Here is a 55,377-nt window from a genome sequence, read left to right as displayed (position 1 = left end):
AACTTCGCCTCCACCACCAATATAGCGCCGATCGGGTCCGGGCCTTATGTTGTGGGCCGCGTCGATCCCGGCAAATTCATCGAGCTGAAGCGCAACCCCGATTACTGGGGCAAGGATTTGGGTTTCAACAAGGGCCGGAACAATTTCGACACGATCCGCTACGACTATTTCGGCGATGGCGGGGTCGTGTTCGAGGCCTTCAAGGGCGGCGAGACCGACAGCTATACCGAATGGAACGCCGCCGACTGGGGCCGCAATTACAACTTCCCCGCCGTGCAATCGGGCGACGTGGTGAAATCCGAGATCCCGAACGGGCGCCCCTCGGGGATCAAGGGGCTGGTGATGAACACCCGCAACCCGGTCTTCGCCGATTGGCGGGTGCGTCAGGCGATGATCGATGCGTTCAATTTCGAGTTCATCAACAAGACCATCAATGGCGGCGCGGAGCCGCGGATTTCCTCCTACTTCTCGAATTCCGAGCTTGGGATGGAGCACGGCCCCGCAGCGGACAAGGTCAAAGCCCTGCTGGAGCCGTTCGCAGATCAGCTCCCGCCCGGCACGATTGACGGCTATTCGCTGCCGAGTTCGGATGGTGGCGTGCGCAACCGCAAGAACATGCGCGCCGCGGCGAAGCTGCTGGAAGACGCGGGCTGGCAGGTCGATAGCGATGGCGTTCTGAAGAAGGACGGCAAGCCCTTCACCTTCGAGATCGTGCTGCAGCAAGGCGCGGCCGAAACCCAGAGCATCGTCGATATCTACATCGAGGCGCTCAAGAAGCTGGGCATTTTCCCGAAAGTGACCGTGATCGACGACGCGCAATATACGCAGCGCACCAATGCCTATGATTTCGACATGGCATGGTACTGGCGCGCGCTGTCGCTGTCGCCCGGCAACGAGCAGAACCTTTATTGGGGTTCGAAAGGCGTGAAAGAGCCCGGCTCGCGCAACTGGATGGGCATGAACTCCCCGGCCGCCGAGGCGATGGTCAAGGCCATGCTCGACGCCAAAAGCCACGAGGATTTCGTCGCCGCGACCCATGCGCTCGACCGAGTGTTGACTGCAGGTCGCTATGTCATCCCGATCTGGTATGCCCCGGTTGACCGCATCGCCCATATCAAGCAGCTTCACTACCCTGAGAAGACCCCGCTATACGGGGCATGGCCGGGTTTCCAACCCGATGTCTGGTGGTATCAAGAGGCAGGACAATGAAAAAACTCATCCTTCTGGCAGCAGTCGCTGCGGCATTGGCGGGCTGCAACACGGTGGCCGGTGTGGGCGACGACATCTCTGGCGGTGCGCGCTCGGTGCAGGGCTGGTTCAGGTAAACTCCCGGAACTGATCACGATATGGAACCGCGCGAGGTATCTTTGCCTTGTGCCTTGCAAAGCCCCCCGGGCGTCCCTTTCTCAGAAATAGGGCCGCCCGTGAGACGAGCCGCGAAGAAAAGGATCAAAAGCGATGAAATGGCACCATATCGAGGAAAACTGGGCGGCATTTTACGAGGCGATCGTGGACAAATGGCCCGAAGCCGACGAGGCCGAACTTGACGAGATCGACGGCGATCAAAAGGCCTTCATCCGGTATATCGCCGAGCTGACCGAACAGGAGCCGGCCGACGCGCGCGACGAAATCCGCGACTGGATGCGGGGCGAATTGCCCTCCGACGTGGTCATGGACCCGACCCATGACGGTCATTCGATTGCGCTGTCGGCGAAATATGTCGGCGAGGGCGAAGACGAGTATGACGACGACGCCCGCTTCGGCGACGACGACGAAGAGTGAGCGTCGCGCGCATGACCTAGGTTGCAGGGGGCTCTGCCCCCGCGGCTGCGCGGCCCTTAGCTTGCGCTCCGGGCGTTCGGCGGGGCGTCCTTCCTCCGGAAGGCCGCTCGTCCCGCCTCACCCCCGGGATATTTTCGCCAAGGCGAAGCGAAAGTGATGTCGGCGCGTTCGGGCTTGCTCGGGCGCGTGCTGCGTCCTAGCTAGGCTGCATGGATTCCGTTTACCGCACAGACCCGATCCCCGACCCGCCTAGCGCCTTCAACATGGCCGCACATGTTTTAGCGGCTGGCGCGGCGACCCCCGACAAGCTCGCGATGCAGATCGTGAAGCCCTCGGGCGCGCAGCGTTGGTCCTATGGGCGGCTGATCGCGGCGGTGCGCGGTGCGGGGACGCTTTTGCTCGAGGCGGGGCTGACGCCCGGCGACCGCGTGATGCTGCGGCTGGGCAACGGGCCGGAATTTCCCATCGCTTTCCTTGGCGCCATCGCCGCCGGGCTCGTGCCCGTGCCGACCTCGGCGCAGCTGACCGAGGCCAAGATCACCAAGCTCGCGGCCGATCTCAATCCGGCGGCGGTCGTGGCGGGCGACGGGATCGCCCTGCCCGAGCATCCGGCGCGCGTGATTCCTGCCGAAATTCTGCGCAAGGCCGAGGAGGCCGCGCCCTGCGACTACGCGATGGGCGATCCGAACCGCCTCGCCTACATGATTTTCACCTCCGGCACGGGCGGTTCGGCGCGCGCCGTGATGCAAGCTCATCGTGCGATCTGGGCGCGCCAGATGATGTATCGCGGCTGGTATGGCATGGGGTCGGACGACCGTCTGATGCATGCGGGTGCCTTCAACTGGACCTACACGCTCGGGACCGGGCTGATGGATCCGTGGACGCTCGGCGCGACCGCGCTGATCCCGGCGGACGGGGTGGAGCCGCGCAGCCTGCCCTTGCTGCTCAAACGGTTCGACGCGACGATCTTCGCAGCCGCCCCCGGGGTCTATCGGCAAATCCTGAAGCATCACGAGACGCTGTCGCTGCCGAAGCTGCGCCATGGGTTGAGCGCTGGCGAGGCGCTGCCAGACCCCACGCGCGCGGCCTGGAACGCGGCGACGGGCACCAAGGTTTATGAGGCGCTCGGCATGTCGGAATGCTCGACCTTCATCTCGGGCAGTCCGGATCATCCCGCGCCGCCCGGTACCTGCGGCTATCCGCAGGCGGGTCGTCATGTCGCCGTGCTGGGCGAGGATGGGCAGCCGGTGCCCCGTGGCGAGCCGGGTCAGCTTGCGATCCATGAAAGCGATCCGGGGCTCTATCTGGGCTATTGGAACGCCCCCGAGGAGACGGCGGCGCGCCGGGTCGGCCCGTGGTTCGTGACCGGCGACACGGTCTCGATGGGCGAAGACGGTGCGATCACCTATCTCGGGCGTGGCTATGATATGATGAACGCGGGCGGCTTCCGGGTCTCGCCGATCGAGGTCGAAGAGGTCATGCATGACTGCCCCGGCGCAGGCGACGTCGCCGCCGTCGAGATCGCGGTGAAGGCCGATGCCAGCGTCATCGCGCTCGCCTATACCGGCGAGGCCGGGGAAGACGCGCTGCGCGCCCATGCCGAGGCGCGGCTTGCACGCTACAAGCAACCCCGCCTTTACGCCCATATCGCCGCCCTGCCCCGCAACCGTAACGGCAAGGTGCTGCGCTCGGAAATCCGCGCCATGCTGCAACAGGAGGTCACCTCATGATCACGCTCGATATTTTCGCCGATCCCGTTTGCCCGTGGTGCTTCATCGGCAAGGCGCGTCTGGACCGGGCCTTGGCGCAACGACCCAACCACCCGTTTCAGCGCGCCTGGCAGCCGTTCGAGCTGAACCCGACGATGCCGCCCGAGGGGATGCCGCGCGCGGATTACCTGCAGGCGAAATTCGGTCAGGACGGGGCCGCGAAGATGCATGTGCAGCTCCTAGAGATCGCTGAGGCCGAGGGCTACGATTTCCACCCCGAGCGCGTCACCCACCAGCCCAACACGCGCAACGCGCATCGCCTGCTCCATTGGGCGGGGCTGGAAGAGCGTCAGGAGGACGTGATGGAGGGGCTGCTGGCCGCGCATTGGCGCGACGGGCGCAATATCGGCGACGCGACCGTGCTGTGCGAGGTGGCGGAGGCCGCGAAGATGGATCCGCGACTGGTGGAGCGGCTGCTGGCCTCGGATGCCGATATCGACACGATCGTCGCCAAGGAAGCGCATGCGCGCGAGCGTGGGATCAACGCGGTGCCCTCGGTCGTTGTCGCCAATGCTCATCTTGTGAGCGGCGCACAGCCGACCGATTTGTGGCTGAAGGTGATCGACGAGCTGTCCGGCGCACCCTCCGACGCGACCCAGCACTGACCGCTTTGTCCGGCGTCGCAACCGCCGTCACTATCGCGTGAGCGCACAGGGGGCTGCGCGCCCGGCCCTCTGGCCAAATTGGCGCAGCCCCCTATGCTCGCGCTTCGAATAAATCCGACTTTCGGAAAGTCCCCCAGAATGTCTCAGATCTCTGACGCGCCCCGGGCGCGCACGCCTCTTTCGCTGCCCGAACTGACGGTCATGCTCGCCTCGCTAATCGCGACGGTCGCCTTCTCGATCGACGGGATGCTGCCGGCCCTACCGCAGATCGCGGAAGAACTGAGTCCCGATGCGGTGAACCGCGCGCAGTTGGTGCTGACCTCCTTCGTTCTGGGTATGGGCGTCGGCACGCTGTTTGCCGGGCCGATCTCGGATGCGCTCGGGCGTCGCAAGACCATCGCAGGCGGGATCGCGATCTACATGGTCGGGGCATTCGTCGCCGCCCATGCGCAGAGCCTCGAGGCGCTGCTGGCCGCGCGGGTGCTGCAAGGGATCGGCGCCTCGGGGCCTCGGATCACCGTGATGGCGCTGGTGCGCGATCTGTTTGCCGGGCGCGAGATGGCGAAGATCACCTCCTTCATCATGATGATCTTCATCCTCGTGCCCGCCGTGGCGCCGTCGATCGGCCAACTCGTGATCGCGTTTGCGGGCTGGCGCGGCGTGTTCTGGGCTTTCATGGTCTTTGGCTGCGTCGGCGTGAGCTGGCTGATGATCCGGCAACCGGAAACGCTCGCTCCCGAGGATCGCCGCCCGTTGAACGTGTCGAAGCTGCGCGCTGCGGCGCTGGAGGTGATCACCCATTCCGATGTGCGGCTCTATATCGTGACCATGACGCTGGGTTTCGGGCAGATGTTCGCGCTGCTGTCGACCGCGCAACAGCTTTACGCGGCGCATGGCGTGACCGACACTTTCCCGATGTGGTTCGCCATTGGCGCGCTGATGGCGGGCACGGCCACGATCTTCAACGCGCGCTACGTGATGCGGCTGGGGATGCGCAAGATCGTCAAGGGGACCTATATCTCTCAGGTGGCGATCTCTGCGGTCATGCTGGTGCTGGTGCTTAGCGGTCTGACCGACGGTGCGTCGGGCTTCCCGTTCATCTTCGTCTATTCGGTCTCGGTCTTCGCGATGGCGGGCCTGACCTTTGGGAACCTGAACGCGCTGGCGCTGGAGCATATGGGTCATATCGCCGGCATGGCGGCCTCGATCGTGGCCGCGATCTCGACGGTCGGCGCGGTGGTGATCGCAGCCCCCGTGGGTCTGTCCTTCAACGGCACGGCACTGCCAATGGTGGTCGCGACGTTGATCTGTTCGAGCCTCGCCTGGTGGCTGATCCGCAAGACGCAGGAGACCGACTGACGGGGCTTTACGCACGGGGGCAAAGGGCGCATACCCGCGCATCTTTCCCCGATCCCGAGTCGTTTCTGATGTCCTCGCCCTATGCCCGCCCAGGGTTCTACGATGAGGCGCTCGCCAAGGGCCGCCACCGCGACATCGTGGGCGGTCGCTGGGACGAGACGGGCCGTGCGCAGATGGCCGCGCTTATGAATCACGGATTGCGACCCGATCACGTGCTTCTCGATATCGGCGCGGGCGCGTTGCGGCTTGGCTGCAAGGCGGTGCCCTATCTGGAGCCCGGTCACTACTGGGGTACGGATGCCTCGCGCGCACTGATGCTGGCGGGCTATGCGGCGGAGCTTGACGCCCGCGACCGGCTCGATCCTGTGCAGCTGGTCGAGGATGCGGATTTCACCTTCGCCGGTGTCACCGACACGATCACCCATGCCATCGCCTTCGGCGTATTCCCGCATCTTGAGAGCGACGCAATTGCACGCTGTCTCAATGGGTTGCAGCGCTTTCCTCATCTGGAATGCGTGCTGATGACGGTGTTCCTCGCGCCCAAGGATGCCACGAGCCACCGCCAGAAGGACGGCGTCGTCACCCATGCCGCTCGCGCGCCGTATCACCTCTCGGAAACCGCGCTCTACGCGATGGCGGACGCCTCAGGCTGGCGCCTCACCCGCGACGACCGGATGCTGCCGCGCGGACAGGTGATGTTCCGCGCGGAGCCGCTCAGGCCTTCGCCTTCTTCGCCTCGATAACCTTCTCGGCCAGATCGCGGGCAATCGCGAAAGCGCCCTTGATCTTGTCCTTGTCGTTCTTCCAGTCGCGGCGAATGACCAGCTTGTTGTCCTTCACCTTGGCCAGATCGCGCTGCGCGGTCAGGAATTCCACGAGACCCTGCGGGTTCGGGAATTTGTCGTTGTGGAACTGGACGGTCGCGCCTTTCGGACCGGCATCGAGCTTGGCGATCATCGCGCGTTTGCACATCGCCTTGATCCGGACGACCAGCAGCAGCGTGTTGACCTCTTTCGGCAGTTCGCCGAAGCGGTCGATCAGTTCGGCAGCGAAGCCTTCCAGCTCGACCTTCGTGGTCAGGCTCGACAGGCGACGATAGAGGCCGAGGCGCACGTCGAGATCTGGGATGTAGGCCTCCGGGATCATCACCGGTACGCCGAGATTGATCTGTGGCGACCAGTCGCCATCCGCCGTCTCGGTCAGCTCGCCCGATTTCAGCTTCGAGATCGTCTCTTCCAGCATCGACTGATAGAGTTCGTAACCCACCTCGCGGATATGGCCCGACTGTTCCTCGCCCAGAAGGTTGCCAGCGCCGCGCAGATCGAGGTCCTGGCTCGCAAGGTTGAATCCCGCGCCGAGGCTGTCGAGCGACCCCAGAAGACGCAGCCGTTTCTGCGCCTGCGGCGTCAGCGGCATCCGCGGTTTCGTGGTCAGGTAGCAATAAGCACGCGTCTTCGCGCGGCCCACCCGGCCCCGGATCTGGTAAAGCTGGCTCAGGCCGAACATATCGGCGCGGTGGATCACCATCGTGTTCGCGGTCGGAATATCGAGGCCGCTTTCGACAATCGTGGTCGCCAGCAGAACGTCGTATTTGCCGTCGTAGAAGGCGTTCATCCGGTCATCGAGTTCGCCCGCCGCCATCTGGCCGTGCGCCACGAGATATTTCACCTCCGGCACGTGGGTTTGCAGAAATTCCTCGATTTCGGGAAGATCGGAAATCCGCGGCACGACATAGAAGCTCTGCCCGCCCCGGTAATGCTCGCGCAGCAGCGCCTCGCGCACGGTGACGGTGTCGAACTCCGAGACATAGGTACGGATTGCGAGCCGGTCGACGGGCGGCGTGCCGATGATCGACAGATCGCGCACCCCCGTCAGCGAGAGTTGCAGCGTGCGCGGGATCGGCGTCGCGGTCAGCGTGAGTACGTGAATTTCCGAGCGCATCTCTTTCAGGCGCTCTTTGTGCTGCACGCCGAAATGCTGCTCCTCGTCGATGACCAGAAGGCCGAGATTGGCAAATTTCACCGACTTGGCCAGCACCGCATGGGTGCCGATCACGATATCGACCGTGCCATCGCGCAGCCCCTCGCGGGTTTTGGTGGCTTCCTTGGCGGAGACGAAACGGCTGAGCGGCTTCACGTTCAGCGCGGTGCCGCGGAAGCGTTCGGCGAAGGTTTTGTAATGCTGGCGGGCAAGCAGCGTTGTCGGCGCGATCACCGCGACTTGCATGCCCGATTGCGCGGCGACGAAGGCCGCGCGCATCGCGACCTCGGTCTTGCCGAAGCCCACATCTCCCACGACCAGACGATCCATCGGCGTGCCCGATTTCAGATCGTCCACGACGTCTTCGATCGCGCTCATCTGATCGTCGGTCTCGGTATAGGGGAAGCGCGCGGCGAAGCTTTCCCACTCGTGATGCGGCGCTTCCAGAATGGGCGCGTTGCGCAGGTGACGCTCGGCCGCGATCCGCATCAGCTTGTCGGCGATCTGGCGGATACGCTCTTTCAGCTTGGCCTTTTTGGCCTGCCATGCGCCGCCACCAAGCTTGTCGAGCAAGCCCTCCTCATGGCCGTAACGGCTGAGCAGTTCGATATTCTCGACCGGCAGATAGAGCCGGTCGCCGCCCGCATATTCCAAGAGCACGCATTCATGCGGTGCACCAAGGGCCGTGACCGTCTCCAGCCCCTTGTAGCGACCGACCCCGTGATCGACATGGACTACCAGATCGCCGGGCGACAGCGTGGTGTGTTCGGTCAGGAAATTCTCGGCCTTGCGCTTGCGCCGCGGCTTCGAGACGAGCCGTTCGCCCAGCACGTCCTGCTCGGAGATCACGGTCATCTCGCCACCGTCACGTGGCGCTTCGAACCCCTCGTCGAGCGGCCAGACCGTGAGGTTCACCCCCGGCCCGATCTCGCGCGCAGAGCCGATCAGCTTGGCACCGATCAGCCCCTCGTCTTCCATTAACCCGCGCAGACGTTCGCGCGCGCCCTCGGACCACGAGGCGATCACCACGGGCCCATCGGCCAGACGCGCCTGAACATGATCCTTCAAGGCGCTGAACAGGCTGACGTTTTCGACCTTGCGCTCGGGCGCGAAATTGCGCCCCACACGCCCGCCCGCATTCAGGATGCCAGGTCCGGGCGGTGCCGGGATCACCTGTAGACGCAGCACGCGAAGCGGCTTCAACACCGCCTCCCAACCCTCTGGGTTCAAATACAAAAGCTGCGGCGGCGCGGGTTTGTAGACCGAATCCAGCCGGTCGCGCCGGGTCATCGCCTCGCGCCGCGTGTCGTACTGATCCGCGATGCCTTCCCAGCGGCTTTCCTGCTGCGCGGCGATCTGATCGTCGAGCATCACCGACGCGTCGGGCAGATAGTCGAAGATGGTCTCGAGCTTTTCATGGAAGAAGCCCAGCCAATGCTCCATCCCCGCCTGTTTGCGCCCTGCCGAGACGGCCTCGTAAAGCGGGTCTTCCGCGCCGCCCGAGCCGAATTCGATCCGGTAATTCTGCCGGAAGCGCGTGATCGCGGCTTCGTCGAGAATGACCTCGGAGACTGGGGCCAATTCCACGCCTTTCAGCTTCTCGGTCGTGCGCTGGGTCACCGGGTCGAAGCCGCGCGCGTCGTCGAGCACATCGCCGAACAGATCGAGCCGCACCGGCCCGCCCTCGCCGGGCGGGAAGATGTCGATGATGCCGCCGCGGATCGCGTAATCGCCGGGCTCGGACACGGTCGAGGCCTGCGAGAAGCCCATCCGCACGAGGAATTCGCGCAACGCCTGCTCGTTGATCCGCTTGCCGACCTGCGCGGTGAAGCTCGCACCGGCCAGCACCTCGCGCGCGGGCACGCGCTGCATAGCGGCCGAGAGCGTGGTCAGAAGAACGAACGGCCCGGGCATCCCCGAGGCGAGCGCTGCCAGCGTCGCCATCCGCGTGGCCGAGATATCGGCATTCGGCGAGACCCGGTCATAGGGCAGACAATCCCAGGCCGGAAAGTCGAGCACCGTCGCCTCGGGCGCGAAGAACGCGAGTGCCCCGCGCATGGCCGCCAGACGGCGATCGTCGCGCGCGACATGGATGACCGATTTGCCCTTGGCGAGCTCTTTGGCCAGCAAGGCGGCGTCGAACCCTTCCGGGGCGCCCGAGAGAAGAAAATGCTCCATAGCCAAGCGAGGTATCGGCCCTGCCGCCGGTGTCAAGTTGCTTCGCGCGTCAAACCAGCATCGAAGCGAGAAGGTTCTGATACATTCCCCAAAGTGCGCTCACGATGATCGCCACCACGCCGATCGCCTGCACGTTCACCCGGTGGCGCGAGAGCGCCTTGATTGCAAGCGTCGGATCATGCGCCAGAGCTGGGTCCGCGTCGAGTTTATGCGCCAGACGCAGGCTCAACCCGAACACCCCCATCATCGGTACCAGCAGCAGCGCGAAAGCTTGCGCGGTCTCCGAGCCATAGATGAAACCGGTGATCAGCAGGAAGCTCAGCATGAACGGGATGGAGATCGACATCGAGACCCCCGCATCGCGCCGGATCCGGTTCAACCTGCGCGCGTTCAGCGCCGTCATCGCGGCTAGATCCTCGGCCGCCTCGCCGCCCTTGCGGCGCGCGCGGATCACCATGTCCCACGGCACGCCCAGCACCCAATGCGAGGCCGAGGACCAGACTGCGGCGAGCGCGATCCAATACCACAAGTTGGAAAAGCTGCGCAGGTCGATCAGCCGCGCGATCGTGTCGAAAACTTCCAAGCCCCTCGCCCTCGTTCTTCCGGGTCGTCGTGTCGCGGCCCCTCCTGTCGATGCATAGACCAGCCTCGGGCCGAGCGGAACCCCGCGCGGATCGGCCGCGCTTGCCTGTGGCACCGATCCATGGCACCCATTTGGCCGAGCCAGAGGAGCCTGCCGATGAACCCGATCCTTCCGCCCTTCCCCCACACCCGCCTGCGCCGGATGCGCCGTACTGCCGCGCTGCGTGATCTCGCGCAGGAACACCGGTTGAGCGTGAAGGACATGATCTGGCCGATCTTCATCACCGACGTGGCGGGCGCGGATGTCGAGGTGCCCTCGATGCCGGGCGTCGTGCGCCGCACGCTCGAGGGTGCTGTGCGCGCCGCCGAAGAAGCCGCAAAGCTCGGCATTCCCGCGATCTGCCTCTTTCCCTATACCGATCCGGCGGTGAAGACCGAGGCCTGCGAAGAAGCCTGGAACCCCGAGAACATCACCAACCGGGTGATCCGCGCGATCAAGGCCGAGGTGCCCGAGATCGCGATCATGACCGATATCGCGCTCGATCCCTACAATGCGAACGGCCATGACGGGCTGGTGCGCGACGGGATCATCCTCAACGACGAAACCGTTGAATGCCTTGTGAAAATGGGGATCGCGCAGGCCGAGGCCGGGGCGGATATCCTCGGGCCCTCGGACATGATGGACGGGCGGATCACGGCGCTGCGCTCGGCGCTCGAAGCTGCGGGCCATGCCGATGTGACGATCCTCAGCTATGCCGCGAAATATGCGTCAGGTTTCTACGGGCCGTTCCGCGATGCGGTGGGCGCCACCGGTGCGCTCAAGGGCGACAAAAAGACCTATCAGATGAACCCCGGCAATTCCGACGAGGCGATCCGGCTGGTCGCGCGCGATCTGTCGGAGGGTGCGGATATGGTCATGGTCAAGCCGGGGATGCCCTATCTCGACATCTGCCACCGCGTGAAGGAGCAGTTCGGCGTGCCGACCTATGCCTATCAGGTGTCGGGTGAATACGCGATGATCATGGCGGCGGTGAAGAACGGCTGGCTCGACCATGAAAAGGTCATGCTCGAAAGCCTGATGAGCTTCCGCCGCGCGGGCTGCGATGGTGTGCTCACCTATTTCGCGCCGGAGGCGGCGAAGCTGCTCGGTAACGGCTAAGCAGGGTCTTGCCACTTCAGCGTGAATTGGCTCAAGAAGAAGTGACAAAGCGGGTTCCCTCGTCTATTAATTGTGCCAAGCGGTCGTAATAAGACCAATCAGCCCGGCGCGAGATCGGGCATATCGAGCGGAGCGACAGACATGACGAAACTTTCCAGACGGACCCTTCTGGCGATGGGCGGTGCGGGGCTTGGCCTTGCAGCCTGCGGCAACGGCGTTGGCAGCGCAGGCAGCGCCAAGCTGGATGCGCGGGTCGATGCGACCCGGAACTACCTCCTGACGAAATATCCCGGCACCCGCGATCTCGAGAACAAGTCGGTCGGCGTGCTCTGGATGCCCTTGATGACCGAAGCGGGCTTCGGCATCGGCGGCGCATTCGGGCGCGGCGCGCTGCGGATCAACAACGTGACCGTGGATTACTACTCGGCAGCGGCGGCGAGCTTCGGTCTGCAGATCGGCGCGCAGCAATATGCCCATGCCCTGTTCTTCATGACGCCCGAGGCGCTGGCCGGCTTCCGCCGCGGCGATGGCTGGCAGCTGGGCGCGGATGCGCGCTATGCGGTGCCCGATCAGGGCGGCGCGATTTCGGCCTCCACCCTGACCTCGACCGCGCCGATCATCGCGCTGGTCTTCGGCCAGGCCGGTCTGATGGCGGGCGCGACGCTCGCGGGCACGAAATACACCCGGATTATTCCGTAAGATCAGCCGCTTCGGCGGCTCTCTTTACCCAAGACATAAAGAAAGCCCCGCAGATCGCTGATCTTGCGGGGTTTTTTTGTTTTCCGGCATCCTTAAGGATCATCCGCCGAGGATGATCCGCACATAATTCCGGGTCTCGCGATAAGGCGGAATACCGTTATGTTTCGCGACCGCCTCCGGCCCTGCATTGTAAGCCGCGAGCGCCAGTCGCCAGCTTCCGAACCGGTTATACATCATCTTCAGGTAGCGCGCGCCGCCTTCGAGGTTCTGCGCCGGATCGCGGGGGTTCACGCCGAGTTTGCGCGCGGTAGCGGGCATCAACTGCGCCAGCCCCATCGCGCCCTTATGCGAGCGCGCCTGCGGGTTCCAACCGCTCTCCTGCTGGACGAGACGCAGGAACAGATCGGTCGGGATGCCATGGCGCGAGGCCACCGATTTCGCGGTGCTCATATATTGGCCGCGATACTTGCCGTTGTAGCGCGGCACGTTCTCGACACTGGCGGTCTGGGTCAGCTTACCCTTGGGCGTCAGCCGCGAGGAATGTTCGTATTGCTGCGCGGCGCGGGTATCGAGAATGTTGGTCTGGTTTCGGAACAGCATCGCGCGGGATTTCGAAGAACTCCCCTGAAGCCGCAGCCCCTCTGCCTGGGCGCTCATTGGGCCCGCCATCACCGCTGCCGCGGCAATCGCCGCCAGCCCGAGAATTCCGATCGTTCTACGCATCGGCCCCCACCAATCACTGTCCACGTATTCTGGGGCAAACTATAGAGAAATCAGCGAAAAGTTAAAGCAAAACGCCAATCGCCTCGGCAACGTCCCGCCGATAAGCTGCCGTTACGTCAGATTGCGTGCGCCTGTTGCTTCTTCGCATCGGCCTTGATGGGGCCGTGAAACAGCTCCTCCACGAAGATCGAAACGAGCTGAGAGCGGCCGGACACGCCCGCCTTGCGATAGACCGAATTGAGATGGGATTTCACCGTGGCCTCGCTGGAGCCGCGGAAGGAGGCGGTCTCCGAGACCGAGAAGCCCTTGATGGTAAACGCTGCGACATCGGCTTCTGCGGGGGTCAGCCCCCATTGGTCGAACTGCGCGCTCATCATCTCGGCCATTGCGCCTTGTGCAGCCCCGATCGTGCGGTCGGCATGCGCCTGACGGCGCAACAGCGCCCAAAGCACGGCCGCCTCGACGACGATCCCCGCGATCAGGCCGAGATTGGCGAAAAGCTCCATGTTGAGATGCAGGGAGAGACGCCCGGCCTCGCGGAAGTCGTCGAACACGTCGGCCACGAAGAGCGATGTGCAGGCGGCTTGGAATATGATGAGGGCGACCAACGCGCCCTCTTTCGTCCAGATTGAGACTCGCTCTCGCGAAACCGCCATCGGCGCTTACCCTCTGTTGCCGCGGAACACCTTCTTACCGGTGATCATCGCGCGCGCAAGGTTCACGCGCAACCGGCGGCTTTCGAAGACAACGGCAGCGACATGGGCGGCAATCGAGACTTCGGCCCAGTTGACGGCGAGTTCATGCACTTCCTGAGGCCATTTCACGCCCCAATAGGCGTCAGTGGTCATCAACCAGCCCGATCCCGCGATGACGAGAAGCGTGATCAAAAGGTTGTAAATCATCAGCGCCCCGAGCGGCGAATGGCCCAGATGCGCGTGCCGCCTTCCCGTCGCCATATCGCGCAGCTGCGTCAGCGCGCCGGTGGGCGATGGCGGGAAATCCTTGAACCGTGCATGGCGCGTGCCGAACAGCCCCCAGAGGATCCGCGCGGTCACGAGCCCCGCGACCGTGTAGCCGATCCAGTGGTGCAGATCGTGCTTCGGCGAGGTGAAAAACGCATTGGCGGTGAAGAGGCCCGCAATGGACCAGTGGAACACCCGGATGAACGGGTCCCATACGCTATGCGCACCGACGGGCGGCGGTTCTGCGTGAGACGTCTCCTGCGACGGAAGATCGGTAAAGCTCGCGTCTTCGATGGCCATGATCGGGCCCTCCTGCTGCTTCTGGAAAGACTGGCGTGAGGAAGACGGGCCGGATTATACCGGCCCGTCGAAAAGGCGCTGACGATTAGTTGTCGCCCGAGCGCTTCACCTGCTTGAGGTTGGAATCGAAGTAGAGTTGGGCGCGCTTGCCGTCCTTCATCGCGTAGACTTCGATATAGCCGTCTTCCATTTCCATCCGGCGCACGTCGTAGCCCTGATTTTTCAGCTCGGCGGAAAGCTTCTGCTCTTTCGCCGGGGCCACGGCGCCTTCGCCACCTTCTGCGAGAGCGGGGAGAGTGGAGGCTGCGGCAATCGTGGCGCTCGCGGCGATCAGCATCAGGTATTTCATGGGGTATCTCCTCATGGGATGTAGGGTTGCTCGACCGGATCGGGTGGGGTTCGTCCCCGTGTGCCGTCCGGCTCGTCCAGACCTGTGGCAAACCCACGGCGCCATCTATCGGCACAAGGTTGGAAATCCGGGGCCGAAATCGCTCTCAAACCAAAGATGCACGCGGGATTTCGCCGCTTTCCGTCACGGTTGAGCGAAGCTTCGCCCCTAGGCTCCAGCGGGGCTCTGCTCTATACCCTTTGGGACCAATTCTAGAATCGCGAGGCGGAGGCAATATGGCAGGCAGCGTCAACAAGGTCATTCTGATCGGCAATCTGGGCCGAGACCCGGAGGTGCGGACCTTCTCGAACGGCGGCAAGGTGTGCAACCTGCGCATCGCCACCTCCGAGACGTGGCGCGACCGCAATACCGGCGAGCGCAAGGAGCGCACCGAATGGCATTCGGTCGCGATCTTCTCGGAGCCGCTGGCGAAAGTCGCGGAGCAATATCTGCGCAAAGGTTCGAAAGTCTATATCGAGGGCCAGCTCGAAACCCGCAAATGGCAGGACCAGAACGGTCAGGACCGCTACTCGACCGAGGTCGTGCTGCGCCCCTATCGCTCGGAACTGACCATGCTCGACGGGCCTGGCGGCTCGGGCGGCGGTCAAGGCGGCGGCGGCGGTGGCTACGGCGGCCCGTCCTCGGGTGGCGGCGGCTACGATGATGGCGGCGGCTATGGCGGCCCGTCCTCGGGCGGCTCCGGTGGCGGCGGCGGTGGCCGCTCGGATTTCGACGACGAAATCCCGTTCTGAGTTAGAGACAAGAAAGGCCCCCGAACCGGGGGCCTTTGCTTTTGATGCGATCGGGATCGGGGAAAGTGGCGCGCTTGCGCCCTGCCCTTTATTTCGCGGCCGTCTCGCCGTTCAGAAGCGGTCGCAGATCCGAGGCAATCACGCGCTCGGTCAGCGGACCGGCGAAGCGATAGAGCACCTTGCCCGTACCATCGATCACGAAGGTCTCGGGCACGCCGTAGACGCCCCAGTTCAGCGCCATCTTGCCGTTCGGATCGGCGCCGAGTTCGGCAAACGGATTGCCCATCTCGCTCAGGAAGCCCTGCGCTTTGACGGGCTTGTCCTTGTAATTGACCCCGTAGATCGGGATCCCCTCTTCGGCGAGCGCTTCGAGGTTGGGATGCTCCACCCGGCACGGCGCGCACCACGAGGCCCAGAAGTTTACCAGTTTGACCTTGCCGTCCTTCAGATCGGCATCGGTGAAGGGTTTGAAATCGCCCAGCGGTTCAAGCTGCACCGGCGGCGCGGACTTACCCGCAAAGGCGGTGGGGATTTGCGTCGGATTCTCGCGCTGCATCCCGACATAAGCGGCACCAACAAATCCGACGACCACGATCAATGGCAGCAGCATCAGCGGCTTAACCATGTGCGCCCCCTTTCCGGCGGGCCTCGGCCTCGGCCAATTGACGTTTCACCTTCGCGCCACGCATCAACGAGACGACGACGATCAGCACCAGAAGCACGACCGTCGAGGCCCAGGCGATGTTGACGGTTTCGGTGTAGGATTTGGTGGACGGGTCCACGAGGACGACGCCGCCCTCGGTGACGGTGCCGCCTTGCTCGGTCGTATCACTCATGCCATGCGCTCACGTTGCTGGATGGCGCCCAGTCGGCGCGCGCGGACCTCGGTGCGGGTGCGGATCAGCACCAGCGCGAGGAAGAAGAAGACGAACCCGGCCAAGCAGAGAAGCAGCGGGAACCAGTAGACATCGGCGATGTGCTGCTCGGAATCCATCGAGAGCGTCGCCCCCTGATGCAGCCCCTGGTTCCAGAAATTCGCTGCATAGCGCGAGAGCACCGCGAACACCCCGCCGACGAGGCTGAGCACGCCGGTCAGATCGGCGGCCGTGTCGGGGTTCTCGACCGCCGCCCAAAGCGCAATATAGCCAAGGTAGAACAGGAACAGGATCAGGAACGAGGTCAGGCGCGGATCCCATTCCCACCAGGTACCCCACATCGGCTGGCCCCAGACCGCGCCGGTGATCAAAGCGATCAGCGTCATCACCGCGCCGATGGGAGCGGCAGCTTTCGCGGCCAGCGCCGAGACATGGTGGCGGCGGATCAGCCAGATCAGCGAGGTCACGACCATCATCACCCAGATGTTGATCGCCATCATCGCGGCGGGGACATGGACATAGATCACCTTCACCGAGCCGCCGAAATTCTCGGCAGCCGGGACGAAGAAATAGCCCCAGACCAGCCCGACGATCAGCGTGATCGCGGCAATTCCCACCGTCCAGGGCAGGATCTTGTCCGTGGTCTTCATGAATTTGACGGGGTTGGCGTATTCCCAGATCGACATCTTGTTGTTCTGCTCACCTTCTGGCCAGGTTGGCTCTGTGTATCACGGCTCTTCCTATCACGGCGCGCGCGCGGGTTGCGCTAACGCAGATTGACGCGGATCGCGGCGGCCGAGGCGAAGGGCACCAGCGCGACCGTCGCCGCCGTGATCCCGGCCAGCATCAGAAGCGGTGTCTCAGTGTTCATCCCCTCGGCGCCACGGCGCACGAGCTCCGCACCGAAGATGAGGGTCGGCACATAGAATGGCAAGACCAGCAGCGACAACAAAAGTCCGCCGCGCTTCAGTCCGACCGTCAGCGCGGCCCCGAACGTGCCCAGAACCGATAGCGCCGGCGTGCCCAGAAGCAGTGAGATCACCATCCAGACATGCGCGCCTTGCGGCAGATGCAGCAAGATCCCGAACACGGGCGCTGCGACGACCAGCGGCAGCCCCGTGGTGATCCAATGCGCGAGCGCCTTGATCGAGACGACCCCTTCGAGCGGCACCGGCGCGGTGACCAGCAGATCGAGCGAACCATCCTCGTAATCGAGCGCAAAAATCCGGTCGAGCGAGAGCAGGCAGGCCAGAAGCGCGCCGACCCACAGGATGCCCGGCGCGATCCGCGCGAGGATCTTCCCCTCGGGGCCCACCCCGAACGGGACCAGCGTCACTACGATCAGGAAGAAGGCCAGCCCGAGGCCGAAGCCGCCGCCCGCGCGCACGGCGAGGCGCAGGTCTCGCATGAGAAGCGCGATCATGCCCGACCTCCTTCTGAAGCCAAGGGGGCGCTGCCCCCTTCGCGGCTGCGCCGCTCATCCCCTGGGATATTTCTGCCAATCCGAAACAGCGCGCAGGTCCTTTCGGCTTGGTCCAAATATCCCCGCCGGAGGCTCCCGACCGCGCCGATAGCGCGCCGCGCGATCATAGGAAAGCCTCGTCGAAAGCGCCCTGCATCCCGCCCTCTTCCGGCGTCTTGGCCTTGAAGGGCGTCAGGTCGAGCACGGAGGCCTCGTTCAGCCCGAGATCAATATGGGTCGCGATCAGCGCGGCTCCGCCCCCCGCCAGATGGCCGCGCACGGCCTCGGCGAAGAGCGCGACAGAGGCGGTGTCGAGCGACACGGTCGGCTCGTCCAGCACCCAGATCGGGCGGCCGGTGACCAGAAGCCGCGCAAGGCCGAGGCGGCGTTTCTGCCCGGCAGACAGGCTATGGGCAGGCCGCGTCTCGAGGCTTTGCAGGTTCATCCGCTCAAGCGCCGGTTCGATATCGCTGGTCGCATAGATTGAGGCCCAGAAGCCGAGGTTCTCGCGCACGGTCAGCGTGGATTTCAGCCCGTCGGAATGCGCGGCATAGGCCATACTTTCGGGCGGCATCGAGACCGTCCCGGCCAGCGCTGGTTGCAGCCCGGCCAAGGTGCGCAGAAGCGTCGTCTTGCCGACCCCGTTGGGGCCGCGCAGCACCAGCGCATGACCTGCATCGAGCGAAAAACTCAGGCCTTCCAGAACCGGGAGACCACCGCGCGAAACCGCGAACCCTTCGACCGACAGCATGCTCATTCAGGCGTCTCGGGGTTTTCCGGCATAGCGATCAGCGCGCAGCCGACCCGACGGCCCTCCGACAGCAGCACGTTATAGGTCCGGGCCGCCGAAGGCGTCGCCATGCCCTCGCACATCAGCCCCTCGGCCTCCAGCTCCGCCACGAGGTCCTTCGGCAGATGGGCGATCTCTTCGCCCGTGCCGATGAACAACACGTCGAGCTTGTCTGCCAGCGCACGCAGCGCAGCGCGGTCGTCCAGACCGCCCCAGCTGCCCATTTCCTCGCCCGCGACCCAGATCGAGCCTCGCGTGACCTCTCCGGCCACGCGGAAGAAACCCGGCCCGTAGCCGTCGATCGGCAGCGAGGCCCCGAAGTTTGCTTCAGTCAGTAGCGACATCCGTTTTGTCGAAGAACTTCTCCGAGGGGTCCTTCTTCTCCTTGTTGCGGTCGAGCCCGATGAACAGGACGATGTTCTTTGCGACATAGACCGAGGAATAGGTACCCACGATCACGCCCCAGGTCATCGCGAAGACGAAGTTGCGGATCACGTCGCCGCCCAGCACGAGCAGCGAAATCAGAGCGAGCAGCGTGGTGCCCGAGGTCATCACGGTGCGCGACAGCGTCTCGTTGACCGAGAGGTTCATCACCTCGCGCAGCGGCATCTTCTTGTATTTCACGAGGTTCTCGCGAAGACGGTCGAAGACGACGACGGTATCGTTGATCGAATAACCGAGGATCGTCAGCAGCGCCGCGATGATCGACAGGTCGAACTTGATCTGGAACAGCGCGAAGATCCCGACCGTGACGGTCACGTCATGGATCAGCGCGGCGACCGCGCCCACCGAGAACTGCCATTCAAAGCGTAGCCAAATATAGACGAGGATCGCGGCCACGGCGGCCAGAACGGACCAGATCGCGGTCCAGATCAGCTCGCCCGAGACTTTGGGGCCAATCGACTCGGTGGCGACGATCTTGATGTCCTTGTTCACCGATTTGAGCGATTCCAGCACCTTGGCCTGGGTGTCGGGGCTGATCGCCTCCTGACCGTCCTGCGCCTGAATGCGGATCGTGACGACCTTCTGATCGGCGCGGAAGTTCGGGTCATAGACCTGCGTGATCAGCACGTCGCCCAGATCGAGCGGCGCGATCGCGGAGCGGTAGGCCCCGATGTCGACCGGCTCGGTCTGATCGGCCTCGGTGCGGATCGTGGTGCCGCCCCGGAAGTCGATGCCGAGGTTCAGCCCCATCACGAGCACCAGCACGATCGAGGCCAGCACCATGAAGACGGAGAAGCCGAAGGTCGCGACCTGATGTTTGAAGAAGTCGAAGTTGGTCTTTTCGGGGACCAGTTTCAGACGGAATGCCATGTCTCGATCTCCCTTACAGTACCAGTTCGCGGGGACGACGGCGCGCGAACCAGATGCTCACGAACAGCCGCGTCACCCAGATCGCGGTGAAGACCGAGGTGATGATCCCGATCAGGAAGGTGACGGCGAACCCGCGCACCGGGCCTGCGCCCAGCACGAAGAGGATCACCGCCGTGAGGAAGGTGGTCACGTTCGCGTCGACGATGGCGGACATCGCGCGCTCGTAGCCGAGCTCGATCGCGCGGGCGGCTTTCGCCTTCTGCTGATTGCGCAACTCCTCGCGGATACGCTCGAACACGAGTACATTGGCGTCGACCGCCGTGCCCATCGTCAGCACGATCCCTGCGATACCGGGCAGCGTCAGCGTGCCGCCGATCACCGACAGGATCGCGAAGATCAGCGCGATGTTGATCGCCAGCGCCAGCGAGGCGAAGACGCCGAAGGTGCCGTAGGACGCGATCATGAAGACCACCACGAGCACTGCGCCGACGGCTGCGGCCATCTTGCCGGCCGCGATCGAATCCGCGCCCAGCTCCGGGCCGATGGTCCGCTCTTCGAGGAAGGTCATCGAAGCAGGCAGCGCACCGGCGCGCAGCAGCAGCGCAAGATCGGTCGCCTCTTTCACCGTGAACCGGCCGGTGATGATGCCCGAGCCGCCCGCGATATGCGATTGGATCGTGGGCGCCGAGATCACCTTGTTGTCGAGCACGATGGCGAAGGGTTTGCCGATATTGTTCTGCGTGTAATCGCCGAAGGTGCGAGCCGCGCTCGCGTTGAAGCGGAAGGCCACTGCCGGATAGCCGTTCTGGTCGGTATCGGGGCGCGCATCGGTCAGGTCCTCGCCGGTCACGACCGGAAGGCTGTCGAGGATGTAGTAGAGCCCCTTCTGATCGGCCGAGGGCAGGATTTCCTGATCCGAGCCCACCGCCTCGTTCGGGTTCGAACTGGTGCCGATCACCGAGTTGAAGGTCAGTTTCGCCGTGGTGCCGATCAGCTGCTTGATCTCCTGCGCGGAGCTTGCGCCCGGCACCTGGATCAGGATGCGGTCGGAGCCTTCGCGCACGATCGTGGGTTCACGGGTGCCCGCAGCGTCGATCCGGCGGCGCACGATCTCCAGCGATTGCTGCATCGTGCGGTCGTCGGTCGCGGCCTTCTCGGCATCCGAGAGCTGGATGATCAGCTGGTTGCCTTGGGTCGTGATCGCGAGCGTCTTCTGCCCCACACCGGTCAGCGACGAGACCGGGTTGTTCAGCGTCTCGGCGATCTTCTGGGCTTCCGCGATCTGGTCGGCATTGCCGATCTGGATACGCAGAACGCCCGGATCGGCGTTCAGACGACGGATCGAGCCGAGCGTACCGCGTTCGGCGGCGAGCGCCTTGCGGAACTCGGGCCAGAGCGCATCGACGCGCGCCTTGTAGACTTCATCGACATTGACCTCGGCCAGAAGCTGCGCGCCACCGCGCAGATCGAGGCCGAGATTGACGATGTCGGAGGGCAGCCAATCGGGCCAGCCAGCCTGCGCGGCCTGCTGCTCGGGCGTCAGAGACTCGCCCTTCGCGGCGGCGGCAACGGCATCGTTATGCCCCTCCACCCGGTTGTAAAAGATGTTCGGCGCGGCAAAGACGACCCCGATCAAAATGATGATCAGGATCAGCACGCGCTTCCACAGCGAGATGTGCAACATGGGGGACGGGCCTTTTATGGCTTATTCAGAGGTCTTGGCGGGTTCGGTGCGCGAAACAACCTGCACGATGGTCGATTTCACCACGCGGACTTTGACGCCCTGCGCGATCTCGACCTCGACCTCGCCGTCTTCCTTGATATGGGTGACTTTGCCGAGAATGCCGCCCTGGGTCACGACCTGATCACCGCGGCGCAGAGCCTCGAGCATCGCCTTGTGCTCCTTGGCTTTTTTCTGCTGCGGACGGATCAGCAGGAAATACATGATCACGAAGATCAGGATCAGGGGAAGGAACTGGCCGAACGCGGCGGCGGGGTTACTGGCGCCACCGGCGGCCTGCGCGAAAGCGGGGGTCACGAACATGATCTATGGTCCTTTGTCATGGGCCTTGGGGGCAGCAAGCCCCGGTTGTCGGCGCGCACCCTAGCCGTGGCCCTGAGGCTTGGCAAGGCGAAGCGGCCCCTGTGAACGCGTCCTCACGTCGCGGTGACGGGGCGAAAGGAAACGGGGCGCAGGCCCCCTGTCGCCAGAGGGCTGTGATCGGCAAGGAAAAAGGGGCTCTGCCCCCGCTCCTGCGGAGCGTCCCCGGGATATTTTCCCCAAGGGGAAGAGAGGCGGCTCAGCCCAGGGGCAAGGCGCGCTCGGCCAGACGGGCGAGGTAGGATGCGCCCACGGGCGCGGCCTCGTCGTTGAAATCGAAGCGCGGATGGTGGAGCCCCGCGCCCTCCCCGGTGCCCATGAAGAGATAGGCGCCGGGCCGGGCCGCCAGCATATATGCGAAATCCTCGGCCCCCATTTCGCGCGGAGCGTCAGTCACGACACGCTCGGGGCCTGCGATTTCACTTGCGACTTCGGCGGCGAACCCGGTCTCGTCGGGGTCGTTCACTGTGGGCGGGTAGCCACGCTCGTATTCAATTTCGACGCTGACGCCATGGGCCGACGCTATGCCTTCGCAAATCTCGCGTAGCCGTTTTTCCGCCAGATCACGGATGTCCGGCTCGAAGCAGCGAATCGTCGCGGTGAGAAACCCGCTTTCGGGAATGATGTTGAGCGCGGTGCCCGCATGGATCTGCGTGACCGAGACGACGAGCGCATCGCCCGCGCCGACATTGCGCGAAACCACCGTCTGCAGCGAAGTCACCATCGCCGAGAGCGCCGGGATCGGATCGATGCAGCCCTGCGGGGTCGCCGCATGGCCGCCGCGCCCCGTCACCGTCACCCGCGCCTCGTCGACCGAAGCGAGATAGGGGCCGGGCGTCGTGTAGAAATGTCCGAAAGGCAGCCCCGGCGCGTTGTGGATCGCAAAGACGCGCGAGATGCCGAAACGGTCCATCACGCCCGCATCGACCATCACCTCGGCCCCGCCGCCGTCTTCCTCGGCGGGCTGGAAGATCAGCGCCACGGTGCCTGCGAATTTCCGGGTCTCGGCCAAATAGGCCGCAGCCCCCAGAAGCATCGCCGTATGCCCGTCATGGCCGCAGGCATGCATCTTGCCGGGCGTCTCGGAGGCGTACTCCGCATGGGTTTCTTCCGTGATCGGAAGCGCGTCCATATCGGCGCGCAGGCCGATTGTGGCCCCCTCGCCCTGCCCTTTGATCAGCGCCACGATCCCGGTCTGCGCGATCCCTTCATGGATCTCATCCACCCCGATTTCACGCAGCCTTGCTGCGACAAACTCCGAGGTCTGGTGCAGATCGAAGCGCAGCTCGGGATGGCGATGCAGCCAGTGCCGCCATTCGGTCATTTGCGGGCCGAGATCGGCGATACGGTTGAGAACGGGCATAGTGGACTTCCCCTTGCGGGCTGGTTAGGCCAGAGGCATTCGCATGGCAGGAGGCAAGCTGCAATGGCCAAACCCGACGACGCACTCATCTTCGACGATACGGGCGATGCGGCCCATCAGTTCACTCGGCTGACCGCGATCATGGAATGCCTGCGTGATCCGGAGAGCGGTTGCCCGTGGGATCTGGAGCAGGATTTCGCCTCCATCGCGCCCTACACGATCGAGGAAGCCCATGAGGTGGCCGATGCGATCGCGCGCGAGGCTTGGTCGGAATTGCCGGGCGAGCTGGGCGATCTGGCGCTGCAGGTGGTCTATCACGCGCAGATGGCGTCCGAGGACGGGCGGTTCGATATCTCCGACGTGCTGCGCGCGATCAACGCGAAGATGGTGGCGCGCCATCCGCATGTCTTCGGGTCGGAGAGCCGCGAGAAATCGGCCGAACAGCAGACCGCCGATTGGGAAGCGATCAAGGCGGCCGAGCGCAAGGCTGCGGGTAAATCCGAGCGTGTGGGCGTGCTCGATGGCGTTGCTCTGGGCCTGCCCGCGCTGACCCGTGCGATCAAGCTGCAGAACCGCGCGGCGCGCGTGGGGTTCGACTGGCCCTCGACCGATGAGGTGCTCGACAAGATCGTCGAGGAAGCGCGCGAGCTGGAAGAGGCGCGCGACGAATTGGGCCCGGAGGAACTGGCCGAGGAATATGGCGATCTGCTGTTTGTGATGGTCAATCTCGGGCGGCATCTGGGGCTGGATCCGGAGGCGTCCCTGCGCGCGGCCAATCTAAAATTCACCAATCGGTTCAATCATATCGAGCGCGAACTTGAGGCGCGCGGCAAGGCGCCGAAGGACAGCGATCTGGCCGAGATGGATGCGCTTTGGAACGACGCGAAGGCGCGCAAGATCAAATGATGGAGGGGGCTCTGCCCCCGCGCGCGACTGCGCGCAGAACTCAGACGTTGAGGGGGCTCTGCCCCCGCGCTAGCGCGCCCCCCGGGATATTTTCGCCAAGAGGAAGTTCAGAGAAACGCTTTGCGCAGCATGTTCAGCGCGACGAGCATCAGGAAGCCCGCGAAGACGCGCTTGAGCTTCTTGGGGTCGAGCTTGTGGGCCAGTGCCGCGCCAAAGGGGGCGGTGATCGTCGTCATCGCGATGACGATCAGGAAGGCGGGGATGTTGACCGCACCGATCGAGTAAGGCGGCGCGTCGGCCACCGGCGTCAGCAGGAAGCCGATCGCGGAGGGCAGCGCGATGGTCACGCCGAAGCCTGCCGAGGTCGCGACCGCGCGGTGGATCGGGATACCGTGGAGCGTCTGCATCGGCGTGCCGATCGAGCCGCCGCCGATACCCAGAAGCACCGACAGGAAGCCCATCAGCGGGCCGAACCACGCGCGGAAGATCCCACCCGGCAATCCATCCGAAATCCGCCAGGTCGATTTGCCGAACATCATGTAGCAGGCGATCACCAGCACCATCACCGCGAAGATGATCTGCATGGTCGAAGAGCGCAGCTGATGCACCACCAGCACCCCGATGATCGCACCGATGGCGATGGGGGCGATCCATTGTTTGAGGATGTCCCAATCGACCGCGCCCTTGCGGTTATGGGCCATGACCGAGCGGATCGAGGTCACGATGATCGTGGCCAGCGAGGTCGCGACGCAGACCTGCATCAGATCGTTCGATCCGTAGCCCAAGCCGCTGAAAAGATAGAAGAAGGCTGGCACGAGGACGATCCCGCCGCCGACCCCCAGAAGCCCCGCCAGAACGCCTGCGAACGCCCCCACTGCCAACAGGATCAAGACGAGCGGTGCGAGCGTGGCGAAATCGGGCATGTCGGGAAATCTCCTTGGGTTCCGCTCAGTTAACCCGTTCACGTACGGCTGACAACGCACTCTCGAAAAGTTCAACCCCGGCGCCGTCGCGGGTCGCGCCTTCCGACAGGATCTGCCGGAAGCGGCGCGCGCCGGGCTTGCCGTGGAACAGGCCGAGCATGTGGCGGGTGATCTGGTGCAGCCTGCCGCCGCGCTCGAGATGGCGCGCGATATATGGGATCATCGCCTGCGCCGCGTCGAAGGGATCGCGGGCCTCGCCCTGCCCCCAGATCCGCTGATCGGCGGCGCCCAGCACTTCCATCGGCTGATGATAGGCGGCACGACCCACCATGACGCCGTCGAGCCCTTGGGCGAGTTCGGCCTCGGCCGCGGCGAGATCTTTGATGCCGCCATTGATCGACAGATGGAGCTGCGGATAGGTCGCCTTCATCGCGTGGACGAGCGGGTAATCGAGCGGCGGGATCTCGCGGTTATCCTTGGGCGAGAGGCCCTGCAGCCAAGCCTTGCGGGCGTGGATCGTGATGCGGGTCACGCCGGCTGCGGCGACCTTCTCGATGAACTCGGGCAGCACTTCCTGCGGGTCCTGATCGTCCACCCCGATACGGCATTTGACTGTGACTTCAACGGGTTGCGCCGCGATCATCGCGGCACAGCACTCGGCCACCAGATCGGGCGACTTCATCAAAACCGCGCCGAACGCACCGGACTGCACCCGATCGGACGGGCAGCCGCAGTTGAGATTGATCTCGTCATAGCCGAAATCCGCGCCGACCTGCGCCGCCTCGGCCAGTTCTTTCGCGTCCGAGCCACCGAGCTGCAGCGCCACCGAATGTTCGGCGGCGTCAAACCCCAGTAGACGATCGCGATCGCCGTGAATCACCGCAGGCGCCGTCACCATCTCGGTATAGAGCAGCGCGTTGCGGCTGATCTGACGGTGGAAGTAGCGGCAATGGCGGTCGGTCCAGTCCATCATCGGCGCGACCGAGAGCTTCGCTGCGCGGATCAGGGCGTCATCTGTCGTCATCGCGTCTCTCATCGGGTCTGTCTCGATAGCGTCTGTGCCGCCCCCAAGGCGCTGAAATTCCGGAAACTGGGGGGAAGTGGCGCACCCAGAAGGATTCGAACCTTCGGCCTCTGCCTTCGGAGGGCAGCGCTCTATCCAGCTGAGCTATGGGTGCCTGAAGCGGCGTATAAAGAAGGAGCGCGCGGCTCGCAACTGGGAAATCGGCTTACCGCGCGGCCAGCGCGTCGTCGAGCACGCCTGCCAGCACATCGCGCGGCACATCCGAGGTCACGAAAGCCTCCCCGATGCCGCGCGCGAGGATAAAGCGCAGCTTGCCGTCGAGCACTTTCTTGTCCTGCGCCATCAAGTCGATCAGCGCGTCGCGGCCCGGCAGATCGCCTTCGATATCGGCCAGATCGGTCTTCATCCCCATGTCGCGCAGATGCGCACGTACGCGGCTCGGGGCTTCTTGCGAACACAGGCCGAGGCGTTGGCTCAACTCGAACGCCATCGCGCAGCCGATCGCCACGCCCTCGCCATGCAGGAGCCGGTCGGAATAACCGGTCGCGGCCTCCAGCGCGTGGCAGAAGGTGTGGCCGAGATTGAGCAGTGCGCGGTCGCCCTCCTCCGTCTCGTCGCGGGCCACGATCTCGGCCTTCATCTCGACCGAGCGTTTCACCGCATGCAGACGCTTTTGCATATCGCCCGCGGCCATCGCAGGCGCGTTGGCCTCGAGCCAGTCGAAGAATTTCGCATCGCCCAGAAGCCCGTATTTCACCACTTCGCCATAGCCCGCGAGGAAGTCGCGCGGCTCGAGCGTTCCCAGCACGTCGAGATCGGCCAGCACCAACGACGGCTGATGGAAGGCGCCGATCAGGTTCTTGCCCTGCGGCGCGTTGATCCCGGTCTTGCCGCCCACGGAGCTGTCGACCTGCGCGAGAAGCGAGGTTGGGATCTGCACGAAACGCACGCCCCGGCGCAGCACGGCGGCCGCAAACCCAACCAGATCGCCGATCACGCCGCCGCCCAAGGCGATGACGATATCCTTGCGCTCGACTTTCTGCTCCAGCAGCCATTCGACGGTGCGGGTGAATTGCGGCCAGCTTTTCGTGCCCTCGCCCGGCGGCAGGGTCAGCGAGACCATCTCGATATCGCCAAGGCCGCGGCGCAGGGTCGCGAGATGCAGATCGGCCACCGTTTGATCGGCGACGACAGCCACGCGCGGACGGCGCAGCAGGGGCGCGATCTCGGTGCCAGCATTTTCCAAAAGCCCGGTGCCGATGCGCACCTCGTAGGAACGCTCGCCCAGCTCGACCGGCACGATCTCACGCATCTTTCACCTCTTCGATCAATCCATCCACCTCGCGCAAATGGCTCACCACCTTGCGCGCCATGCCCTGCACCGACAGGCCCGGCTCGGCCTCGACCACGATCTGCGCTTTCTCGTAATGCGGAAGGCGCGCCGCGAGCAGATCGCTCAGCGTCCGCTTCGGGTCGGCCGTGCGCAGCAGGGGCCGCGTGTTCTTGTGGCGCACCCGGTTCCACAGGATCTCCAGATCCGCCTTCAGCCAGACCGAGACGCCAAGTCGGTTGATCAGCTCGCGGTTCTTCTCGGACAGGAAGGCCCCGCCCCCGGTGGAGATCACGCCGGGCGGGCCCATCAGCAGCCGCTCCAGCACTTCCGATTCGCGAGCGCGGAAGAACGGCTCGCCGTCGCGGGCGAAAATCTCGGCCACCGTCATCTGGGCGGCGCGTTCGATTTCATGGTCGCTGTCGAGGAATGCCGAATCGAGCATCTTGGACAGAGCAGTGCCGACCGCCGTCTTGCCCGAGCCCATCATGCCGACGAGCACGACGGAGCGCGTCAGATGCCCCTCGATCCCGGTTTCGCCTTCCACCTAGCGCCCCCTGCCTCGCGTCGCCTGCGGTATTCCTGCCCTGTCAATCCCGGCGGGACGGACAAGGCTTGCCATCGGCGGAGCCTTGCACAATCGTGACGCAGGACCCCTTGAATGGCGTGAACTTCCCTGAAATGCCATATATGATCAACGCGAAACCGCAACCAAGAACGGCCCGCCCGCCGAGAGACACGTTATGGGACGGGCCGCGACAGACGGCAGAAAAGAGAGATTATGGGGCGCATCTTCAAGCTTATCGTCATCCTTCTGGTGCTTGGCGCGATCGGCGTGATCGGCTTTGCTTACTTGGGCGACATGAGCCCCGACAGTCAGGAACAGCGGATCGAAGTCACCCTGCCCGACGGCTCGGGCATGGCGGGCACGAGTAATTCCGATGCAGGTACTGCGACAGACACTGACAGCGAGGCTGCGAGTGGCAACTGATCGCCGTGCGGCGACCCTTGGCCTGATCTGGCTGAGCGGGTTCGCGCTTGGCGGTCTGGTGGCGGGTTCCGCCGCCGCGCAATCGAATGCCGCGGCGGACGCAACCCCTACCGCCAGCAGCCCTATGTCGGCGATTGACTGGCTGTCACATTCCCTGAAGTCGGCACCGCGCGACGGCCCGGCGGGCTCGACTGCCCCGGTCACCGGGGCGGGCGGAATCGAAGATATCTCGGTACTCTCGCTCGACGCGCCCTCCGCCGATACTTTGGGCCTCCTGACGCCGGATCGCACCGGGTTGCCGCGCGATCTTTGGGGCAAGACCCCCGAACCGGAACTGGCGCAGGCGCTGCGGGCGATGCCGCTCGATCAGTTGCCCGCGCTGCGGGAGCTGAGCCTGACGCTACTGCTGGCCGAGCTGAACCCGCCGCAGATCGAGACGCCATCACAGCGCAACCAGCTGTTCCTTGCCCGGATCGACCGGCTTCTGGACATGGGCGCGCTGGAACAGGCCAATGCGCTTTTGGGACAGGCAGGCACCGCCAGCCCCGAGATTTTCCGCCGCAGCTTCGACGTGGCGCTGCTGCTGGGGCAGGAGAACCGCGCCTGCAAGATCATCCAACGCACGCCCGGTATCGCGCCGTCTTATGCCGCGCGGGTGTTCTGCCTTGCACGCAACGGGCAATGGGACACGGCCGAGCTGACCTATGGCACGGGGGCCGCGCTGGGGCAGATCCCCGCGGAGGATCGCTCGCTGCTGGAGCAATTCCTCGACCCGGCCCTGGCCGAAGAGGCCGGGGATGCGCCGCCCCCCGATCACGTCACACCGCTCGCGTTCAAGATGATGGAGGCGATCGGTCAGCCGCTGCCCACCGCAACGCTGCCGTTGGCCTTCGCGCAGGCCGATTTGACCGAGAATAACGGCTGGAAATCCCAATTGGAGGCCGCCGAGCGTCTGGCCCGTGCGGGTGTCCTTGATCCGAACCGGCTGCTGGGGCTCTATACCGAGCGTAAAGCGGCGGCGTCGGGGTCCCTCTGGGATCGCGTGTCGGCCGTAAGTGCGCTCGATCAGGCACTCGAGGCGAGCGATACCGACAGGGTCACGACCGCCCTGCCCGCCGCTTATGACGTGATGGCCTCGGAAGATCTCGCGCCGGTTCTGGGCGCGCTGTTCGGCGACCAGCTCGCGGGGATGAACCTGCCGGGCCGCGCGGGCCGCCTTGCCTATGAACTGAGCCTGCTGACCCCGAATTACGAAGAAAACGCCCGCAAAGGCACACACGATTCCGCGCAGGCCGCGCTGCTCAAGGGGCTGGCCGCAGGCGATACCAGCGCAAACCCCGCAAGCGGCGCGCGCGATCAGGCGCTGAAGGCGGTCTTCGATGCGCCGCCGGGTGCCGCGCCCGACCGCTACAAGGGATTGCTGCCTGATCAGCTTGGCCTCGCACTGATCGAGGCGATCGGGGATGTGGGCGAAGGCTCGAAGGGCGACTATCCGCGCCTGCAGGACGGGTTGAGCCTGCTGCGACTGGCCGGGCTGGAAACCGTCGCGCGGCGCGCCGCTATCGAGCTGATCGTGCTGGGAGATCGCGGATGACCGGACCCGGTTCAGACGCGCCGCCCGATCCGCAATGGCTGCCGAGTTTTCTCGACGCGCAATCCGCCGAAGCCGGTGCCGCGCGCAACACGATCCTGAGTTATGGGCGCGATCTCAATGACTTCGCGGGGTTTCTTCAGGCGAAGGAGCTGAGTTACGCGACCCTGACCCGCGCCGATATCGAGACCTATCTGATCCGCTGCGAGGCGGAGGGCTTGGCGAAATCGACCCGCGCGCGCAGGCTCTCGGCGATCCGGCAGCTTTACCGCTTCGCCTATGAGGAAGGCTGGCGCGCCGACAATCCGGCGATCCGCATCGCAGGCCCCGGCCGCGCGCAACGCCTGCCGAAAACGCTGAGCCTCGAAGAGGTCGAGGCGCTGCTGGAGGCCGCCCGCGATCAGGGCCGCTCGCAGAAAGACCAGATCCGCAATCGCTGCCTGATGGAGCTGCTCTATGCGACGGGGATGCGGGTCTCCGAACTGGTCTCGCTGCCGGCGTCCTCCGCGCGCGGCGATCCGCGGATGCTGCTCGTGCGCGGCAAGGGCGACAAGGAGCGGATGGTGCCGCTCTCGCCACCGGCGCGCGAGGCGCTGGCCGCTTGGCTGACCGCACGCGACGAGGCCGAGGAACAGGCCCGCATCGAACATCGCGCGCCGCCCTCGCGTTTCCTCTTTCCCTCGGGCGGCAAGGAAGGTCACCTGACGCGTCAGGGCTTTCACAAGCTGCTGAAGGACATCGCGGTGAAGGCCGGGGTCAGCCCCGCCAAGGTCACGCCCCACGTCTTGCGCCACGCCTTCGCCACCCATCTACTGCAAGGCGGCGCGGATCTGCGCGCGATCCAGATGCTTCTGGGGCACGCGGACCTGTCGACCACGGAGATTTACACCCATGTCCTCGACGAACGGCTCAAGGAGCTGGTGCTGACGCATCACCCGCTGGCGAAACCGCGCGGCAAAAGTGACGGCACCGCTTGAATGCGCCCTGCCCGCGCCCCATAACCTGACACCATGGAAAACACTCTCGATTTTGCTTTCTGGCTCACCGCCGGTTCGATCATACTGCTGCTGGCGCTCTCGGCCTTCTTCTCGGGCTCGGAAACCGCGCTGACGGCGGCCAGCCGCGCCAAGCTGCGTGCGCAGGCCGATAAGGGCGAAAGCGGCGCGAAAACCGCGCTGGAAGTCACCGAGGATAGCGAACGGCTGATCGGCGCGATCCTCCTGGGCAACAACGTCGTCAACATCCTGTCCGCCTCGCTGGCGACGGCTTTGATGACGCGGGTCTTCGGGCAATCGGGGGTGGCGCTGGCGACGCTGGTGATGACGGTACTGGTGCTGGTCTTCTCGGAAGTGCTTCCCAAGACCTACGCAATCACACTGCCCGAGAAAGTCGCCTCGAAGGTCGCGGGGCCGATCCGCGTGGTCACACTCGTCCTCGCCCCGATCGTCGCGATCGTGCGGATGATCGTGCGCGGCATTCTCTATGCCTTCGGGATGCGGACCGACAAGGACACCCATATGTTCTCGATCCACGAGGAGATCGCGGGCGCGCTGGCGCTTGGGCAATCCGAGGGCACGGTCGACAAGGAAGACCGCGACCGGCTGTTGGGCGCGCTCGATCTGGGCAATCGCACGGTCGAGGAGATCATGCTCCACCGGAGCCAGATCGAGATGATCGATATCGAGGAAGATCCCGACACGATCCTGACGGCGGTGCTGTCCTCGCCTCATACCCGCCTGCCGCTCTATCGCGGCGAGCGCGAGAACGTGGTGGGCGTCATCCACTCGAAAGACCTGCTGCGTGCGGTCGAGAAGGTCGTGCGCGGGGGTGACGGGACGTTGGAAAGCGTCGCCGATCTCGACATCGCCAAGGTGATGATGAAGCCCTATTTCGTCCCCGAGACGACGCCTCTCGACGAGCAAATGCAGGAATTCCTGAAACGCCGTACCCATTTCGCGCTGGTGGTGGACGAATATGGCGATCTGCGGGGTCTGCTGACGCTGGAGGACATCCTCGAAGAGATCGTCGGCGAGATCACCGACGAGTTCGACCCCAAGGCCGAGAAGCGTCTGAAGCCCACCGAGAGCGGCGATTACATCGTCGACGGGGCGATGACGATCCGCGACCTGAACCGTGAGACCGACTGGACGCTGCCCGACGAAGAGGCCAACACCGTCGCCGGTCTGGTGATCCACGAGGCGCAGACGATCCCGACCGAGGGGCAGGTGTTTTCCTTCCACGGCTTCCGCTTCGAGGTTGCGGGTCGCAAGGACAACCGGATCACGCGGCTGAAGATCCGGCCGCTGATCCCAGGCGGCTATCCGGAGAGCTAAGAGGCAATGGCGGAGGGGGCGCTGCCCCCGCGGCTACGTGGCCCTTCGCTTGCGCTTCGGGCGTTCGGCGGGGCGTCCTTCCACTGGAAGGCCGCGCGTCCCGCCTCACCCCCCGGGATATTTTTGCCAAGAGGAAGGGGTCAGTCGCAGGCGCAACCGGGCCCGCGATGACAGGCCTTCGAGCGACTGATGCAGCTATCGCCGCAGGCTTTTCCCTTGGAACAGTGTTTGCAGCACGCGGCGAAGAGCGCGGGGTTCGGATCGGCAAGCGAGAACAGAGTCGCCTTGGCCTGATCTGCCTGGACCCGCTGGGGCGGCTCGTCGGATTGGGCGGATTGCGCGAAGGAAAGCGACGCGACCACGGCGACGGCAAAAATGCGTTTCAAATGGGCTCTCCGTGAAAATTCTCGCGTTAACTAAGGTTAATTTCGCGCGACGATGCCTTTGAGGCAAGCTTCGTCTTACCTGCCCTCTTGCCAAGCGCGAAAACGCGTCCTAATGCCAACGGCATGACAGACCATCAGCGCCTCCTCATCATCGACTTCGGCTCTCAAGTCACGCAGCTGATTGCGCGGCGGCTTCGCGAGCTGAATGTTTACTGCGAAATCCATCCCTATCAGAACGTCACCGACGCCTTCCTGAAAGAGTTCGCCCCGAAAGCGATCATCTTCTCGGGCGGACCGGATTCGGTTACGCGCGAGGGCTCTCCCCGGCCGCCGAAATCGGCCTATGAGCTGGGCGTGCCGATCCTCGGCATCTGCTACGGCCAGCAGGTGATGATGCAGGATCTGGGCGGTCTGGTGGAGGCCAAGCACGGCTCCGCCGAATTCGGGCGCGCCTATGTGACGCCGACCGAGACGCGGATCGATCTGCTGACCGGCTGGTTCATGGATGGCGCGGGCCGCGAGCAGGTCTGGATGAGCCATGGCGACCATGTCAGCCGCATCGCGCCGGGCTTCGAGGTCTATGGCACCTCGCCGGGCGCACCGTACGCGATCACCGCCGATCTGAGCCGTCGCTTCTACGCGGTGCAGTTCCACCCGGAGGTGCATCACACGCCCAACGGCAAGACGCTCTACGAGAACTTCGTGCGCGACGCGGGCTTCACCGGCGACTGGACGATGGACGCCTATCGCGACGAGGCGATCCGCCAGATCCGCGAGCAGGTGGGCGACAGCCATGTGATCTGCGGTCTGTCCGGCGGCGTCGACAGCTCGGTCACCGCGATCCTGCTGCACGAGGCGATCGGCGATCAGCTGACCTGTGTCTTCGTGGATCATGGCCTGCTGCGGATGAACGAGGCCGAGGAAGTGGTCACGATGTTCCGCGACCATTACAACATCAAGCTGATCCATGCCGATGAGAGCGAGCTGTTCCTCGGCGAGCTGGAAGGCGTCACCGACCCTGAGGTCAAGCGCAAGACGATCGGGCGCCTCTTCATCGACGTGTTCCAGAAATATGCGGGTGAGATCGAGGATGCGAGCTTCCTCGCGCAGGGCACGCTTTATCCCGATGTCATTGAATCGGTGAGCTTCTCGGGCGGCCCTTCGGTCACGATCAAGTCGCACCACAATGTGGGCGGTCTCCCCGAGAAGATGGGCCTCAAGCTGGTCGAGCCGCTGCGCGAGCTGTTCAAGGACGAGGTCCGCGCGCTGGGTCACGAGCTGGGTCTGCCGGCGTCGTTCATCGGCCGTCACCCCTTCCCCGGCCCCGGCCTCGCGATCCGCTGCCCCGGAGAGATCACCCGCGACAAGCTGGAGATCCTGCGCAAGGCCGACGCGGTCTATATCGACCAGATCCGCAAGCACGGGCTTTATGACGAGATCTGGCAGGCCTTCGTCGCGATCCTGCCGGTGCGCACCGTAGGCGTGATGGGCGACGGGCGGACTTATGACTACGCATGTGCCCTGCGCGCGGTGACATCGGTCGACGGGATGACGGCGGATTACTACCCGTTCAGCCACGAGTTCCTCGGCGAGACCGCGACGCGGATCATCAACGAGGTGAAGGGCATCAACCGGGTGACCTACGACATCACCTCGAAGCCCCCCGGCACGATCGAGTGGGAGTGAGTTTCAGGCCCGCGTCCGAAAGGCGCGGGCCTTTTCTTTTGGGGAGACAAAGATGGCCGTCAAACTGACCGGGCGCCTGATCTGCGCCGATGCCGCCGAGGTCGGAATTGTCCGCGTTCACCTGCCCGAGCATATCGCGCTGACTCATGCCGAGCCGGGATGCGAGATGTTCGAAGTCAGGCAAGGAGCCGATCCGCTGGTCTTCACCGTCACGGAACGCTTCACCGACCGGGCCGCGTTCGAGGCACATCAGGCGCGGACGAAGGCCTCGGAATGGGGCCGCGCGACCCAGGGGATCGCGCGGGACTATCAAATCGAGGAAGACTGAGCGGTTACAGGAAGGCGTCGGGCACTTCGGCCTTCTTGCGCGCGACATAAGCCGCCAGCGCCTCGGCGACGCTCGGATCCATCGCGGGCTGCTGATACTCGCTGAGCATCTTCTCGACCCGCTTCGTCGCCAGCGCCATCGTGTCGGGCGCGCCCTGCTCTTCCCAGGTCTCGAAGGGGCGGTAATCGAGCAGTTTCGTGCGCCAGAACGCATCCTTGAAATTGGCCTGCGTATGGGCGCAGCCGAGATAGTGACCGCCGGGGCCGACCTCGCGGATCGCATCCATCGCCTGACCGTTCTCCGAAATATCGACGCCCTTGGCGAGGCTGTGCAGGATGCCCAGCTGGTCGGCATCCATCACGAATTTCTCGTAGGACGAGACCAGACCGCCCTCAAGCCAGCCGCAGCCGTGCAGCATGAAGTTAACGCCCGCATAGAGCCCGTTATTGAGCGTGTTCGCGGTCTCGTAAGCGGCCTGCGCATCGGGCAGCTTGGATCCGGTGAAACCGCCCGCCGAGCGATACGGCAGGTTCAGACGCCGCGCGAGCTGACCCGCGCCCAGCGTGATCAGCGAGGCTTCCGGCGTACCGAAGGTGGGCGCGCCCGAGTTCATGTCGATCGAGGTGACAAAGGCCCCGAAGATCACCGGCGCACCGGGACGGATCAGCTGGGAATAGGCCACGCCCGCCAGCACTTCGGCCAGCACCTGCGTCAGCGTGCCCGCAACCGAGACTGGCGCCATCGCGCCACCGACGATGAAGGGCGAGATGATGCAAGCCTGATTGGCCTTCGCATAGACCTCGAGCGCCCCCATCATCGTGGAGTCGAAGGTCAGCGGCGAGTTGATGTTGATGAGCGAGGTCATCACGGTGTTGTTGTCGACGAACTCGTCACCGAAGAGGATCTTCGACATCTCGACGCTGTCGGCGGCGCGCGAGGGCTCGGTGACCGAGCCCATATAGGGCTTGTCGCTCAGCGTCATATGCGCGTGGAGCATGTCGAAATGGCGCTTGTTCACCGCCACATCGGTCGGCTCGCAGACGGTGCCGCCCGAATGGTGGACCCATTTCGACATGTAGCCGAGTTTCACGAAGTTCCGGAAATCCTCGATCGTCGCGTAGCGGCGGCCACCCTGGCTGTCGCGCACGAAGGGCGGGCCGTAGACCGGAGCGATGACGAGGTTGCGCCCGCCGATCTCGACATTGCGCTCGGGGTTACGCGCGTGTTGGGTGAATTGCAACGGCGCGGTCGCGCAGAGCTTGCGGGCAAGGCCGCGCGGAATACGCACGCGCTCGCCTTCGATCGAGGCTCCGGCCTCGCGCCAGCGTTCCAGCGCTTCGGGGTTCTCGACGAAGTTGACGCCGATCTCTTCGAGCACGGTTTCCGCGTTATGCTCGATGATCTCGAGGGCTTCCTCGTTCAGGATTTCCATGTCGGGAATGTTGCGCGTGATGAAGCGCGAGAACTCCACCTTCACGGCCGTGCGTTCGGCCCGACGGGCTGCCCCGCCACCACCGCGCGCGCGACGCCCCACACGTTCACCCAGTTCCGAATCGGCCATGATTGCCTCCGCCCGTTTATCTCGCCTCAAACTAACGGGCAGAGGGATGCGCGATGGCCTGTTTGCGTCCGTCAGCGGTAGAGAAGCGACTGACCGTCCGCGAAGAGATGCACTTTGGACGGATCGGCGCCGAGAGAAATCTCGGTATAGCGGCGGTCGTGATGGATGCCGGGCAGTTTCGCGATGATCGGGTCGTGACCGCCTTCGGCCTCGAAATACAGAAGCGTCACTTCGCCCAGAGCTTCGACGATATCGACGCGACCGGTGTAGATCGCCGCGTCCTCGGTGGGCACGAAATCCTCGGGGCGCACCCCGATTTTCACGCGCCGCGACAGGTCCTCGGGACGCGTCGGGATGGTGGAACGTGCGATGCCGCCGCCATCGAGTTTCACCGTGGTCATCTCGCCCGTCTCGGTGATCTCGCCCGACAGCAGGTTCATCGCGGGAGAGCCGATGAACTGCGCGACAAATTCGTTGCGCGGTTGCTCATAAAGCTCCAGCGGTGTGCCGACCTGCGCGATCCCCTTGTTCGCCAGCACGACGATCCGGGTCGCGAGCGTCATCGCCTCGACCTGATCGTGAGTGACGTAGATCATCGTGCGATCGGGCATCGCTTCTTTGAGCTGGGCGATCTCGATCCGGGTGGCGACGCGCAGCGCCGCATCGAGGTTCGAGAGCGGTTCGTCGAAGAGATAGACCTTCGGGTCGCGCACGATGGCGCGCCCGATGGCGACCCGCTGCCGCTGACCGCCCGAGAGCGCCTTGGGCAGACGGTCGAGATAGTCGGTCAGTTGCAGCATATCCGCCGCCTTATTGACGGCGGCATCGATCTCTTCCTTCGACTGTTTCGCGATCTTCAGGGCGAAGGCCATGTTGTCGCGCACCGTCATGTGCGGATAGAGCGCGTAGGACTGGAAGACCATCGCGATGCCGCGGTTCGAGGGCGGCACGTCATTCATCCGCACCCCGTCGATCTCGAGCGTGCCGCCCGTGATCTTCTCGAGCCCCGCGATCATCCGCAGAAGGGTCGACTTCCCGCAGCCCGAGGGGCCCACGAAGACGATCAGCTCGCCCGCTTTGATGTCGAGGTTGATGTTCTCGAGAACCGACACCTCGCCATAGCTTTTCGCGACGTTTTCCAGTTTGAGTTCGGCCATAGTCTCCCCCTCAGGCCTCGTGTTCGTCGAGGCGCAGAATGCTCGGCTGCCATGGGCCGAGATGCAAAGTGTGATCGGGCATCGGACGGATCGAGCCCAGCTCGCCCCCGACCGTCACCCAGTTGCCCGGCGGAACGGTGGCGTTCACCGGATGATCGGACAGGTTGAAATAGCACAGGATCGTCTCCTCCTCGTTCCTGCGCGTGAAGACCAGCAGATCGCCGGAACAGTACATGTCCTCCATCGCGCCGGTCCGAAGCACGTCGTGATTGCGACGGAAGCCGATCGCACGGCGGTAATGGTGGAGAAGCGAGGCCGGATCGTGCTCGGCCACATCGGTCGCGATATTCTGGTGCGTGGTGGGCACCGGAAGCCACGGGCGCGCCTGCGAGAAGCCCGCATAGGCGGCGTCGCGTTCCCAGACCATCGGCGTACGGCAGCCATCGCGGCCTTTGAATTCCGGCCAGAACTCCTTGCCGTAAGGGTCTTGCAGGTCTTCGTAGGACAGCTCTGCCTCATGCAGGCCCAGCTCCTCGCCCTGATAGAGGCAGAGCGAGCCGCGCAGGCACATCATCAGCGAGGTATAGAGGCGCGCCGAGGCGGGCGTCAGCTGCCAGCGCGAGATATGGCGCTCCACATCGTGGTTCGAATAGGCCCAGCAGACCCAGCCGTCCTTGGCGACGGTATCGACCTTGTCGAAGACGGATTTGAAGTAGCTCGCCTTGAGCGGTTCATGCCCGGAGAGCAGCTCGAAGGCGTAGGACATCTGCATCTTGTCCGCGCCGGAGGTGTATTCGCCCAGGATCTCCAGCCCGCGCTGGCTGTCGCCCACTTCGCCCACGGCCGCCGCGTTGTAATTGTTCATCAGCGTCCGGAGTTTGCGCAGGAAGCGCAGGTTCTCGGGGTTGTTCTTGTCGTAGATATGGCGCTGGTGATTGTAGGGGTTCACCTTGGGCGCGGTCTGGTCGTTACGCTCTTCCGGCGGCAGCGGCGGATTATCGCGCAGCTCGTCGTCATGCATATAGAAGTTGATCGTATCGAGGCGGAAGCCATCGACGCCGCGCTCCAGCCAGAACTGCGCGACATTGAGCAATTCCTGCGTCACTTCCGGGTTGTGGAAGTTCAGATCGGGCTGCTCCACGAGGAAGTTGTGCATGTAATACTGCTCGCGCCGGCTGTCCCAATGCCAGCCCGGGCCGCCGAAGATCGACAGCCAGTTATTGGGCGGCGTGCCGTCGGGCTTGGGATCGGCCCAGACATACCAGTCCGCCTTCGGGTTGTCCCGGCTCGACCGGCTTTCCTGAAACCACGGGTGCTGATCGGACGTGTGGCTCAGCACCAGATCGATCATCACCTTCAGACCCAGCGCATGGGCCGTCGCGATCACCTGATCGAAATCGGCGAGGCTACCGAACATCGGATCGACATCGGTGTAATCGCTGACGTCATAGCCGAAATCCTTCATCGGCGAGGTGAAGAAGGGAGATATCCAGACCGCATCCGCCCCGAGGCTCGCGACATGCGGCAGGCGGCGGACGATCCCGAGAAGATCGCCGATGCCATCGCCATTGCTGTCCTGGAAGCTGCGCGGATAGATCTGGTAGATCACGGCCCCGCGCCACCAGTCTTCTTTCTTTGTAAGGGTTTTCATCAACCACCTTTAACCGAACCCGCCAGCAGACCGCGGACGAGATATTTCTGCATAGCGAAGAACACCAGAAGCGGCACGGCGATGGAGATGAAGGCGGCGGACGCCAGAATGCCCCAGTCGCCGCCGCGTGACCCCAGAAGGTCGTCGGCGATCTTCACAGTCATCACCTTCGAGGCGTCGTTCGCCGGAAGGAAGACCTTCGCGACAAGTAGGTCATTCCAGACCCAGAGGAATTGGAAGATTGCAAAAGATGCAAGCGCCGGGAATGACAAAGGCAGCACGATTTTCATGAAGATCTGGAAATCGGTCGCCCCGTCAACCTTCGCGCTCTCGATGATATCGCGCGGAAGACCGACCATGTAGTTGCGCAAAAGGTAGATCGCGAGCGGCAAGCCGAACCCGGTATGGGCCAGCCATATCCCGAGGAAGCTCTGCCCGATGCCGATCTCCTGATGGAGCCGCAAAAGCGGCACAAGCGCGAGCTGCAACGGCACGACCAGAAGACCCACGACCGCCGCGATCAACAGGCCCCGGCCCGGAAACTCCATCCAGGCCAGCGCATAGGCCGCGAAGGCCGCCACGAGGATCGGGATGATCGTCGCCGGGATCGTCACCGTCAGCGTGTTCATGAAGGCCTGCCCCATGCCGTCCGAGAACAGCACGTTGCGATAATTGGCCAGCGTGAAGGCGGGGGGCATGTCGGCCACGAAATAGACCCGCGGGCCCGAACCGTCGAAGCTCGTCTTCGACGTCGCCTTGTAGGTGCCGTCCTTGGCGACGCTCAGCGTGCCGCCATCGCCGGTATCGACCGTCTCGCCCGCCTTGTAGGCGCCCGGCTTGATGCCCGAGGTGCCGAACGCGGTGATCGTCGTGCCGGATTTCAGGTCATTCGCGTTCTGCCCGTTATTGAGCAGATCGCCCTCGAGCACATAGAGCCCGTCGACCTGTTTCTCGCCGTCGGCCGGGATTCGGTCGCGGAAGGCTTTCTCCACCGAGAACGCCGCGTCCCACCAACCCGACTGGCTGATCTGGTCGGTCGTGCGGAAGGAGCTGACCAGCAGCCCCACCGTCGGCACGAGCCAGAGCACCACCATGAAGACGACCGAGAGTTGCACCGCCCAAGTCAGGCGCGATTTCTGTCCTGCGATAGCGGCCATCAGCGCGTCTCCCTACGGGCTTGAATGATGTTCCAGATCATCACCGGCAGCACGATGATCATGATGACGAAGGCCACCGCCGTCGCGCGCCCGTCATCGCGGAACATGTATTGCATCATGTAGCTGGGCAGGATCTGCGTGCCGAAATTCCCGCCCGTCGTTGCGTAGACGATGTCGAAGACCTTCAGCACGAGGATCGTGATCGTGGTCCAGACCACGACGATCGTCGGCATGATCTGCGGCACCTTGATCTTGAAGAACAGCTGGAACGGGTTCGCGCCGTCGAGCACCGCGGCTTCGATCGTCTCCTCGGGTATGCCGCGCAGCGCGGCCGAGAGGATCACCATCGCGAAGCCGGTCTGGATCCAGATCAGGATCACCATCAGGAAGAAGTTGTTCCAAAACGGCACCTGCAATGGGTCGAGCGGCTGCATGTGGAAGGCCACGCGGATCGCGTTGATCATCCCGATATCGGGGTTCACGGCATAGACGAATTTCCAGATCAGCGAGGCGCCCACGAAGGAGATCGCCATCGGCATGAAGATCAGCGATTTCGCGATGTTACCCCATTTGATGCGATCGGTGAGCTGCGCGGCCAACAGACCGAGGAAGGTCGCGAGCGCGGGCACCACCAGCACCCAGAGGAAGTTGTTGAACACGGCCTGACGGAAGCTCGGATCCATCGCGAGCCGTTCGTAATTGCCAAGGCCGACGAAAGTGCCGCCGTCGCGGTTGAACAGCGAGCGCCAGAACGAGCCGACCACCGGATAGGCCAGATACAGACCGAGCGCGAAGATCGCCGGGAACAGGAACAGCCAAGGGCGGACCATGTTCGCGCGGTTGATGTTGCGCCCCGGGTCTTTGCCGCTCGGCGGGAAGATGACTTTGTCGAGGACGATATTCGCGGCGTAGAAATAGGCGACACAGCCGCCCACCCCAAGCGCGATCGTAATCAGACCCTGCAAGATCGGTGACATCTGGCCCCTCCCCGAACCGGCGTGAAAAGATGCGAACGCCCCCGGAGAACGGCTCCGGGGGCGCAGGCGTTACTTACTTCTGGATGCTGTCCCAGCGCTTCTGAACCGCGTCTGCGGCCTCTTGCGCGGTCTCGTCGCCGGTGGTGTAGGCGACCATCGCTTTCCAGAACGCATCCGTGCCGATCTCGCCCGGCATCTGGTCCGACCCGTCGAAGCGGAAGGTCGTGGCGTCCAGCAGGATCGAGTTCATGTGACGCTGCACGTCATTGGCGAATGCCGCCGGATTGACGTTCTTGTTCGGCGTCAGGAAGCCCGATTGCGCCATCCAGATTTCCGAGGCGATCGGCGTCTCGAGGAACTTCACGAAAGCTTCGGCGGCCTTGGAGTCCTTGGTGATGCCGAACATCGTGCCCGCACCGAGGACCGGCTTGCCCAGATCCTTGCTGGCATAGGACGGGAAGTAGAAGAAGTTCACGTCCTGACCAACCTTGGTTCCGTCGGGGAAGAAGGTCGGGATGAAGCTCGCCTGCTTGTGCATGTAGCATTTCGGCGGGAAGTCGAAGAGACCTTTCGGGCTGTCGCGGAAGTCGGTGGTGGCCACCGCCTGCTCGCCGCCTTCGGCGAAGCCGGGGGTCTTGGCGAACCAGCCGTAATCCTTGATCGCCTCGACGACCTTGGGATCGTTGAACTTCAGCTTGTTGGTGACCCAGTCGTCATAGGTCTCGGGCGACTGCGTGCGCAGCATGAAGTCCTCGACCCAGTCGGTTGCGGGCCAGCCGGTCGCAGCCCCGGAGCCCAGACCGATACACCACGGCGTGCCGCCATCGGCCTTGATCTGCTCGGTCAGCGCCTTGAGGTCCTCCATCGTCTCGGGAACCTTGTAGCCCGCTTCCTTGAAGTTCTCCGGCACATACCAGACGAGCGATTTCAGGTCCGCCTTGAACGGGAAGGTGAAGGTATGGTTCTCGCCGTCCTTGCCCTTGTAGGTCGACAGATCCTCCCAGGACTTCCCGGCGGCGTAATTGTTCTTGATCCAGTCACCCGTGCCATCAGGCATCGCCGTCAGGTAGCCCTGCTTGGCCATATCAGAGGCAAGGCCCGGCTGCGGAAAGACCGCGATGTTCGGCGGCGTGCCGGCCTTGGCTGCGATCACGATATCCTGCTCGAAGCTTTCCGAACCGGAGTAGTTCACCCTGGCGCCGGTCGCGGCCGAGAAATAGGCCAGAACGCTCTCGAAAAGCGCCTTGTCGTTGCCCGTCCACGGGCCGGTGATCGTGAGCGTCTCGCCGCTCAGATCGGTGTCGTTCTTGAATTGGTCATAGCTCGCCCAGTCAAACTTGTCGGCATCACTGCCCGGCGCGAATTTGAGATCCTGCGCGTGAGCGAGCCCCGCCGACAGCGCGAGCGCCGCGATCCCAAGCATCAGATGTTTGGTCATGAAATCCTCCCGGTGTGTCGCGCTTTTTGGCCCAAGGCGACTCGCCCGCCCAAAGCGCTTTGGACAGCTCCGACCGTTTCAGAGCCTCGCGAAGAAGTCAATTGTGCCTGCTCACGCTAAAATCAATTCCGCTTTATATCCTCATGACTTACCCAGAAGTTTATGCCGCATCGCAGCATATGCCGCGCCGCACGCGCATCATTGACGCCGATAGACGCGCACCCTAGGCTCGCGATAATCCAAAGCGGTTTGGCTCATGAATCTCAAGACATTGGCACTCGAATTGGGGCTGTCGCCCACCACTGTGAGTCGCGCGCTCAACGGCTACCCGGAAGTCTCCGAGGCGACGCGGCGTCGGGTGCGCGAAGCGGCAGAGGCCGCCAATTATCATCCCAACACGCAGGCCAAGCGCCTCGCGACGGGCCGGGCGATGGCCATCGGCCACATCATCCCGATCTCGGACCGCCACGAGATCGTGAATCCGGTTTTCGCGGATTTCATCGCGGGCGCCGGTGAAGTCTATGCGCGTGCGGGCTACGATATGGTTATGACCATCGTGCCCGACGATTCCGAGGCCCGCGCCTATGCTGAGCTGCGCTCGAAAGGGAATGTGGACGGCGTGCTGATTCACGCACCCAAGGTCGAGGATCACCGCATCGCCATGCTCGACACGCTGGGGATGCCGTACGTTCTGCACGGGCGCGTCAGCGGATCGGATTCCGCCTTCAGCTGGGTCGATGTGAACAACAAGCGCGCTTTCGAGCGGGCCACGAATTTCCTGCTCGATCTGGGGCATCGCCGGATCGCGCTGATCAACGGCATCGGAGAAATGGATTTCGCCCGCAGACGTCGGCGCGGCTATGAGGCGGCGCTCAAGGCGCGCGACATGGCAATCGACCCGGCTCTGATCGTCGAGGGCGAGATGACCGAGGCGCAGGGCCATGATGCGGCGCGCGAGATGCTGCAATGGCCCGACCCGCCGACGGCCTTCCTGACCGCCTCGCTGCTCTCCGCTATGGGTGCGCGGCGCGGGATCGAAGAGGCCGGGTTGGTGATGGGGCGCGACGTCTCGATCGTGACCCATGACGATGAGCTGGGTTACCTGAAAAACGGCACGGCGGAAGAGCCGATCTTCACCGCGACGCGTTCCTCGGTGCGCGAGGCGGGACGACGTTGCGCGGCGCTTCTGATCGAGCAGATTGAGAGCGGCGACTGCCGCCCGCGCCACGAATTGATGGAGGCGGTCCTAGTCGTCGGCCAGTCCACCGGTCCGGTCCCCACGCAATGAGGCGCGCTGCGCCCGAGTTGAAACCAATTTTATATACAGGATGAAGATGCTCCCGAAACGCTCTGATTTTCCTTCCGATTTCCAATTCGGTGTCGCCACATCCTCCTATCAGATCGAGGGTCATTCCTTCGGCGGTGCGGGCCCGACCCATTGGGACACTTTCGCCGCCACGCCGGGCAATGTCGTGCGCGCCGAGAACGGTGCGGTCGCCTGCGACCACTATCACCGCTGGGAGGAAGACCTCGACCTGATCGCCAATGCAGGCTTCGACATCTACCGCTTCTCGACCTCCTGGGCGCGGGTGATGCCGGAGGGGCGCGGCCCGGTGAACCGCGAGGGTCTGGATTTCTACGACCGGCTGGTCGACGGAATGCTGGAGCGTGGCCTCAAACCGGCGCTCACCCTCTATCACTGGGAATTGCCTGCCGCGCTCGCCGACAAGGGCGGCTGGCGCAATCGCGACATCGCCTCGTGGTTCGCGGATTTCACGCAGGTGATCGCGGATCGGCTCGGCGACCGTATCTGGTCCGCGGCCCCCATCAACGAGCCGTGGTGCGTCGGCTGGCTGAGCCATTTCCTCGGCCATCACGCGCCGGGCCTGCGCGACATCCGCGCAACGGCCCACGCGATGCATCACGTGCTGCTCGCCCACGGCAAGTCGATCCGAGTGATGCGCGCGCATGGGATGAAGAACCTCGGCGCGGTGTGCAATCTCGAATACCCGATCCCTGCCGACGAGACGCCCGAAGCGGCGGCGGCCGCCAATCTCTATGATGCCTATTACAACCGCTTCTTCGTGGAGGGCATCTTCAAGGGCCGCTACCCGGAGGAGGTGATGGAGGCCTTCGCCCCCCATATGCCGCACAATTGGGAAGACGATTTCGCGCTGATCGGCGAGAAGCTCGACTGGCTCGGCCTCAATTACTACACCTGCAAGCGCATCGCGCCCACCGAGGGACCGTGGCCTGCGCATCACGAAGTCGACGGCCCGCTGCCCAAGACCGCGATGGGATGGGAGATTTATCCCGAGGGGCTCTATCAGTTCCTGACCCGGCTCGCGCGCGACTATACCGGCGATCTGCCGCTCTACGTCACCGAGAACGGCATGGCCGCGCCCGATGTGGTCGAAGACGGCAAGGTCGAGGACCCGCATCGCATCGCCTATTACCGCGACCACCTTGCCGCCGTGCAGCGCGCGATTGCCGAGGGTGTTCCGGTGAAAGGCTATATCGGCTGGTCGCTGATGGACAATTACGAATGGGCCCTGGGCTATGAGAAGCGCTTCGGGCTCGTGCATGTGGACTTCGACAGCTTGCAGCGCACCCCGAAAGCGTCCTATCTGGCATGGAAAGACGCATTGGGGAGCCGCGGATGAGCGATCAAATCACCCTGCTGGCCGATATCGGCGGCACCAATACACGCGTGGCGATGGCCCGCGACGGCAAGCTGATCCACTCGACGATCCGCCGCTTCTCGAACAAGGGGCGGGGCGCGCTTGAGGACATCCTCGAGGAGTATATCCGCGACGAGGATTGCGGCGAGATCGCGGGCGCCTGCGTGGCCGCCGCCGGTCCGGTGCGCGATGACGTGGCCGAGATGACCAATCTCGCCTGGGTGATCCGCGCCGATAATATCGCGCGGCTGACCGGGACCGATCATGTCTTCGTGCTCAACGATCTGCAGGCGCAGGGCCATGCGCTGGGAAGCCTCGCCGAAGATGCCGTGCACCCGATCCTGGCGGGCCTGCCTGCGAAGGAGGGCTCTGCGCGGCTGGTGGTCGGGATCGGCACCGGGTTCAACGCAGCGCCCGTGCATGAGGGTCCCGGCGGGCGCGTCGTGCCCCCCTCCGAGGCCGGGCACACCACCTTGCCGATCGAGACCGAGGAGGATTTCGCGCTCAAGACCTATCTCGATGCGAAACACGATTTCGCCAGTGTCGAGCATGTCGTGTCGGGGCGCGGTCTGGAACGGCTCTACGCCTATCTCAGAGGAGAGGACGACGCGACCACCTCGGGCCAGGAGATCCTCGAAGCGATCACCCGCGGCGAGGAAACCGCCGTCGCGGCTGGCCAGCTTTTCGTGCAGATGCTGGGCCGGGTCGTGGGCGATCTGGCGCTGACCCACCTGCCCTTCGGCGGCATCTACCTGATCGGCGGGGCTGCGCGCGGCGTCGTCCCGTGGCTCGACGAGTTCGGTTTCGCCGAGGCGATGCAGGCCAAGGGGCGCTTCTCGGAATTCCTGCGCGCTTTCCCAGTCAGCGTGGTCGAAGACGACTACGCAGCGCTTCAGGGCTGCGCCTCCTATCTTTCTTCGCGCGTGATGCGATAGGCGCGTTTCCGTCAAGGCTATTTTAACGGCTTGGGCTTAGACCTCTTTCACGGATGTGTTTGAAAGAGGTTGCCGATGCGTACGCTCTGCCTTCGTGACTTTGTGGTGGCGCCATGACCGCGCTTGCCCTGCCCGACCGGATCGACCTTGCGACCGTGCGCCCCTTGCAAGCGTCGCTGCAATGCGTGGCGACGGAAGATGTCGCCCTCGATGCCTCCAGCGTGACCCATTTCGGCGCGCTGGGGCTGCAACTGCTGCTCTCTGCGGCGAAGACTGCCCGCAACGCAGGTCACCGCTTCGAGATCGCCGAGCGTTCGGAGGCGTTCGACAGCGCCCTGACCCGGTTCGGCGTCTCGCTTGAAGACCTCCAGCACCTGCCGGATGCGGAGGCCCCATGTCACTGAAAGTTCTCGCGGTCGATGACAGTCGCACCATTCGCGACATGCTCAAGCTCACCCTCGAACACGCCGGGATGGAGCTTTACCTCGCCGAAGACGGCGTGCACGGGCTGGAGGTGCTCGACGGGCTGGAGCCTGACGCGATCATCTCCGACATCAACATGCCGCGCCTCGACGGGTTCGGCTTCATCGAGGCCGTGCGCGGGCAAGACCGCCACCGCGCGACCCCGATCCTCGTCCTCACCACCGAATCCGCGGCCGAGCTGAAAGCCCGCGCCCGCGCCGCCGGGGCAACCGGCTGGATCGTGAAGCCCTTCGACCCGACCAAACTGGTCAAGGCGCTCAACATGGTTGCCGGATAAGGAGCGCGACATGTCCGACCCGATGGCAGAAATCAAAGCATCCTTCTTCATCGAATGTGAAGAGTTGCTCGAAAGCCTGCAAGACGCGCTCTCCGACCTCGACGAGGGCGCTGACGATGGCGAGACGATCAATGTCGTCTTCCGGGCAGTCCATTCGATCAAGGGCGGCGCAGGCGCCTTCGGCCTCGATGCGCTGGTCGCTTTTGCGCATCGGTTCGAAACCGTTCTGGACGAACTACGCGCCGGGAGGCTCGACCTGACGCCTGAGGCGGTCAAACTCTTTTTCCAGGCGGCCGATCTGCTTGCAGACGAAATCCATGCCGCGCGCGAAGGGTCTCGCGAACCCGAGGCCGCCGAGGAGTGCCTTCAGGCGCTTGAGGCGCTTTTGGGGGATCGGGGCGCTGCACATAGGGCTGATGCGGAAGACGAGACCGAGGCCGCGGACTTCCAGCCGATGGGCCTCGCGCTCGACCTCGACTTCGATTTCACGCCAGAAGACGCGTCCCCGGCCAGCTTCACTCTGCAATTTCGCCCGGACGGCGCACTCTATGCCTCAGGCAACGAGCCGCTGCAGCTTCTCCGCGCCCTCGCCGAGATCGCGGAAGTCTCGATCATGACCGACGCATCAGCGGTCCCGCCACTCGATGCGCTCGACCCGGAGGAGAACCATCTAAGCTGGACCGTACAGATCACTGGGGATGTAACGGAAGACGAAATCCGGGAGGTGTTCGAATTCGTGGAAGACGTCTGCCAGATCGATATTTCGTCGATGCCAAAGTCATCTGAAACGCCCCTCCCGGAGCAGCCCGAATTAGAAAGCGAGCCGTCGGGCGACACTGACGAAGATGAGAAATTTGAACCCGACGCGGAAGCGAATGGCCCCGGTCCCGTCGATCCCGCGCCTCCCCCAACCAACGAGATAGCGGAGATCGCAACCGAAGCTCCCGCGCGCACGCCTGACCCGGGTCCGGCCGAGCAACAGGCAGAGGCTGCGAAGCCCTCCGCCGCTCAGCCCGCGGCATCTAACACCGCTCCCGCTGCAGAGCCCGGCGCCACCGTACGCGTCGATATCGAGCGCATCGACCGCTTGGTGAATCTCGTCGGCGAATTGGTGATCAACCAAGCCATGCTTGCTCAATCCGTGACCGAAGCCGGTCTGCCGCCAAATTCCGCCGTGAATACCGGGCTCGAAGCCTTCATGATGCTGACCCGTGACATTCAGGACAGCGTGATGATGATCCGCGCTCAGCCGGTCAAGCCGCTGTTCCAGCGGATGGCCCGGATCGTGCGCGAAGCCTCTTCGGCGATCGGTAAGGATGTCCGCCTCAAAACCGAAGGTGAGACCACCGAGGTCGACAAGACCGTCATCGAGCGCCTCGCCGACCCGCTCACCCATATGATCCGCAACGCAGTCGATCATGGCCTCGAAACCCCCGACATGCGCGAAGCCGCTGGCAAACCGCGCGAAGGCGTCGTCATCCTATCCGCTCACCATCGCTCCGGTCGGGTCGTGATCGAAGTCAGCGATGACGGTGGTGGCATCGACCGCAAGAAGGTCTTCGAAAAAGCCATCGAAAAGGGGCTTGTCGCCTCGGATGCCCAGCTTTCCGACAGCGAAATCGACAACCTACTCTTCCTGCCCGGTTTCTCTACCGCAGACCTGGTCTCCGCGCTCTCGGGCCGCGGCGTCGGCATGGATGTCGTGAAAAGCTCGATCCAATCTCTAGGTGGCCGGATATCGATCACCTCTGAACCCGGCAAGGGCAGCTGCTTCTCGATTTCCCTGCCACTGACTCTTGCCGTGCTCGACGGAATGGTTGTCAATGTCGCTGGCGAAACCCTCGTGGTCCCGCTCTCCTCGATCCTCGAAACCGCGACTCTCACAAGCGAAGACATCCGCGCGCTCGGTCCATCGACCAACGTCATCCATCTGCGGGGCGCCTTCGTCCCTCTTTTCGACCTTGGTGCAGAACTCGGATACCGCGGACCGAAGCGCTCCTACAGCGGCGACGTCGTTCTGCTCACCGCTCAGGAAGATGGTGCCCGCTCTGCCCTCGTCGTCGATTCAATTCTCGAGCAGCGCCAGGTCGTCATCAAGGGGTTGCAGCAGTCCTACGGTCACATCCCGGGAGTCGCTGCCGCCACGATTCTTGGCGACGGTCAAATCGCGCTCATTCTCGACCCTGCCGATCTCGTTCAAACCGCCTCGGGCAACACCCGCGCCATAGATATTTCACTCGCAGGATAAGCCATGACCGAAGACACCACACCCCAAAACGATGCCGCTGAAGTCGAGCTTCTCTCCTTCCGCCTCGGCGAAGAAGAATACAGCGTCGACATCATGTCCGTGCGCGAAATTCGCGGCTGGACCCGCGCGACGCCACTGCCTCACGCGCCTGCCTTCATCCGCGGCGTAATCAACCTGCGCGGTACCGTTCTGCCTGTCGTCGACCTTTCCATCCGTCTCGGTATGGAACCGGTCGCCGGTGACGCACGCAATGTGATCATTGTCGTCCAGGTCGGCAGCCAAACCGCAGGGCTTCTCGTCGATGCGGTCTCGGACATCCTCGCCCTGCCCCGCTCTGAAATGCAATCTCCGCCCGACCTTAATGCCGACATTTCGCAACGATACATCTCGGCGCTCACAATCGTAGACGGCCGGATGATCAGGATTCTCGATCTCACGTCCGTGTTGCCGCAAGAGGCGATCGAAGCTGCATGAACGTACCCCTGTCCACATTGGGGCAGGTCGCACCGACCGAGTCCGAATTCAGAGCTATCGCTCAACTCCTGCACGAGACGACGGGCATTGTGCTTGCACCCGGCAAATCTTCGATGGTGCAAAGCCGTCTTGCAAAGAGACTTCGGACCTTGGGGCTCGCGCAATACAAAGACTATATCGCGCTCGTGACCTCCGAATCTGGTCGCGAAGAGCGTCGACAAATGGTGTCCGCACTCACCACAAACGTGACCCATTTCTTCCGCGAGAACCATCATTTCGAATCCTTGCGCCGTATCGTTCTTCCCACCCTCTTGGAAACCGCAAGGAATGGTGGTCGCGTTCGGCTCTGGTCTGCGGGATCGTCGAACGGACAAGAAGCCTATTCGATAGCCATGACGATTGCCGAATGCGCGCCTGATTTTGCAAAGCTAGACCTTCGGATACTCGCAACCGACATCGACCCTCTTGTGATCGCAGCAGGGTCGAAGGGTTTCTATCCCGCGACCGCAGTTGCAAATGTGCCCGAGACTTTGCGAAAGAAATATTTCCGACCGGAGGGTGAAGACTTTCAGATCATCTCAGAGCTCCGCGATATCGTGAAGTTTCGCGAGCTCAATCTTCACGATCCTTGGCCAATGCGCGGAAAATTTGACGTAATCTTCTGCCGCAACGTCGTCATCTATTTCGCGGCCGAGGCACAAGTCAGTCTTTGGAAACGGTTTGAGGAACAGCTAGCGCCAGGCGGGTACTTGTTTGTTGGCCATTCGGAAAGGGTGACAGATGGCGATCAGTCTAAACTCAGAACCGCTGGCGTCACCTCTTATAAACTGACTTAACCTAACTGGACAGGATCGCATTTTATGGCATTACGAGACCAATTACGCATCCTCGTGGTCGATGACATGTCGACAAGCCGCGGGCTCATCATGCAGGCGCTTGACGCGATGGGGATCCGGCAGGTGGGATACGCAACCGACGGCAAAAGCGCGCTCCAGATCCTCGAAGCCAAGCCTGTCCATCTTGTGATTTCTGACTATAACATGCCGGGAATGGACGGACTGCAATTCCTTCAGGCGATGCGAAAGGATGCTCGCACAAAGGGGTTAGGCTTCATCCTGATCACCGGGCGGGCCGATCGTGAAGTCATCGATACGGGTCGACGGTTCGGGATGAATAACTTCATCAAGAAACCATTCACTCCGCCCGAACTAAAAGCTTGTATTGAAGCCGTTGTAGGACGTTTGTAATGCAACAGCAGGCACGCCGAGTTCCGCTTGCTGATCTAACTGCGCGCGTCGGGCGTGAACTGGAAGCGCTCGCTCGCATGTCGATTTCACTCCAGCGTGCCCTTTCGGCGAGCGGGATCGACAGCAGCCTTCCTCCGCAGATCATTCGCGAGTTGCAGAGCATTGATCGCATCAGCCAATCGCTCGAAGATCTCGGGGTGTTCGTCAGCACACTAGCTGAACAGATTTCACCCGACTTAGCCTGCGATGCTGACCCAATTTTCGCCTCGCTTCGACTTCAAGATCTCGCTGATACACTCGATCCGCAGCACTTCACGGAAATTGAAACACGCGCCTCAGAAGGTGGCGTCAGTTGGCTTTGATTGAATAGCCCCGTATATCGTGGACGCCTTCTTTGCTCATTTTGAGGCAAGGAGGCCATGATGAGCAGCGACCCACGTTCAGCGACGATTTCGAGCGAGATGCCGTCGCGCAGCTCTCGGAGAGGGGTTACCCGTTCAGGGACGTAGCCGAGCGCTTGGGCGTGAGCCAATACTCCCTCTACTTCTGAAAGAAAAAGTTCTCGAAAGCCTCGACTGGCGACGCGGAGAAGGTTGCCGAGATCCGTCGGCTCAAGAGTGCCCTCCTGAGAGTGACGGAGGAGCGGGACTTTCTAAAAAAGCGCGAGCCATTGTCCGCCATTGGTCCGAGGACAATGGCGAGCGCGTATTTCGCCAGGGATGCCAAGTGAGATACGCTTTCGTGACCGAGCATCGCGGGCAGTTCTCTATTCGGATGATGTGGCGCTGCTTACGTATCCAGCCGAGTGGCTTCTACGCGTGGCTGAAGGCCCCACTGAGCAAGCGAACTCGAGAAGACGAGCGCCTGATTGCGCTGCTGAAGGAGGCGTGGGTGGAAAACGGCAAGGTCTATGGTCACCGCAAGCTACATGACGACCTTCTCGAGCAGGGCGAAAGCATCTGCCTGAATCGGGTCGCCCTTTTGGCCAGGCTGGCGGGCATCAAGGCGCAGATCGACAACACTCTAGACCGACAGTTCAGCGTGGCGACACCGGATAAGGCCTGGGTGACCGAGATTTCCTATCCGCAAACAGGAAGGTTTCGCCTATCTCGCCGTGGTCATTGATGGTCGTCAGGAAAACGATCCCCCGGATCGTTTTCTCATCCTCATCTATCTCGCGTCGTGTCGTCGGCTGGGCAATGCAGAGCCGCCAGACGACAGACGTTGTCCTGCAAGCGCTACTCATGGCGCCATGCCGGAGGAAACCCCGGGCAAAGGTTTTGTGACCTGCCACGGGGTTTTTCCTCCACCGTCGATTGGAGACCGACCCAACTTGAGGACGGACAATGAAGCGAATGAGATTCACGGACGAGCAGATCATCGGCATCCTGGCCGAATACGAGGCAGGCGTGAAGTGCGCGGGCCTGTGCCGCAAGCACGGCATGTCGGAAGGGAACTTCTATAACTGGAAGGCGAAGTTCGGCGGCATGACGGTGCCGGAGGCAAAGCGGCTGAAGACGCTCGAAGACGAGAACGCCAAGCTGAAGAAGCTGCTTGCCGAGCAGATGCCGGACTTGGCGGCGATGAAGGAACTGGTTTCAAAAAAGTGGTGACGATGAGCCATGTCATACCATTGGTCCGAGAGACAATGGCGAGGGGCACGGAACTGACCTCCAACGCCATCCTGCGGTGGTGTGCCGAGCACAGTATCGAATGGCACTACATCGCGCCGGGCAAGCCGATGCGAGACACGGCTTCGTGGAGAGTTTCAACGGCCGGATGCGCGATGAGCTGCTCAACGAGACCATGTTCCGTAACTTGGCTCATGCGCGCGTCATGATCGCCGCTTGGGCTGCCGACTTCAACACCGAGCGTCCGCATTCGGCCTTGGATTACGAGACCCCGGCTGACTACGCGCGGGTACTGACCACCGCAATCGCCCGCGCCGCTACGCGAGATGACAACTCCGCGCGTCAGGCGATTGCTCAACCTACGCCGATCGGCGTAAATACCAACCGGACTCCGGTCGCTGCTGAATGAAAGACCCGTGGCGGGTCAGCTGATCCAATCGGACCAGGGAAGCCATTTCACCAGCATGGACTGGGCGGCGTTCCTGCGAGCCCACAACCTGGAGCACTCGATGAACCGCCGTGGGAACTGCCATGATAACGCGGTAGCTGAGAGCTTCTTTAACCTGCTCAAGCGTGAGCGGATCAGACGACGGACCTACCGAACACGCGAAGAAGCCAGACGGGATGTGTTCGACTACATCGAGATGTTCTACAATCAAAAGCGCACGCACGCCCGGAACGGAATGCTGTCGCCCGTCAGCTTTTAGCGGCAGCAGAAACTGAAACACGAAGGCGCCTGAGAGACGCGGGGCCATTCATTTGACATGTATTGCTCCCATCCAACACGTCAGAACAGTTCGATTTCGCGAGCCGGCGCGGGCGTGACATCGCGCTCAAAGACTTCTGCATTACCAAGCATTTTCTGGCGCGCGCGGCCAGTATCGGGCCAGAACTCTACCCTACGCGCTTGAGAACCGCCCAAACTCTGGCTGACACATGTGATACGTTCCTTAGCTAGGAACGCGATTGAGAACTCGCTATTCTTCAAGCCGATGTCCGAGAGGCCGTTGACCATGCGCGCACCACCAAATAGCTTCGCACGTAGCTCACTGCGCTGCGCCCCGTGTTTAATAAGTTCATTGATCAAAAGCTCCATCGCATTCACGCCGAAGCTTGCCGCTTGAAAGGTTGAACCAGTCGTATTCGGCAATAGAAAGTGGTTCATACCACCGACCTGCGCATTTTCATCGTAGAGACAACAGGCGACACAAGAGCCGAGGATCGTTGTAATAGATTGCGCGCCCGTGCCGGCGACGAGAAACTCGCCTTGCGAAATATGGATCGGTCTGTCTGTGGAAACTGCATTCATGTTTCACCTACTTTCCTGACCTTTGCCGGGCTCTGAGCACATCTCCTGAGAATTTCTGGGGCGATTTTTTCAAGGGCCACCGAATAGGACGCCGCGCCAATTTCGAGCGCTGCCCTCGGCATTCCAAAAACAGTCGACGTTTCCTTGTCTTGGGCAAAACAATGTGCTCCAGCTCGGCGCAAGAGCATCATCCCCTCTGCGCCATCTCGGCCCATACCGGTGAGTAAAACGACGACGGCATTCGTAGCCATATCCAGTGCGGATTCGAACAGAATATCCACCGACGGTCGATGTCCGTTTCGCTTCTCGCTTTCAAGCAATGACAGGTAAGGTGTTCTGTCATTTTGAACCGTGAGATGCGTCGGGCCACCAGGCGCAAGATAGACTTGCCCTTGTGCGAGAGGGAGGCCCGTTTGGCCAAGCCGCACACTTGGCGCGATGATACGATCAAGCCGTTCGGCGAAGCTCGCGAGGAAGCTCTCTGGCATGTGCTGCGCTATGAGCGTGGGCGGGCAATTTTCAGGAAATCCCTTCAAGATCGTCTCGAGGGCGTCAACGCCGCCGGTCGAGGACCCGATCAGCACGATTTGACCGGCCCAGTGAAAGTTTCGTGCGGGCCTCACCGCAGCTCGCTCGACCCCACTCTGAGGCAGGCGCGCGTTTGCTGCCGCAAGAAGAATATCTGGAAGCGTCTCAAAACTCTTTTCGAGGTGGCCAGACCGCGGCTTTCCCACGCAATCGATCGCACCGAGGGCGAGCGCTTCGATTGCGGCGCGCGATCCGCTATGGGTTTCCGTCGACACCATGACCACAGGCATCGGTCTCAAACGCATGAGGCGTTCAAGAAAATCGAGGCCGTTCATCCGCGGCATCTCGACATCGAGCGTGATCACATCCGGCGAAAGCGCTTTAATTTTTTCACGCGCCTCAAACGCATCCGCCGCTTCGCCGACGACGACTAGGCGCGCGTCGTTTGCCAGACGCGCTCGAATAAGTTGACGCATCGTAGCCGAGTCATCGACGATGAGAACTTTCTTGGCGAGCGGCAATTCGTTTGGCATCGCGTGTCCTTCGTGCGAATTCAAAACTCTTCCCAGTCTTCAGCTGAAAAGGTGGTACCGCGCGGAGCGGTTTCGCCCACCGCTTGCGGAAGTTCACGGCCTCCTTCGCTTGCCTGAACCCCATGTTGATTTTGCGCCAACAGAGTGCTCTCGCCTTCGTTTGACGTCGTCCGCATACTGACTTTGAACTGGGCAGTGATGTCGCGCAGGGATGTCGCATTTGTCATCAGAGCGTGACTGGCCGCGGTCGTTTCTTCGAACATTGCTGCGTTTTGTTGCGTCACCTGGTCCAGCTGATTCGTAAGCGGTGTCTGAGCGGCACGTTGTCTGCGCCGGCGCGGACTGCGAGGTGATACCCATCTCAAGATGGGAGTGCGTTTCGCAATGGATGCTCAGACTGCGTTTCTCAGATCGCTGGGAGTTGAGATCTTCGAGAGCGGGCACCGCCG

At 63.2% G+C, this 55,377-nt stretch carries 56 protein-coding genes, 1 tRNA gene and 4 pseudogenes (1 of these 61 only partly in view); 30 read left to right on the top strand and 31 right to left on the bottom strand.

Annotated features, from left to right (window positions below):
• From F8R15_RS08190 to F8R15_RS08165, 7 genes are all read left to right on the top strand, one after another.
• Nucleotides 1-1,209 carry the 3' portion of an extracellular solute-binding protein gene (locus F8R15_RS08190; protein WP_152844260.1) on the top strand. It extends 618 nt beyond the left edge of the window, so 1,209 of the gene's 1,827 nt are visible here — the last part of the coding sequence; its start codon lies off the left edge, out of view; the stop codon is at nt 1,207-1,209.
• Nucleotides 1,206-1,325, top strand: a complete 120-nt coding sequence (locus F8R15_RS22095) for a lipoprotein (protein ID WP_338113616.1) — start codon at nt 1,206-1,208, stop codon at nt 1,323-1,325. Before F8R15_RS08190 ends, F8R15_RS22095 begins: the two co-directional genes overlap by 4 nt.
• Before the next feature lie 133 nt (nt 1,326-1,458).
• Entirely contained in the window at nt 1,459-1,782 is a 324-nt protein-coding gene (locus tag F8R15_RS08185; RefSeq protein WP_078520654.1) for a hypothetical protein, read from the top strand.
• A gap of 209 nt (nt 1,783-1,991) precedes the next feature.
• Nucleotides 1,992-3,512 carry a class I adenylate-forming enzyme family protein gene (locus tag F8R15_RS08180; protein WP_152844259.1) on the top strand — a complete coding sequence of 507 codons (1,521 nt, stop codon included), beginning with the start codon at nt 1,992-1,994 and terminating at the stop codon, nt 3,510-3,512.
• A complete protein-coding gene (locus F8R15_RS08175) occupies nt 3,509-4,156 on the top strand; it encodes a DsbA family protein (RefSeq protein WP_152844258.1) in 648 nt (215 codons plus the stop codon). Before F8R15_RS08180 ends, F8R15_RS08175 begins: the two co-directional genes overlap by 4 nt.
• Before the next feature lie 138 nt (nt 4,157-4,294).
• Nucleotides 4,295-5,515 carry a multidrug effflux MFS transporter gene (locus tag F8R15_RS08170; protein ID WP_232621594.1) on the top strand — a complete coding sequence of 407 codons (1,221 nt, stop codon included), beginning with the start codon at nt 4,295-4,297 and terminating at the stop codon, nt 5,513-5,515.
• Nucleotides 5,516-5,583: 68 nt separating this feature from the next.
• Nucleotides 5,584-6,258: a class I SAM-dependent methyltransferase gene (locus F8R15_RS08165; protein ID WP_253732489.1), complete on the top strand. Its 675-nt coding sequence runs from the start codon at nt 5,584-5,586 to the stop codon at nt 6,256-6,258.
• Here the strand turns inward: F8R15_RS08165 and mfd are convergent.
• Complete coding sequence (gene mfd, locus F8R15_RS08160; protein ID WP_152844257.1) at nt 6,230-9,673, bottom strand: transcription-repair coupling factor; 3,444 nt, start codon at nt 9,671-9,673, stop codon at nt 6,230-6,232. The two genes, F8R15_RS08165 and mfd, sit on opposite strands and share 29 nt — an antisense overlap.
• A gap of 49 nt (nt 9,674-9,722) precedes the next feature.
• The gene (locus F8R15_RS08155) at nt 9,723-10,256 is read right to left on the bottom strand and encodes a component of SufBCD complex (RefSeq protein ID WP_152844256.1); all 534 of its coding nucleotides are present in this window, start codon (nt 10,254-10,256) and stop codon (nt 9,723-9,725) included.
• Between the two features lie 156 nt (nt 10,257-10,412).
• On the opposite strand from F8R15_RS08155, the gene hemB reads away from it, so the two are divergent.
• Both hemB and F8R15_RS08145 read left to right on the top strand, forming a co-directional pair.
• Nucleotides 10,413-11,414, top strand: a complete 1,002-nt coding sequence (hemB, locus tag F8R15_RS08150) for a porphobilinogen synthase (RefSeq protein WP_152844255.1) — start codon at nt 10,413-10,415, stop codon at nt 11,412-11,414.
• A 141-nt stretch (nt 11,415-11,555) separates the two neighbouring features.
• Entirely contained in the window at nt 11,556-12,113 is a 558-nt protein-coding gene (locus tag F8R15_RS08145; RefSeq protein ID WP_078520647.1) for a YSC84-related protein, read from the top strand.
• Nucleotides 12,114-12,212: 99 nt separating this feature from the next.
• Here F8R15_RS08145 and F8R15_RS08140 read toward each other — a convergent pair whose 3' ends face one another.
• The 4 genes from F8R15_RS08140 to F8R15_RS08125 form a co-directional block, all read right to left on the bottom strand.
• On the bottom strand, nt 12,213-12,836 hold the full coding sequence (locus tag F8R15_RS08140; protein WP_078520646.1) for a lytic transglycosylase domain-containing protein: 624 nt from the start codon (nt 12,834-12,836) through the stop codon (nt 12,213-12,215).
• A 116-nt stretch (nt 12,837-12,952) separates the two neighbouring features.
• The gene (locus F8R15_RS08135; protein ID WP_232621768.1) at nt 12,953-13,444 is read right to left on the bottom strand and encodes a helix-turn-helix transcriptional regulator; all 492 of its coding nucleotides are present in this window, start codon (nt 13,442-13,444) and stop codon (nt 12,953-12,955) included.
• Between the two features lie 54 nt (nt 13,445-13,498).
• Nucleotides 13,499-14,098: a cytochrome b/b6 domain-containing protein gene (locus F8R15_RS08130; protein WP_152844254.1), complete on the bottom strand. Its 600-nt coding sequence runs from the start codon at nt 14,096-14,098 to the stop codon at nt 13,499-13,501.
• A gap of 85 nt (nt 14,099-14,183) precedes the next feature.
• Entirely contained in the window at nt 14,184-14,447 is a 264-nt protein-coding gene (locus F8R15_RS08125; protein ID WP_158522159.1) for a PepSY domain-containing protein, read from the bottom strand.
• 275 nt (nt 14,448-14,722) lie between these two features.
• Here F8R15_RS08125 and ssb point away from each other — a divergent pair, with 275 nt between their 5' ends.
• On the top strand, nt 14,723-15,238 hold the full coding sequence (gene ssb / locus F8R15_RS08120) for a single-stranded DNA-binding protein (RefSeq protein ID WP_078601455.1): 516 nt from the start codon (nt 14,723-14,725) through the stop codon (nt 15,236-15,238).
• 88 nt (nt 15,239-15,326) lie between these two features.
• On the opposite strand, the gene F8R15_RS08115 is transcribed toward ssb, so the two are convergent.
• The 10 genes from F8R15_RS08115 to F8R15_RS08070 all read right to left on the bottom strand — a co-directional run bounded on the left by F8R15_RS08115 (nt 15,327) and on the right by F8R15_RS08070 (nt 23,143).
• Entirely contained in the window at nt 15,327-15,863 is a 537-nt protein-coding gene (locus F8R15_RS08115; RefSeq protein ID WP_152844253.1) for a DsbE family thiol:disulfide interchange protein, read from the bottom strand.
• Nucleotides 15,856-16,074, bottom strand: a complete 219-nt coding sequence (gene ccmD, locus F8R15_RS08110; RefSeq protein ID WP_078601456.1) for a heme exporter protein CcmD — start codon at nt 16,072-16,074, stop codon at nt 15,856-15,858. The genes F8R15_RS08115 and ccmD overlap by 8 nt, the downstream gene beginning before the upstream one ends.
• Entirely contained in the window at nt 16,071-16,799 is a 729-nt protein-coding gene (locus F8R15_RS08105) for a heme ABC transporter permease (protein ID WP_098410943.1), read from the bottom strand. The genes ccmD and F8R15_RS08105 overlap by 4 nt, the downstream gene beginning before the upstream one ends.
• An 80-nt stretch (nt 16,800-16,879) precedes the next feature.
• Nucleotides 16,880-17,536 carry a heme exporter protein CcmB gene (gene ccmB, locus F8R15_RS08100; protein ID WP_078550436.1) on the bottom strand — a complete coding sequence of 219 codons (657 nt, stop codon included), beginning with the start codon at nt 17,534-17,536 and terminating at the stop codon, nt 16,880-16,882.
• Between the two features lie 163 nt (nt 17,537-17,699).
• Nucleotides 17,700-18,332 carry a heme ABC exporter ATP-binding protein CcmA gene (ccmA, locus tag F8R15_RS08095; protein ID WP_152844252.1) on the bottom strand — a complete coding sequence of 211 codons (633 nt, stop codon included), beginning with the start codon at nt 18,330-18,332 and terminating at the stop codon, nt 17,700-17,702.
• The gene (locus tag F8R15_RS08090) at nt 18,329-18,709 is read right to left on the bottom strand and encodes an Mth938-like domain-containing protein (protein ID WP_078572361.1); all 381 of its coding nucleotides are present in this window, start codon (nt 18,707-18,709) and stop codon (nt 18,329-18,331) included. The genes ccmA and F8R15_RS08090 overlap by 4 nt, the downstream gene beginning before the upstream one ends.
• Nucleotides 18,693-19,679 carry a protein translocase subunit SecF gene (gene secF / locus F8R15_RS08085; RefSeq protein WP_078541011.1) on the bottom strand — a complete coding sequence of 329 codons (987 nt, stop codon included), beginning with the start codon at nt 19,677-19,679 and terminating at the stop codon, nt 18,693-18,695. The genes F8R15_RS08090 and secF overlap by 17 nt, the downstream gene beginning before the upstream one ends.
• Before the next feature lie 13 nt (nt 19,680-19,692).
• Nucleotides 19,693-21,363: a protein translocase subunit SecD gene (gene secD, locus F8R15_RS08080; RefSeq protein ID WP_152844251.1), complete on the bottom strand. Its 1,671-nt coding sequence runs from the start codon at nt 21,361-21,363 to the stop codon at nt 19,693-19,695.
• A 21-nt stretch (nt 21,364-21,384) separates the two neighbouring features.
• Entirely contained in the window at nt 21,385-21,723 is a 339-nt protein-coding gene (gene yajC, locus F8R15_RS08075) for a preprotein translocase subunit YajC (protein WP_078520633.1), read from the bottom strand.
• A 256-nt stretch (nt 21,724-21,979) separates the two neighbouring features.
• Complete coding sequence (locus F8R15_RS08070; RefSeq protein ID WP_078550446.1) at nt 21,980-23,143, bottom strand: M20 aminoacylase family protein; 1,164 nt, start codon at nt 23,141-23,143, stop codon at nt 21,980-21,982.
• Between the two features lie 63 nt (nt 23,144-23,206).
• Between F8R15_RS08070 and mazG the strand changes: the two genes are divergently transcribed.
• Nucleotides 23,207-24,049: a nucleoside triphosphate pyrophosphohydrolase gene (gene mazG / locus F8R15_RS08065; RefSeq protein ID WP_152844250.1), complete on the top strand. Its 843-nt coding sequence runs from the start codon at nt 23,207-23,209 to the stop codon at nt 24,047-24,049.
• A gap of 107 nt (nt 24,050-24,156) precedes the next feature.
• On the opposite strand, the gene F8R15_RS08060 is transcribed toward mazG, so the two are convergent.
• From F8R15_RS08060 to F8R15_RS08040, 5 genes are all read right to left on the bottom strand, one after another.
• Nucleotides 24,157-24,972, bottom strand: coding sequence for a sulfite exporter TauE/SafE family protein (locus F8R15_RS08060; RefSeq protein WP_152844249.1), 816 nt, complete (start codon nt 24,970-24,972; stop codon nt 24,157-24,159).
• Between the two features lie 25 nt (nt 24,973-24,997).
• Nucleotides 24,998-25,996, bottom strand: coding sequence for a tRNA dihydrouridine(20/20a) synthase DusA (gene dusA, locus F8R15_RS08055; RefSeq protein ID WP_152844248.1), 999 nt, complete (start codon nt 25,994-25,996; stop codon nt 24,998-25,000).
• A gap of 77 nt (nt 25,997-26,073) precedes the next feature.
• Nucleotides 26,074-26,150, bottom strand: a tRNA-Arg gene (locus tag F8R15_RS08050).
• A gap of 51 nt (nt 26,151-26,201) precedes the next feature.
• Nucleotides 26,202-27,308 (bottom strand): 3-dehydroquinate synthase, encoded by a 1,107-nt coding sequence (aroB, locus tag F8R15_RS08045; RefSeq protein ID WP_152844247.1) that lies wholly within the window; start codon nt 27,306-27,308, stop codon nt 26,202-26,204.
• A complete protein-coding gene (locus F8R15_RS08040) occupies nt 27,301-27,873 on the bottom strand; it encodes a shikimate kinase (RefSeq protein WP_368731020.1) in 573 nt (190 codons plus the stop codon). The genes aroB and F8R15_RS08040 overlap by 8 nt, the downstream gene beginning before the upstream one ends.
• Before the next feature lie 234 nt (nt 27,874-28,107).
• Here F8R15_RS08040 and F8R15_RS08035 point away from each other — a divergent pair, with 234 nt between their 5' ends.
• Genes F8R15_RS08035 through F8R15_RS08020 form a run of 4 tightly spaced genes read left to right on the top strand, consistent with a single transcriptional unit; the run spans nt 28,108 to nt 32,241 of the window.
• On the top strand, nt 28,108-28,317 hold the full coding sequence (locus tag F8R15_RS08035; RefSeq protein ID WP_152844246.1) for a hypothetical protein: 210 nt from the start codon (nt 28,108-28,110) through the stop codon (nt 28,315-28,317).
• Nucleotides 28,307-29,911, top strand: coding sequence for a hypothetical protein (locus tag F8R15_RS08030; RefSeq protein WP_152844245.1), 1,605 nt, complete (start codon nt 28,307-28,309; stop codon nt 29,909-29,911). Before F8R15_RS08035 ends, F8R15_RS08030 begins: the two co-directional genes overlap by 11 nt.
• Nucleotides 29,908-30,885: a site-specific tyrosine recombinase XerD gene (locus F8R15_RS08025; RefSeq protein ID WP_152844244.1), complete on the top strand. Its 978-nt coding sequence runs from the start codon at nt 29,908-29,910 to the stop codon at nt 30,883-30,885. The genes F8R15_RS08030 and F8R15_RS08025 overlap by 4 nt, the downstream gene beginning before the upstream one ends.
• 33 nt (nt 30,886-30,918) lie before the next feature.
• A complete protein-coding gene (locus F8R15_RS08020; protein ID WP_078601467.1) occupies nt 30,919-32,241 on the top strand; it encodes an HlyC/CorC family transporter in 1,323 nt (440 codons plus the stop codon).
• A 140-nt stretch (nt 32,242-32,381) separates the two neighbouring features.
• On the opposite strand, the gene F8R15_RS08015 is transcribed toward F8R15_RS08020, so the two are convergent.
• The gene (locus F8R15_RS08015) at nt 32,382-32,627 is read right to left on the bottom strand and encodes a hypothetical protein (protein ID WP_152844243.1); all 246 of its coding nucleotides are present in this window, start codon (nt 32,625-32,627) and stop codon (nt 32,382-32,384) included.
• A 123-nt stretch (nt 32,628-32,750) separates the two neighbouring features.
• Here F8R15_RS08015 and guaA point away from each other — a divergent pair, with 123 nt between their 5' ends.
• Complete coding sequence (gene guaA, locus F8R15_RS08010; RefSeq protein WP_078520622.1) at nt 32,751-34,313, top strand: glutamine-hydrolyzing GMP synthase; 1,563 nt, start codon at nt 32,751-32,753, stop codon at nt 34,311-34,313.
• A gap of 52 nt (nt 34,314-34,365) precedes the next feature.
• On the top strand, nt 34,366-34,641 hold the full coding sequence (locus F8R15_RS08005) for a putative quinol monooxygenase (RefSeq protein ID WP_078520621.1): 276 nt from the start codon (nt 34,366-34,368) through the stop codon (nt 34,639-34,641).
• 4 nt (nt 34,642-34,645) lie between these two features.
• On the opposite strand, the gene F8R15_RS08000 is transcribed toward F8R15_RS08005, so the two are convergent.
• From F8R15_RS08000 to F8R15_RS07975, 6 genes are all read right to left on the bottom strand, one after another.
• On the bottom strand, nt 34,646-36,202 hold the full coding sequence (locus F8R15_RS08000) for a trimethylamine methyltransferase family protein (RefSeq protein WP_152844242.1): 1,557 nt from the start codon (nt 36,200-36,202) through the stop codon (nt 34,646-34,648).
• A 71-nt stretch (nt 36,203-36,273) separates the two neighbouring features.
• Nucleotides 36,274-37,359 carry an ABC transporter ATP-binding protein gene (locus F8R15_RS07995; protein ID WP_152844241.1) on the bottom strand — a complete coding sequence of 362 codons (1,086 nt, stop codon included), beginning with the start codon at nt 37,357-37,359 and terminating at the stop codon, nt 36,274-36,276.
• A gap of 10 nt (nt 37,360-37,369) precedes the next feature.
• Nucleotides 37,370-39,010, bottom strand: a complete 1,641-nt coding sequence (locus F8R15_RS07990; protein ID WP_152844240.1) for an alpha-glucosidase — start codon at nt 39,008-39,010, stop codon at nt 37,370-37,372.
• Complete coding sequence (locus F8R15_RS07985; protein WP_152844239.1) at nt 39,010-40,167, bottom strand: carbohydrate ABC transporter permease; 1,158 nt, start codon at nt 40,165-40,167, stop codon at nt 39,010-39,012. The genes F8R15_RS07990 and F8R15_RS07985 overlap by 1 nt, the downstream gene beginning before the upstream one ends.
• Complete coding sequence (locus F8R15_RS07980; protein WP_078520616.1) at nt 40,167-41,144, bottom strand: carbohydrate ABC transporter permease; 978 nt, start codon at nt 41,142-41,144, stop codon at nt 40,167-40,169. The genes F8R15_RS07985 and F8R15_RS07980 overlap by 1 nt, the downstream gene beginning before the upstream one ends.
• 73 nt (nt 41,145-41,217) lie before the next feature.
• Nucleotides 41,218-42,582, bottom strand: a complete 1,365-nt coding sequence (locus F8R15_RS07975; RefSeq protein WP_152844238.1) for an ABC transporter substrate-binding protein — start codon at nt 42,580-42,582, stop codon at nt 41,218-41,220.
• A 256-nt stretch (nt 42,583-42,838) separates the two neighbouring features.
• Between F8R15_RS07975 and F8R15_RS07970 the strand changes: the two genes are divergently transcribed.
• From F8R15_RS07970 to F8R15_RS07910, 13 genes and pseudogenes are all read left to right on the top strand, one after another.
• The gene (locus F8R15_RS07970; RefSeq protein WP_152844237.1) at nt 42,839-43,870 is read left to right on the top strand and encodes a LacI family DNA-binding transcriptional regulator; all 1,032 of its coding nucleotides are present in this window, start codon (nt 42,839-42,841) and stop codon (nt 43,868-43,870) included.
• 46 nt (nt 43,871-43,916) lie between these two features.
• On the top strand, nt 43,917-45,245 hold the full coding sequence (locus F8R15_RS07965; protein WP_152844236.1) for a GH1 family beta-glucosidase: 1,329 nt from the start codon (nt 43,917-43,919) through the stop codon (nt 45,243-45,245).
• A complete protein-coding gene (locus tag F8R15_RS07960) occupies nt 45,242-46,198 on the top strand; it encodes an ROK family protein (protein ID WP_152844235.1) in 957 nt (318 codons plus the stop codon). The genes F8R15_RS07965 and F8R15_RS07960 overlap by 4 nt, the downstream gene beginning before the upstream one ends.
• Nucleotides 46,199-46,311: 113 nt before the next feature.
• Nucleotides 46,312-46,602 carry an STAS domain-containing protein gene (locus tag F8R15_RS07955; RefSeq protein ID WP_152844234.1) on the top strand — a complete coding sequence of 97 codons (291 nt, stop codon included), beginning with the start codon at nt 46,312-46,314 and terminating at the stop codon, nt 46,600-46,602.
• Nucleotides 46,593-46,958 (top strand): response regulator, encoded by a 366-nt coding sequence (locus tag F8R15_RS07950; protein WP_078520611.1) that lies wholly within the window; start codon nt 46,593-46,595, stop codon nt 46,956-46,958. Before F8R15_RS07955 ends, F8R15_RS07950 begins: the two co-directional genes overlap by 10 nt.
• A gap of 10 nt (nt 46,959-46,968) precedes the next feature.
• Nucleotides 46,969-49,206 (top strand): chemotaxis protein CheA, encoded by a 2,238-nt coding sequence (locus F8R15_RS07945; protein ID WP_152844233.1) that lies wholly within the window; start codon nt 46,969-46,971, stop codon nt 49,204-49,206.
• A 3-nt stretch (nt 49,207-49,209) separates the two neighbouring features.
• Entirely contained in the window at nt 49,210-49,680 is a 471-nt protein-coding gene (locus F8R15_RS07940) for a chemotaxis protein CheW (RefSeq protein ID WP_152844232.1), read from the top strand.
• Nucleotides 49,677-50,516: a protein-glutamate O-methyltransferase CheR gene (locus F8R15_RS07935; protein WP_152844231.1), complete on the top strand. Its 840-nt coding sequence runs from the start codon at nt 49,677-49,679 to the stop codon at nt 50,514-50,516. The genes F8R15_RS07940 and F8R15_RS07935 overlap by 4 nt, the downstream gene beginning before the upstream one ends.
• 24 nt (nt 50,517-50,540) lie before the next feature.
• Nucleotides 50,541-50,927 (top strand): response regulator, encoded by a 387-nt coding sequence (locus tag F8R15_RS07930; protein WP_078550485.1) that lies wholly within the window; start codon nt 50,541-50,543, stop codon nt 50,925-50,927.
• Nucleotides 50,927-51,289 carry a hypothetical protein gene (locus F8R15_RS07925; protein WP_152844230.1) on the top strand — a complete coding sequence of 121 codons (363 nt, stop codon included), beginning with the start codon at nt 50,927-50,929 and terminating at the stop codon, nt 51,287-51,289. The genes F8R15_RS07930 and F8R15_RS07925 overlap by 1 nt, the downstream gene beginning before the upstream one ends.
• 41 nt (nt 51,290-51,330) lie before the next feature.
• Nucleotides 51,331-52,210 (top strand): annotated as a pseudogene (locus F8R15_RS07920) (IS3 family transposase); the annotation flags it as partial.
• Between the two features lie 63 nt (nt 52,211-52,273).
• Nucleotides 52,274-52,967, top strand: a pseudogene (locus F8R15_RS07915) (integrase core domain-containing protein).
• Nucleotide 52,968: 1 nt separating this feature from the next.
• Nucleotides 52,969-53,265: pseudogene (locus tag F8R15_RS07910) on the top strand (IS3 family transposase); the annotation flags it as partial.
• 80 nt (nt 53,266-53,345) lie between these two features.
• Here F8R15_RS07910 and F8R15_RS07905 read toward each other — a convergent pair.
• From F8R15_RS07905 to F8R15_RS07895, 3 genes and pseudogenes are all read right to left on the bottom strand, one after another.
• Nucleotides 53,346-53,867 (bottom strand): chemotaxis protein CheD, encoded by a 522-nt coding sequence (locus F8R15_RS07905; protein WP_078541065.1) that lies wholly within the window; start codon nt 53,865-53,867, stop codon nt 53,346-53,348.
• Nucleotides 53,864-54,928 carry a chemotaxis response regulator protein-glutamate methylesterase gene (locus tag F8R15_RS07900; RefSeq protein ID WP_152844229.1) on the bottom strand — a complete coding sequence of 355 codons (1,065 nt, stop codon included), beginning with the start codon at nt 54,926-54,928 and terminating at the stop codon, nt 53,864-53,866. The genes F8R15_RS07905 and F8R15_RS07900 overlap by 4 nt, the downstream gene beginning before the upstream one ends.
• A gap of 20 nt (nt 54,929-54,948) precedes the next feature.
• A pseudogene (locus tag F8R15_RS07895) lies at nt 54,949-55,224 on the bottom strand (methyl-accepting chemotaxis protein); the annotation flags it as partial.
• Nucleotides 55,225-55,377 lie beyond the last annotated feature (153 nt).

This window comes from Thioclava sp. JE_KL1, assembly GCF_009296265.1.
Classification (GTDB): domain Bacteria; phylum Pseudomonadota; class Alphaproteobacteria; order Rhodobacterales; family Rhodobacteraceae; genus Thioclava.
The sequence above is the reverse complement of the archived record's forward strand: the minus strand, read 5'-3'. Positions and strand labels throughout refer to the sequence as shown.

Bases quoted from the DNA above. Each gene is read 5' to 3' on its own strand.
- F8R15_RS22095 (WP_338113616.1), top strand. From the start codon at position 1,206: ATGAAAAAACTCATCCTTCTGGCAGCAGTCGCTGCGGCATTGGCGGGC.
- F8R15_RS08185 (WP_078520654.1), top strand. From the start codon at position 1,459: ATGAAATGGCACCATATCGAGGAAAACTGGGCGGCATTTTACGAGGCG.
- F8R15_RS08180 (WP_152844259.1), top strand. From the start codon at position 1,992: ATGGATTCCGTTTACCGCACAGACCCGATCCCCGACCCGCCTAGCGCC.
- F8R15_RS08175 (WP_152844258.1), top strand. From the start codon at position 3,509: ATGATCACGCTCGATATTTTCGCCGATCCCGTTTGCCCGTGGTGCTTC.
- F8R15_RS08170 (WP_232621594.1), top strand. From the start codon at position 4,295: ATGTCTCAGATCTCTGACGCGCCCCGGGCGCGCACGCCTCTTTCGCTG.
- F8R15_RS08165 (WP_253732489.1), top strand. From the start codon at position 5,584: ATGTCCTCGCCCTATGCCCGCCCAGGGTTCTACGATGAGGCGCTCGCC.
- mfd (WP_152844257.1), bottom strand. From the start codon at position 9,673: ATGGAGCATTTTCTTCTCTCGGGCGCCCCGGAAGGGTTCGACGCCGCC.
- hemB (WP_152844255.1), top strand. From the start codon at position 10,413: ATGAACCCGATCCTTCCGCCCTTCCCCCACACCCGCCTGCGCCGGATG.
- F8R15_RS08145 (WP_078520647.1), top strand. From the start codon at position 11,556: ATGACGAAACTTTCCAGACGGACCCTTCTGGCGATGGGCGGTGCGGGG.
- F8R15_RS08140 (WP_078520646.1), bottom strand. From the start codon at position 12,836: ATGCGTAGAACGATCGGAATTCTCGGGCTGGCGGCGATTGCCGCGGCA.
- F8R15_RS08130 (WP_152844254.1), bottom strand. From the start codon at position 14,098: ATGGCCATCGAAGACGCGAGCTTTACCGATCTTCCGTCGCAGGAGACG.
- F8R15_RS08125 (WP_158522159.1), bottom strand. From the start codon at position 14,447: ATGAAATACCTGATGCTGATCGCCGCGAGCGCCACGATTGCCGCAGCC.
- ssb (WP_078601455.1), top strand. From the start codon at position 14,723: ATGGCAGGCAGCGTCAACAAGGTCATTCTGATCGGCAATCTGGGCCGA.
- F8R15_RS08115 (WP_152844253.1), bottom strand. From the start codon at position 15,863: ATGGTTAAGCCGCTGATGCTGCTGCCATTGATCGTGGTCGTCGGATTT.
- ccmD (WP_078601456.1), bottom strand. From the start codon at position 16,074: ATGAGTGATACGACCGAGCAAGGCGGCACCGTCACCGAGGGCGGCGTC.
- F8R15_RS08105 (WP_098410943.1), bottom strand. From the start codon at position 16,799: ATGTCGATCTGGGAATACGCCAACCCCGTCAAATTCATGAAGACCACG.
- ccmB (WP_078550436.1), bottom strand. From the start codon at position 17,536: ATGATCGCGCTTCTCATGCGAGACCTGCGCCTCGCCGTGCGCGCGGGC.
- ccmA (WP_152844252.1), bottom strand. From the start codon at position 18,332: ATGAGCATGCTGTCGGTCGAAGGGTTCGCGGTTTCGCGCGGTGGTCTC.
- F8R15_RS08090 (WP_078572361.1), bottom strand. From the start codon at position 18,709: ATGTCGCTACTGACTGAAGCAAACTTCGGGGCCTCGCTGCCGATCGAC.
- secF (WP_078541011.1), bottom strand. From the start codon at position 19,679: ATGGCATTCCGTCTGAAACTGGTCCCCGAAAAGACCAACTTCGACTTC.
- secD (WP_152844251.1), bottom strand. From the start codon at position 21,363: ATGTTGCACATCTCGCTGTGGAAGCGCGTGCTGATCCTGATCATCATT.
- yajC (WP_078520633.1), bottom strand. From the start codon at position 21,723: ATGTTCGTGACCCCCGCTTTCGCGCAGGCCGCCGGTGGCGCCAGTAAC.
- F8R15_RS08070 (WP_078550446.1), bottom strand. From the start codon at position 23,143: ATGCCCGTTCTCAACCGTATCGCCGATCTCGGCCCGCAAATGACCGAA.
- mazG (WP_152844250.1), top strand. From the start codon at position 23,207: ATGGCCAAACCCGACGACGCACTCATCTTCGACGATACGGGCGATGCG.
- F8R15_RS08060 (WP_152844249.1), bottom strand. From the start codon at position 24,972: ATGCCCGATTTCGCCACGCTCGCACCGCTCGTCTTGATCCTGTTGGCA.
- dusA (WP_152844248.1), bottom strand. From the start codon at position 25,996: ATGACGACAGATGACGCCCTGATCCGCGCAGCGAAGCTCTCGGTCGCG.
- aroB (WP_152844247.1), bottom strand. From the start codon at position 27,308: ATGCGTGAGATCGTGCCGGTCGAGCTGGGCGAGCGTTCCTACGAGGTG.
- F8R15_RS08035 (WP_152844246.1), top strand. From the start codon at position 28,108: ATGGGGCGCATCTTCAAGCTTATCGTCATCCTTCTGGTGCTTGGCGCG.
- F8R15_RS08025 (WP_152844244.1), top strand. From the start codon at position 29,908: ATGACCGGACCCGGTTCAGACGCGCCGCCCGATCCGCAATGGCTGCCG.
- F8R15_RS08020 (WP_078601467.1), top strand. From the start codon at position 30,919: ATGGAAAACACTCTCGATTTTGCTTTCTGGCTCACCGCCGGTTCGATC.
- guaA (WP_078520622.1), top strand. From the start codon at position 32,751: ATGACAGACCATCAGCGCCTCCTCATCATCGACTTCGGCTCTCAAGTC.
- F8R15_RS08005 (WP_078520621.1), top strand. From the start codon at position 34,366: ATGGCCGTCAAACTGACCGGGCGCCTGATCTGCGCCGATGCCGCCGAG.
- F8R15_RS08000 (WP_152844242.1), bottom strand. From the start codon at position 36,202: ATGGCCGATTCGGAACTGGGTGAACGTGTGGGGCGTCGCGCGCGCGGT.
- F8R15_RS07995 (WP_152844241.1), bottom strand. From the start codon at position 37,359: ATGGCCGAACTCAAACTGGAAAACGTCGCGAAAAGCTATGGCGAGGTG.
- F8R15_RS07990 (WP_152844240.1), bottom strand. From the start codon at position 39,010: ATGAAAACCCTTACAAAGAAAGAAGACTGGTGGCGCGGGGCCGTGATC.
- F8R15_RS07985 (WP_152844239.1), bottom strand. From the start codon at position 40,167: ATGGCCGCTATCGCAGGACAGAAATCGCGCCTGACTTGGGCGGTGCAA.
- F8R15_RS07980 (WP_078520616.1), bottom strand. From the start codon at position 41,144: ATGTCACCGATCTTGCAGGGTCTGATTACGATCGCGCTTGGGGTGGGC.
- F8R15_RS07975 (WP_152844238.1), bottom strand. From the start codon at position 42,582: ATGACCAAACATCTGATGCTTGGGATCGCGGCGCTCGCGCTGTCGGCG.
- F8R15_RS07970 (WP_152844237.1), top strand. From the start codon at position 42,839: ATGAATCTCAAGACATTGGCACTCGAATTGGGGCTGTCGCCCACCACT.
- F8R15_RS07965 (WP_152844236.1), top strand. From the start codon at position 43,917: ATGCTCCCGAAACGCTCTGATTTTCCTTCCGATTTCCAATTCGGTGTC.
- F8R15_RS07960 (WP_152844235.1), top strand. From the start codon at position 45,242: ATGAGCGATCAAATCACCCTGCTGGCCGATATCGGCGGCACCAATACA.
- F8R15_RS07955 (WP_152844234.1), top strand. From the start codon at position 46,312: ATGACCGCGCTTGCCCTGCCCGACCGGATCGACCTTGCGACCGTGCGC.
- F8R15_RS07950 (WP_078520611.1), top strand. From the start codon at position 46,593: ATGTCACTGAAAGTTCTCGCGGTCGATGACAGTCGCACCATTCGCGAC.
- F8R15_RS07945 (WP_152844233.1), top strand. From the start codon at position 46,969: ATGTCCGACCCGATGGCAGAAATCAAAGCATCCTTCTTCATCGAATGT.
- F8R15_RS07940 (WP_152844232.1), top strand. From the start codon at position 49,210: ATGACCGAAGACACCACACCCCAAAACGATGCCGCTGAAGTCGAGCTT.
- F8R15_RS07935 (WP_152844231.1), top strand. From the start codon at position 49,677: ATGAACGTACCCCTGTCCACATTGGGGCAGGTCGCACCGACCGAGTCC.
- F8R15_RS07930 (WP_078550485.1), top strand. From the start codon at position 50,541: ATGGCATTACGAGACCAATTACGCATCCTCGTGGTCGATGACATGTCG.
- F8R15_RS07925 (WP_152844230.1), top strand. From the start codon at position 50,927: ATGCAACAGCAGGCACGCCGAGTTCCGCTTGCTGATCTAACTGCGCGC.
- F8R15_RS07905 (WP_078541065.1), bottom strand. From the start codon at position 53,867: ATGAATGCAGTTTCCACAGACAGACCGATCCATATTTCGCAAGGCGAG.
- F8R15_RS07900 (WP_152844229.1), bottom strand. From the start codon at position 54,928: ATGCCAAACGAATTGCCGCTCGCCAAGAAAGTTCTCATCGTCGATGAC.